Below are 57,671 nucleotides of genomic sequence, written 5' to 3' on the forward strand. Positions count from 1 at the left end.
CNNAGAGCGAGCTCTGCGTGCCTTTTCGTGTCCGATCAGCCGGGTATGCCGCTCTCCGGCGGAGTCGATTCGTCCCCGGTGTATTCCTCCACTGCCGAGTCTCCGATGTCGGTCTGCAACACGGGAGTCAGGTACTCGGGTACACCTCCGCGGATCTGGAAGACACTGGCTCCGGAAATTCCGAGGTGACTTTCTTCGGAGTATCGGAACGGGGCCAGCTGCGGGCCCTGGAAGTCCATTCCGCCGTCCTGGATCGCGGAGACGATGCCCTCACGAGTGGGATTCTCGCCTGCCGCCTGAAGAGCCTGCACGAACGCGTAGGCCTGGCTGAGTCCGTAGATGCGGTAGTTGGTCAGTGGGTCACCTGTTCCGTTCTGAGCCCAGACCTTCTGCCACAGTTGCGTCCACGGATTCTCGGGGGAGTCGACGCCGGGGATGTATTCGAGCGAAATCATGCCTTCGAGGGACTGGGCACCGTTGGTGACCGCGCCCTGGGAGAAGCGTCCGAGCAGAGAACCGACCAGGTCGACGTCGGAGCCGATCGAACTGTAGAACCACTCGGGATCGTAGTTGAGCCGCATCGCGGTCAGTTGGCTCAGCGCGGTGTACGACGGGACGTTGAAGCCGAGCACGAGGTCGGCTCCGGCACCCTGTAGAGCGGCGATCTGTGGTGCGACATCGGTGTTGCCGGAGGTATAGCGCACGACCTCGACGATCTGGTCGTCGAGATACTGGCGTACCGCGGCTTCGCTGTCCCTGCCGAGATCGTCGTCCTGAAGGAACAGTCCGACCTTGGCGTCGGGCCGGTTCTTCGTCACCCAGTCGCCGATGATCTTGCCCTCGACCTGGTAATCGGGCTGCCAGCCGAAGGTATTGGGGTACTTCTCGGGGTCGTTGCCCCACATGATGGCGCCGGAGGAGACGAAGAGATCCGGCACACCCTCCTCGTTCAGGAAGTCGATGACTGCGCTGTGCGTCGCTGTGCCGAGTCCACCGACGACGGCGAACACTTCGTCCTGGAGGACGAGTTCGTTGACGACCTGGGTGGTGGTCGTCGGATCGTAGGAGTCGTCACGAACGACGTACTCGATCTGCCTGCCGTTGACGCCGCCCGCGGCATTGACGTAGTCGAAGTAAGCCTTTGCGCCCGTGGGTATTTCGCTGTACCCGGGTGCTGCGACCCCGGTCAGGGGGAAGTGGGCTCCGATCTTCACCGAGGTGTCGGTGATGCCGATCGTCGAGCCTTCCGAGGATTCTGTTGCCTCGTCTCTTCCGCCTGCACCGCACGCTGCGGCCAACGAGACGACGGCGACGAGTGCGGTCGTTCTGACCGCCACCGATCCGAACTTCTTCATTTCATCTCTTTTCTGGTTGAACGCAACCTTCGAAACGTGCCCACCAGACCCAGTGGGGCGAACAGGATGACCAGGACGGTGAAGATGCCGGTCACCAGTGGTGCGAGTTCGGCGGATTGCAGACTGCTCAGCCCCAGATCGAGTCCGAGGTTGGTGACCACCGGTGGGATGTAGGTGAGCAGCAGCGCCCCGATCAATGCCCCGGACAGAGTGCCGAGCCCGCCGATGACGACGGCGGAGAGCAATGTCAGGGAGAGCGTCAGAGTGAACCCGCTCGGGGCCGCGATCCGCGCCGACATCGCGAGGACGGCACCTCCGGCACCCGCGCATGCGGCGCTGACGACGAACGCCAGGATGCGTGCCCGCCCGAGATCGATCCCGGACAGCTCGGCGGCTACTTCGTCGTCCCGAACGGCCCGCCAGCGACGGCCGATCCGGCTCGACGAGACGTTCGCCAACAGGAAGAACACGACGACGAGCAGCACCCAGCTGACGTAGGCGACGAATTTGGTTCCGCTGAGCTCGTTTCCGGTGACGAAGAACATCATGTCGTCGATCAGGTCCGGCACTTTCGGGGCCGGGACGACGAGACCCTGTTCACCGCCGAGGTAGTCCGAGAAGTACAGAGCCAGTCCCGGTACGGCGACGGCGAGCGCCAGCGTCGCACCGGCCAGGTACGGGCCGTGCAGTCGGGCGGCGGCCACTCCCACGACCACGCCCACCAGCGCAGAGATCACGGTGGCGGCCAGCAGTACGAGGGGCACCGACCATCCGGAATCGTTGGCCCGCAGCATCAATGCCGCGGTGTACGCACCGACGGCCATGAACGCACCGTGCCCGAGTGAGAGCTGCCCGCTCAGACCGGTCAGCACGGTCAATCCGCCGGCTGCGATCGCCAGGTACGCGACCGACGTCAGCTGACTCTGACGGAAGGTGCTCAGTGATTCGAGCGCCAGGACGATGACGACGAGTCCGATGACAGCGCAGAGGAAGTGGCGTCGTACCGGGGTGGCCGTGATTCGAGTGAGAGTTGCGTTCACGTCATACCCTCCTGGCTGCTGCGCTGGCGAACAACCCGCTCGGGCGGACGAGGAGAACGACGATCAGAATGATCAACGCCGCGCTCGACACGAGGTCCTGGCCGAGGTAGCCGCTGACGAAACTGAGCCCGACGCCCATCAGCAGGCCTCCGACCACTGCACCTGCCGGGCTGTCGAGACCGCCGAGAACGGCTGCGACGAAACCGAAGACGACGATCGAGTCCATGTACCCGGGGTGCACCAGAGAGCCGCCGGCAATGAGCAGCCCGGCCAGCGATCCGACGACTGCGGCCAAAGCCCAACCGAGCGTGAGCATTCGACTCACCCGGACTCCGAGCAGCTTGGCCACCTCCTGCTCGAATGCGCTGGCGCGCATCTTCAGTCCCAGATCGGTGAACCGGAACAGCAGAATCAGCAAGCCCAGGACCACGAGAACGGCGACGATCTTGAACACGTCGTATCCGGTCAGGGCCACGTTGATCTCCCCGACCTTCTGGCCGGTGAGACCGAACGGTGCTGGGAACGAACGAAATTGGTTCCCGAAGATGATGGCCGCAACCGCGTGGATGATGATGAACAACCCGAGCGTCAGAATCACCGGGTTGATGTGCGAGGAGCTGTCGACGAACCGAATGACGAGTCGTTCGATCAACGCTCCCAACAGCAGTCCGCTGAGCAGCGCGACTCCGAAGCCCAACCAGTACGAGTAACCGGCGTCGATGACGACCAGTGCGACGTACGTGGTGATCATGGCCATCGGTGCCTGGGCGAAGTTGACGATGCGGGTCGATCGCCAGATGAGGACGAGAGCGAGGGCGAACGCGGCATAGACCATGCCTGTCGTCACGCCGTTGATGAGGATGGTGAGCAGTTGTTGCACTGTGGCTGGCGTCCTTTCGGCTTGCTCTAGAACCCGAGATAGGCGTGTCGGAGGGCGTCGTCCCCGGCCAAGGTGTCGGCCGGGCCTTCCACCGCGACCTTGCCCAGATCGAGGACGACGGCATGTTCGGCGATGGACAGTGCACTTCGTGCGTTCTGTTCGACGAGCACGACCGTCATCGATTCGGAATCGACGAGTGCGCGCAGCGTTTCGAAGATCTGAGCGGCGACTTTCGGTGCCAACCCGAGCGACGGTTCGTCGAGGAGAAGAACCGACGGCGTTGCCATCAGCGCTCGACCGATCACCAACATCTGCCGTTCTCCGCCCGACAGCGTGTGCGCCGACGAGGTTCGGCGTCCGGTCAGCGGCGGGAACATGTCGTAGATCCGATCGAGGGTCACGGCGTCGTGACTTCTGTTGCGTCCCAACGCACCGAGGCGAAGATTCTCGTCGACGGTCAATTCGGCTATCACGCCCCGACCTTCGGGCACGTGTGCAAGCCCTTTACGGGACATGCGATCCGGAGGTATGCCGACGATGTCGACGCCGGCGAGCTCGATGCGTCCCGACGTCGGCTTCAGGAGGCCGGAGACAGTGCGCAGCAGCGTGGTCTTTCCGGCACCGTTCGCTCCGAGTACGGCGGTGATCGTGCCCGCGGTGACGGTCATCGACACCGAATCGAGGGCGGTGACCGGCCCGTAGTGCACGGTGAGGTCGGTGATCTTCAGGTGTGTCGCGTCAGTTGTCATGTGCCACCTCGTTTCCGAGATATGCGGCCAGTACGGCCGGATCCTCGCGAATCCGATCCGGTGTGCCCTGGGCGATGACCTTGCCGAAGTCCAGGACGTAGATCCGGTCGCACACGGTCATGACGAGGTCCATGTGGTGTTCGACGAGCATGACCGATGTTGCCGGTCGGTCCGGCTGTGAATCCTTGTTTACTGCTGTGAGAGAGCGGATCTCGTCACCTAGTTCGCTCATTTCGTCGTTGGACAGGCCCGAGGCGGGTTCGTCGAGCAGGATCAGCGACGGTTCGCTCACCAGTGCGCGCGCGAGGGCCACGCGTTTGCGCACCGCGTAGGGCAGGCTCGGTGGCAGCCGGTGCGCGTAGCCGTCGATGCGCAGTCGTTCCAGGGTGTTCATGGCGGTCGAGCGGACCGCCGCGTCGTCGGCCGCGCTCGAGGGAAGGCCCAGGAGGCCGCTGAGGATTCCGGTGCGTGCCGTTCGGTCGGCCCCGACCATGACGTTGTCCAGCACGGTCATTCGATCGAACAGTCCCAGTCCCTGCAGCGTTCGGCTCATGCCGAGCCGGGGCAGGTCGTGTGGGCGCAGGCGGCTCAAGGTTTCGCCGTGTCGGCCCAGGGTTCCCGATTGGGGTCGAACGAGACCGCACGCAACGTTGAACAGTGTGGTCTTGCCTGCCCCATTGGGTCCGATGACGCCGAGGACTTCGCCGGGTCGCACCTCGATGGTCACTCCGGAGAGCGCGACGATGCCGCCGAAGGACACGTCGACGTCCGTCATGGTGAGGACCGGATCCATCGTGTCGAGAGATTTCAAGTGATGCACCTCACAATCTGTTGGGTCCACTATGGGGCGTCCAGCACAACGCGCGGTATGGGCGCTCCGCACAGAATGTTTGGGTGTCTGGGCACCAGTAACGGTCAATTCACCCTGTGATGTGGGCTCTGTGCGCAAAAATGAGCGGATGGCTTCTCCCGGGGTGCGGCGCGCGACGTCGCGATCCGCTGCGCGCGGCGCAGTGAAGCCCTCCGACCAGGAGAAGATTCGCGATGCGTGGGCCGCGCTGTTGCCGCGGGCGGATGCGATCGCCGACTCGATCACGCTGGCGCTGATAGAGCAGGAACCCGCATACCTGGCAAGCTCCACTCCTGACATCGCCGGCGAAATTCGTCGCAGTACTCGCGCGCATATCAGCCAGGGCCTACGCACGCTGTCCGGTCTTGCGGCCGCGGGCGACAACGCCCGAGAGGTATGGCGTCGCACCGGGAGAGAGCGTGCGCGCCAAGGCATTCCGATGGAGTTGGTGCTGAAGGCGTACACGCTCGGGAGTCGGACGCTGTGGGAAGAGTTGATGCTCGAGCGTGAACAATGCAGGTCCGTGATCGACGAGCATCTCCTGCTCGTCGCCGGCCAGCAGTTGTGGAGAGCGCTGGACAGTCAGTACGAAACTCTCGTCGAGGCGTACCGCCAGGAGAGCGCGCGTATGCAGCAGCGTGATCTCGCCAATGTGCTGGTGATCTTGGACGGTCTCCGGTCGGGCCGAGGCGGTGATCCGGCTTTCGTGATCGAGGCCCGCGCGACCCTCGGCCTGTCGGCCTCACAGCAGATCGCCTGCGTGGTCGGCCCGCTCGACGATCAGGGGTCGCCTCCGCTCCCCGCGCCCGAGGACGCGATGGACCAGATCGGCGCAGTGTCCCACTGGAACACTCGGGACGGGCACCAATTCGCGCTCGTGGCACTCGGGACCGGATCGTGGAGATCGGTCATCGACGCCCTAGCCGCGCGGGCGGTCGGCCCGGTCGGTGTGGCGCATTCGCCCGAGGGGGTGGCGTCGTTCGCAGCGGCGTATCGCCTGGCGGCACTGACGGCCGAGACCATCACCGAAGACAGTGGTGTCGCGTTGGCGACGGACCGTTTGCCGAGGGTGATCATGGCCGCCGACGATCAGTCGTCGGAACTATTGGTTCGCCATGCGCTCGGCGCGCTGTTCACACATCCGGAGCCCCACCGAGAAACGTTGCTCGACACGTTGGCGCACATGCTCGCTTCGGACGGTTCGCCCACCAACGCTGCGAAGGCGCTCTACTGCCATCGCAACACCGTCATCTACAGGGTGCGCCGAATCGAGGAGTTGACCGGGCGTGATCTGACGGATGCACGCGACCGGCTTCTGCTCACTCTTGCGCTGGTCAGGACGGGACATTGGGCGCGGGCCGTGGAGCAGGACGACGGTTCGACGACCCACGGTTCATTCAATCGAATGAAATGACGATGGCAATTCCGAACTCGCTGTAACGAGTGGTTGAAGTCTGCATATATTCCGTGTGGCTCCGTACTGCTGCCTGACCCCCGACCCGGCAGCAGTGCGGGGCCTTTTGCGTACGGCGCATGCGAGGGTCTCGGAACGAGCGGTGCTGTGCGGTTTGCGTAAGCTCGTTCGCGGGGTACGCCGCGCAGCAGGCCGGAATATGTATCGACGGTCCTGGAAGGGTCGAATGTGAGCGAGGGCAACAGTAGGTCGGGTGACGCGCCGAAAGGTGCCGAGCCACGCCCCGACGTACCGCCGTACGACACGCCGACCGAGGTGTTCGGGGCCATCCGCGACGATGCCGAGGCACCGAAGCATGCAGTGCAGCCGGTCTCCGAGGGCCAGGACGCCACGGAATCCGAGGCGAACGAAGTCGAGGCTGACGAAGCCGAGCTGACACAGGCCGACGGAACCGCATCCGATGGCACCGCCGAGGTCGACCGATCCGAGCCGGTTGCCGACCTCGATACCGCCGGTAATTCGGACGTCGACCAGATCGACGAGGCCGAGTCTGCTGCACCCGGCGCGGACGCGCAGCCCGCACCGGTGGCGGACGAATCGCCGACGGTGGCGCAGCCCGTTGTTCTGCCGTCCGCTTCTGACGCCGGGCAACCTCAGCCACCGACTGAACCTCCCTCTACTCCCCCTGAGAACGGTTCGGCGGAGCACAACGGATCTTCTTCCACGCCGCCGTGGAAGAAGATTGCCATCGGTACCGGCGCGGTGGTTGCCGTCCTCGGGCTGCTGTACGCGGCGGACTGGATTGCCTCCAGCGATCGGGTTCCGCGCGGTGTGACCGTTGCCGGTATCGAGGTAGGCGGCAAGAGTCATTCCGACGCCGAGGCCGTACTGCGTGCCGAATTGGGACCTCGGGCGGAGGAGCCGATTCAGGTGGGCATCGACGACCGGCAGGTCGAGGTGTTGCCTGCCGCGGCCGGGCTGGGAGTCGATTGGAACGCGACGCTCGATCGCGCGGGGACGCAGCCCATCAACCCGATCACGCGTCTGACATCGCTGTTCGGAAGCCGGGAGATCGGCGTCGTCTCGACCACCGACGAGCAGGCACTCTCGGTAGCCATCGACGGCCTGCGAGCGGAGACGGACCGTGCGCCCGTCGAAGGCGACGTCGTCTTCGAAGGTGCCACCCCGGTAGCCGTCGAACCGCTGGCCGGGCGAGTTCTGGACGCCGACGGGACGCGTCGAAATCTGCAGACCGAGTGGTCGACGGGTGCGACCGAGGTCGTCTACGAATCCACCCCTGTCACCGTGACCCAGGATGCGGTCGATCAGGCACTGTCGAACGTCGCGGTCCCCGCAGTGTCGGCACCGGTGGTCATCGAAGGTCGCCAGAACGTGGATGCAACGTTGCCGGTGGACCGTGTGGGTGAGGTGCTGCGCTTCGACCCGGACGGGCAGGGCGGCCTCACGCCGATCTACGACACCGGTATCGCCACCGGCATTCTCGCTCCGCAGCTGGTCCGCACCGAAGTTCCGCCCAAGGATGCGTCGTTCACGTTCTCCGGCGGAGCTCCCACCGTCGTTCCCGGAGTGATGGGTGAGCTGGTCGAGTGGAACAAGACCCTCGAACAGCTTCCCGCCCTGCTGGCTGCGGACGGTCCGCGCTCGACCGAGGCCGTCTACGAACCGGCGCCGCCTGCCCTCACCACCGAAGCGGCTGAGAATCTCGGCGTGCGAGAGGTGGTCGCGGAGTACACGACCGGAGGTTTCGAGTACGCGTCGGGCGTCAACATCGGTCTCACCGCGCAGATCGTCAACGGCGCGCTGGTCAAGCCGAAGGAGACGTTCTCGCTCAACGGGTACACCGGTCCGCGCGGGACCGCTCAGGGCTTCGTCGAATCGGGAATCATCGACAACGGTCGACCCGATCGTGCCGTCGGCGGCGGCATCAGCCAATTCGCGACGACGCTGTACAACGCGTCGTACTTCGCGGGTATGGAAGACACCGACCACACCGAGCACAGCTACTACATCAGTCGATACCCCGAGGCCCGGGAGGCGACGGTCTTCGAAGGTGCCATCGACCTGAAGTTCACCAACCCCAACGACACTGGCGTGGTGATCGAGTCGTTCGCGGATTCGTCCAGCGTCACCGTCCGGCTGTGGGGCACCAAAACCGTCGACGTCGAATCGATCACCGGGCCCCGGACGCGGCCCACCTCGCCCAATACCGTGACATTGCCGGCCGGTGCCGGCTGCGTCGCGTCCGGCGGGGGACCGGGATTCACCGCCAGTGACACCCGGGTGATCAGCGACGCCGCGTCGGGCAGGGAGATCTCCCGCAACACGAGAACCGTGAAATACGACCCCATTCCGATCGTCAAATGCGTCCAGCCCGATCGTCCGGCTCCGGCCCCCGAACCCGACGACCCCCCGCGCCCGAACGACGACGAGTGACGTCCTGTGCTCGACGTGTCACTTCGAATCACGCGGATTCGGACTGTGGCGTCGACGCTCGATCGGGTGTTTGCTGGATGTAGACGTATGCCCGGAACGAATGCCGCCGCGACGAGGTTGCAACAGTAGAGGTGCGCTCGGCACCGCACGATCGAAAGGGAGCATTCTCCATGACGCTCACACGCACCGTCCTCGATCAACAGACACTTCGTGAGGCGTACGCGCAGTTCCCCAGTGGCGTCGTGGCGATCGCTGCGAAAATCGACGGTGCCCTGGTGGGCTTGGCGGCCAGCAGCTTCGTGTCGGTGTCGATCGATCCACCGTTGGTAGCGGTGTGCATCCAGAACACGTCGACCACGTGGCCGAAGCTGGAAGTTGCGCCGAACATCGGCGTCAGCGTGCTCGGGGAAGCACACAACGATGCCGTCCGCACTTTGGCTGCGAAGACCGGTGACCGCTTCGCCGGTCTCGACCTCACCGTCACCGACGGAGGCGCGGCCTTCATCGTCGGTGCCACCGCCTGGCTCGACACCACCGTCGAGCAACAAATCCCAGCGGGCGATCACGCAATAGTGTTGCTACGCATCCATTCCCTCGAAGTACAGAGTGAAGTCAATCCAATCGTGTTCCACGGCAGCAAGTTCCGCAAACTTCAGCAGTAGTCTCGCTTCGACTTGGTTCGGCCCCCTTCAACCTGTTCGGCCCGCCCACCGGTTCGGCCCTGTCCGCCCACCTTCGGCCTGTTCGGTTCGCCCACCGGTTCGGCCCTGTCCGCCCACCTTCGGCCTGTTCGGTTCGCCCTCCGGTTTTCGCAAACGCGCGCGCACTTGCTGAACGCGCGCGAAATAGTGGCCCAATCGTGGGCAATTCTGCGCGCATCTGACAAATGCGCGCGCGTTTGTCAGGTCGGTCTCGTGAAGTCTGCCAGCGACGCTTTGCCGAGCCGGTTCTCCTGGTGGTGCAGCTGCGCTTCGCTCGGTGCGGCCTCGTTTGCTCGTCCACCTGTTTCGGCTCCGTCTGCTTCGCAAACGCGCGCGCACGTGCTGAACGCGCGCGAAATAGTGGCCGAATAGTCGACAATTCTGCGCGCACCTGACAAATGCGCGCGCGTTTGCGGGACTGACAGCTAGGCGAACTGGTACGCCGGTACCTGTATTCATCCACAAGCCCGGAGTTGTGCACAGTCGTCAGCTTTCGAGCTCGACTCCGTCGACGCATGGCCGAGACTCGGAGCATGAAGGACGACCGAATGATTCGACGCTCCGAGGCGCTGGCAGACGGGAGCGCCGATCACGAGTTGCGCGCAATGTATGAGCGGGGTGGCTGGGAGCGCTTTGTGAATGGCGTCTACGTTCCGTCGTCGAGATTGGCCGGGCTGACAGAACAGGAGCGGCACAGACTGTTGATCGATGCGGTTTTGCCGATCTTGTCCGGTGGTTACGTCGTCAGTCACCGTTCGGCTGCACTACTGCACGGATTACCCTTACCCACTGGCGGATTGGACAAGGTTCACGTCACCCGACACCGCCGCGGCGGCGGTCGTACGAATACGGCTGTGACCGTGCACTGTGCACCGTCCTTATCGAGCGTGACGGTCGACGGTGTCTCGGTGACCTCGCTGGCTCGGACAGTGGTCGACCTTGCTCGAACCGAGACGCTGCTGTCTGCGGTAATCGCAGGTGACGTGGCGCTGAAGTGCTGTGACGAGAGTGAGCTCGACGCGGAGTTGCAGCGGGCTCGGGGCTGGAAATGTGTGGCGCAGGCGCGACGAGCCGTGAACCTCATGGACGGGCGCAGCGAGAACCCGGGGGAATCGCAGAGTCGAATCATACTGCGCCAGGGTGGATTCGACGTCGAGTCTCAGGTGGAGATCCTGGATCCAAGTGGGCGATCGGTGGCACGGATCGATTGGATGGTCAATGGCCTCGTCGTATGCGAGTTCGACGGTAAAGCCAAGTACACGAAATACTTACGACAGGATGAGAACCCCGGCGACGTGGTGTTCAGGGAGAAGGTACGGGAGGACGCGGTGCGCGATCTCGGATATCCGGTGGTGCGCTGGACCTGGGCGGACCTGGCGAATCCAGCAGAGTTGGTGGCTCGCGTTGCCCGAGCTGTAGAACGGGCCGCTGCCTTGCCGCCACCGCGAGGCAGCGTGCGAATTACATCGAGTCGGGAGCAAACGCGCACGCATTTGCCGAACGCGCGCGAAATCGCCTAACTATTCCGCAGAATCCGCGCGCATCTGACAAACGCGCGCGCGTTTGCGCCAGGGCTGGGGGAAGCGTCTACGGGGGAGCGTCTACGTGGGTCGGGTTCGGTGACCGTGGCGCGTGAAGTCCATCGGCCCCGGCTAGGTCGCAAACGCGCGCGCATTTGCCGAACGCGCGCGGAATTGCCTTAGTATCCCGCAGAATTCGCGCGCATCTGACAAACGCGCGCGCGTTTGCGCCGCTACGCAGGCCGTCAACCGAGGCGAGACCGACGGCGCACGAACAACAACGGCCGCACCCGATGAACAGGTGCGGCCGTCGAAGGTTTCAGGGAATCAGAATGCTGCTTCGTCCAGTTCCATGATGTCGTTGTCGATGTTGGTGAGGATGGCGCGCGTGGCGGTGAGCTGCGGCAGGATGTTCTTGGCGAAGAACGAGGCCACTGCGATCTTGCCCTCGTAGAACGCCTTGTCCTTACCCTCTGCGCCGTTGTCCAGTGCGGCGATGGCGATTTCGGACTGACGCAGCAGCAGCCAGCCGATGAGCAGGTCGCCGAAGCCCATGAGGAAACGCACCGATGCCAGGCCGACCTTGTACAGCTCGGTGGGCTGGTCCTGTGCGCCCATGAGGTGCTGGGTCATCGAGGTGACGATGGCCTGGACGTCCTCGAGGGCGGTGGCCAGCAGTGCGCGCTCGGCCTTGAGGCGTCCGTTGCCTGCTTCGCTGTCGATGAACGACTTGATCTGTCCGGCAACGTGAGCCAGGGCTACGCCGCGGTCGCGGGCGATCTTGCGGAAGAAGAAGTCCTGCGCCTGGATGGCGGTGGTGCCCTCGTACAGCGAGTCGATCTTGGCGTCGCGGATGTACTGCTCGACGGGGTAGTCCTGCAGGAAGCCGGAGCCACCGAAGGTCTGCAGCGATTCGGCGAGCACCTGGTAGGCGATCTCCGAGCCGACGCCCTTGACGATGGGCAGCAGCAGATCGTTGACGCGGTAGGCGATGTCTTCGTCGGCGTCCGAGACCTGCTTGGCGGTGATCGGGTCCTGGTGTGCGGCGGTGTAGAGGTACACCGCGCGCAGGCCCTCGGAGTACGCCTTCTGCATCATGAGGCTGCGGCGCACGTCGGGGTGGTGCGTGATGGTGACGCGCGGTGCGGTCTTGTCGGTCATCTGCGTCAGGTCTGCGCCCTGGACGCGTTCCTTGGCGTACTCGAGTGCGTTGAGGTAGCCGGTGGAGAGGGTGCCGATTGCCTTGGTGCCCACCATCATTCGAGCGTGCTCGATGACGTCGAACATCTGCGCGATGCCCTTGTGGACCTCGCCGACGAGCCAGCCCTTGGCGGGGACGCCGTGGCCACCGAAGGTGAGCTCACAGGTTGCGGAGGCCTTGAGGCCCATCTTGTGCTCGACGCCGGTGACGAAGGCACCGTTGCGCTCTCCCAGTTCACCCTTCTCGAAGTCGAAGAGGATGGACGGAACGAAGAACAGGCTCAGGCCCTTGGTGCCCGGTCCGGCACCTTCGGGGCGGGCGAGCACGAGGTGGAAGATGTTCTCGAAGAGGTCGTCGGAGACGGCCGAGGTGATGAAGCGCTTGACTCCCTCGATGTGCCAGGAGCCGTCGTCCTGCTTGATCGCCTTGGTGCGTCCTGCGCCGACGTCGGATCCGGCGTCGGGCTCGGTGAGGACCATGGTGGCACCCCACTGGCGCTCGACGGCGACCTTGGCCCATTCCTTCTGCTCGTCGGTTCCGTTGTGGTACAGGATGTTTGCGAAGCCGGGGCCTGCGGAGTACATGAAGGCGGCGGGCTGCGAGCCGAGGAGCATCTCGTTGATGCCCCACAGGAGGTTACGAGGCGCTGCCATGCCGCCGACCTCTTCGTCGAGGCCGACGCGCCACCACTCACCGTCGGCGAGGGCCTTGTAGGACTTCTTGAAGGATTCGGGCAGCTTCAGGCTGTGGGTCTCGGGATCGAAGACCGGGGGGTTGCGGTCGGCGTCCGCGAAGGATTCCGCCAGGGGGCCCTCGGCCAGGCGTACTACCTCGCGCAGCATGTCACGGGCTACTTCACCGTCCATGTCGCCGAAGTTGTCGCCCTCGAGGGTCTCGTCGAGTCCGAACAGCTCGAAGAGATTGAATTCGAGGTCCCGGAGGTTGCTCTTGTAATGGCCCATTGCTCGTTCGCTCTCCAGTCGGTGGTGCGGTCTCGTGAGTACCGCCCAAGTTAGCTACTCGTCGGTAACTTAACGGATATTACCCCCGATCGGTTCCGCTGCCAAGGGCGGACCTACTCGCCAGTAATAGAGCGTCGATCGCTGTGCCGTCGGTCACGTCTCGATACCGGTTCTCGGCCGTGGTGACGGTGAGTCGGTCCCCGACGTCCGCCGCCAGATCCTCTGGCGTGTACAGGATCTCGGGTTCCTGTGGACCGCCGACGCCGTCGGTGATGTTCGACGAGTGATGGCCGAGAATCATGAGGATTCCATCAGGTTTCAACGCGGACACCGCAGCCGATACGGCTCGGCGTCGCTCGTCCGGAGGCAAATGGAGGTAGAACATGAGCACCAGGTCATAGTTGGGCTCGGTTGCCAGCTTCGTCACATCGGCGTGTATCCAGGTCAGGCGCTCGCGCACCGACCGCGGGGCCGACTCGGCCACTCGACTCGCCCGCGTCAATGCCACCGACGAGAAGTCGACGGCGTCCACGGTCCAGCCGCGCGTCGCGAGCCAGATGGCGTTGCGACCTTGGCCGGCCGCCAGATCGAGGGCTCGACCGCGCGGGATTGTCGTCGCGACTTCGACCAAAGTGGCATTCGGAGCCTCGCCGTAGACGAGTTCTCGGCGTTCGTACTTGCGATCCCATTCGGCAGCGTCCACGCCGGAAGCCTAATGGGAACTGCTACAGCGTGGCCCGCAGCAACAGCACGTTGTAGTTCTGGAACACCGTCGCCAAGAAGTAGAGGTCGCGGCCCGTCGAGAACGGGTGGATGTACGGGGCGTAGATCGAGCTGATCTCGCGAGTGTCGACCAGTACCTCGGGTGGGCTCCACGGTCCGACGGGCGACGAAGAGCGCCGCAGCACAATGGAATTGGCGTTGTCGGTGGTCATCATCAGGTACTGGCCCACAGCGGCGTTGTATGCAACCGACAGTTCGCCGACGCCGTCGACGATGGGGGCGGCCGCTGCGGGATCGCCCTTCTTCCAGTCCTTACCCGTCCAATATTCGTATTCGCCGAGCCTCGTGATGTCCGCTTCTCTGACGCGAGCGACGTGGCCGAGTGTGGAGCGACCCGGCGGTGTGCCGTACTGGTAGATGTATCCGTTGTCCTTCAGGTAGGCGCTTTGCTGGAAGTTTCGATCTCCGCCGGCGCTGGGCCTGTGGGTCTCGGGTAGTGCGGCCCAGTTCTCTCCGTTGTCGGTCGAGGCGGCGAGGCCGGAGAAGTTGGTGTCCCAGGTACCTGCGGGTCCCCAGTTCTTGACCGACATGAGGTTGAGGTACTGGGTGTCGCCCACGGCGACTCCGGCGGTGGGGATTCGGCTGATTTCGACGAAGGGGATCTTGGGGCTGGGGACGACTTCTTTGGTCTGTCCGACGGCGTCCTTGACGACGCTGTCGAAGTTCATGCCGTCGGCGAGGTTTCGGTCGTTGCTGCGGACGATGGCGTTGCTGCGCCAGGACCAGAGGCTGCCTTGCAGGAGGTTGGGGACGCCGACGCCTGCGGTGTCGCCGAAGGCGGTCAGGACCTCGCCTCGGCCGTTGTCCCACATGATGCCGAGGTCGGTGCCGATCATGTTGACGTTTTGGGTCATGTTCGGGCTCGACATTCCGGTCACCTGGGCGACGGCCTGTGCGCGGCCGTGCAGTTGCGGTAATCCGAATGTTCCGTTGAGACCGGCGATGGGGTTGATCGCGTTGGGGTCGGCGAGGGCCGTTGGTCCTGTGACCAGCACCGATGCGGTCACCGTCAGTGCTGCGACTGTCAGGACTCTGGATCCCACGCGTGTCAAAATTGCCCCGTTTCATGGTGTTTCCCCGATAACACCTCGGAACCATAGCAGCGGTTTGTTATAGGTGGGGTAAATCGACTCGAGCCCGGTTTCGCGAATCGGGCGAATGCACCTCCGTGTCGTAATCTGGACACCGTGAGTGATCTACCCGATTCCCAACTGGCGCGGGATCTGTCCGTCAGTGCGATGCGGCTGAATCGGAGACTGCGTCTGCGGCATTCGAGCGACCGGTTGCCGGTGGCTCAGTTGTCGATTCTGACGACGTTGCTTCGTGAGGGCCCGATGACGACCGGTGAACTGGCTTCTCGGGAGCGAATCAAGCCGCCGTCGGTGTCGCGGTCGTCGCATCAGTTGGTCGAGGCCGGCCTGATTGTCCGTGAGCCGCACCCGACCGACGGCAGGCAGGTGGTGCTGCAGTTGACCGAGGCGGGCGTTGCGACTGCTCGCGACGAAGTGGCGTCTCGCGAAATCGCTCTCGCCGAACAGTTGGACGAGTTGTCGGCTCGGCAGCGGGAAACGTTGGCCGCAGCGTCGGCAATCCTGATCGAATTGGTCGATCGAGTCGACTGAGACCGTCAGTTCTCGTGTTGAACTTCGCGATCGAGACCGTCGATATTCCACTCGATGGTGGATCCGAGTTCCTCGGAATCTCCTCGGTGCGCGACGCGGCCGAGGACAGTGGCGACTATTGCAGCGCACACCATCCAGACGACTACGCCTATCAGCAACCCGGTCATGGACACTTTGTAGCACTGATGTCTGAGAAATCGCCGTGAAACGGTGGTTATGAAGTGTTGCTGTTCGATATACATCGCGTGCGGTCCGGCAAATGCGACAAAGTGAAGCTTCTTGTTCCCCAACAGATGTAGAGACCCGACGGATTGTTTTCGTGTCCTTCTCGAAAACAAAAATCAATGAGTTTTGCGTAATTGTTCGACGACTCGGCGAAAGCGACTGTTCGGTGTGCACATATTCGACACCACATCGAGATCGGACTCGAAATCCACATCTCGCAATTGCGACACCATGGTGACCTCGGCTCCCGCAGCGGTCAGTGCCACCCGAGTGTCGTCGCCCGTCGACGGTGCCGACATCGGTACGTCCAGCAATGCCCGGGCCTGAGCAGGATTCCGTAGACCCAGGATCCACCAACCGCCGTCCTCGGCGGCACCGAGTAGATCGGTGTCGGCCAGCAGCGCGGCTGCGTCGCTGAGCAGTCGCCCGGTGACCTGCGGGGTGTCCATTCCGATCTGAAGTACCGCACCCGCGGGTGCGGCGTCGGCGTGCGCATTCGCCAGCCGTTCGCCCAGTCCGTCGCCGCGCTGCGGGATCACGGTGAACGACGCGAGGGCTCGGGTGAGTTCCTCGGCGCGGGCCGCGTCGTGAAGATGGCCGGTGAGGGCCACGACGCGGTGGTCGACGTCCGCTGCCGCGACGGCGTCGAGGGTGTCCAGCAGCGCGGCAGCTGCCACCTCGGCGGCGGCCGCGTCGCCGATCGTGGCGGCGAGGCGAGTCTTGGCAAGTCCTGGAACGGGTGCTTTGGCCACGACGAGGGCGGTGACGGTCACGAGAGCACCTTCCAGAAGTCGCGCACGGCCACGATGGTGCCGCGGACCGAGCCCGAGACCTTGGACGTGCCTGCGGTTCGTGGTCGGTAGTCCACGTCGTGTTCGACGACGGTCCAGCCGGCCTCGGCCGCGAGCACGAGCAGCTGCAGCGGGTAGCCGGAGCGTCGGTCGGTGACATCGAGGTCGAGTAGTGCTTGTCGGCGGACCGCTCGGATGGCACCGAGGTCGTGTACGGGCAAGTTGTACTTGGTCCGAAGTCGAAGAGACAGAACGGCATTGCCGATTTTTGCGTGCAGCGGGGAGCTTCCCTTGGCGGGCCGGCGACGGCCGACGGCCAGGTCTGCGCTGTTCAGTGCAGCCACCAGGGTGGGTAGGTCGCGCGGGTCCATCGAGCCGTCTCCGTCGAGCACGCAGACGATATCGGTGTCGGCGGCGAGGACGCCCGCGTGCACGGCAGCTCCGTATCCGGGGACGGTTTCCGCTACCACTGCAGCGCCGTGGGCGGCTGCCACCGCGGCGGTGGCGTCGGTCGAGTTGTTGTCCACGACGATCGTTCGATATCCCGGCGGGATCGAATCCAGCACGGCCGGAAGCGATTCGGCTTCGTTCATGCAGGGAATGACGACTGTGACCGATCCGGGCTCAGACACGGGGCGGGCCCGTTCCCTCGGCGTCGCGCAACGGTGCATCGGCGAACGCGGTGAGACCGTCCTGCGGCAGGATCTGCGCGCGAAATCCCAGAACCTGTTCTGCCCGCTGTGGACTGGCGACGATGTGCCGTACGTCCCCGGCTCGGTACTGGCCGGTGACCTCGGGGGCTGGTCCACCCCTGGCGTCGGCGAGAACGGACGCCACCTCCCCGATGGTGATCGGATGACCCGAGCACACGTTGAGCGCGGTGAAGCCGTTCAGTTCGGCGGAGATGGACGCGATGTTCGCTGCTGCCACGTCGTGCACGTGGACGAAATCGCGGGCCTGCTTGCCGTCCTCGTAGACCGTGGGCGGCTTGCCGAGTTCGAGCGAGGACCGGAACATTGCCGCCACACCGGAATACGGGGTGTTGCGCGGCATGTGCGGGCCGTACACGTTGTGGTAGCGCAGCGCGACGACGGAACCACCGGTCGACAGTGCCCACGCGGAGGCGTAATTCTCCTGCGCCAGTTTGCTCGCTGCGTAGGTGCTGCGCGGTTGCAGCGGTGAATCTTCCTCGACCAGTAGCCAATCGAGTGGCTCGCCGGACGCAGGGTCGCGGTTGTCGAACAGCCCGGCGTCCAGATCGGCTCGGGTACGCGGTCGCGGGACGACGGTCTCGCCGGAGGAATTGAGGTAGCGCCCTTCGCCGTAGACCACCATCGACGATGCCAGTACCAGGCGGGAACACCCTGCCTCGTACATCGCCGCGAGCAGGACTGCGGTTCCGAAGTCGTTGTGACTGGCGTATGCCGGCGCGTCCGCGGCGTCGACGCCTGCGCCGACGACAGCAGCTTGATGGCACACGACATCCACACCGCGTAGCGCTTCGACGAGTGAATCCTTGTCTCGCACATCCAGATCGGTGATGCCCTCGGCTGTCGCGCCGGGTCCGTGGGCCGAACCCAACATGGCGTCGACGGCAACCATCTCGAGATCGGTGCCGCGCGCTGCGTCGAGAATGTGGCCCCCGATGAATCCGGCTGCGCCGGTGAGCAGTACGCGAGTCATGGCAGCTCGACCGGCAGTGTGACTCCGGCGTGCACCCGGCAGTGCGGGCACTCGCCGGTCGGCGCGTCGCGCACCGCGGATCGGACGAGCGCCTTGAGCGGTTCGATGTTCTTCTGGAATTCGGCGAACACGTCCACTGCTTTGACTCCCTGACCGGATTCGATCCCGGCGTCGAGGTCGGTCACCAACGCTATCGGCGCGTAACAGAGTTCGAGTTCGCGGGCCAGGACGGCTTCGGGATGACCGGTCATGTTCACCAGTGTCCAACCTTGGCGCGCGAACCATTGGCTCTCGGCGCGAGTGGAGAACCGGGGACCCTCGACGACCACCATGACACCGCCGTCGACCGCGGACCCCTGGACGGCCGCGCTGCGTAACTCCGCGCAGTAGGGATCGGCGAATTCGACGTGGATGCCGCCGTTGTCGAAGTAGGTCTGGGTACGGCCGGACGTCCGATCGACGAGTTGATCCGGAATCACGACGGTTCCCGGGCCGTATTCGGCCACCAACGATCCCACGGCACACGGGGCGAACACGCGGCTGACACCGAGCATGCGCAGCGCCCACATGTTGGCCCGATACGGCAGGGTGTGCGGCGAGTATTCGTGAGCGCGGCCGTGTCGAGGTAGAAAGGCAACTCGTCGTCCTTCCACCTCCCCGACGGTGATCGGTGCGCTCGGTGATCCGTAGGGCGTGTCCAGCTCGATCTCTTCGGCGTCGTCGGCGAAGAACGAGTAGAAGCCACTGCCGCCGATCACCGCGATCTCGGCCTGTAACTCCGCTTGCGTGTTCATCTACCCATCCTCCATCACCGTCGGTCGATATGCTGGTCCGAAACCGTGTTCGTCTTCAAGTCCGCAGGGAGAAAACACTATCCGTTACTGGAGAGAAGCCGTCGCCGGTGCGCTGGCCGTCGCGCTCGTTGCCGTCGCGTTCGTCGTTCCGTATCTGGGCAACGAGATCGTCACCCCGATCATCAACAGAACACCGCAGCAGGTGCGCGATTTCGCCGACGCCGCACCGCTGTTCGGTTTTCGTGAGGTTCATGTCGGATGGGGAACGCCGTTCGCCGTCCTCATCGCGGTGGCGACCGTGCTGTGGGGACCGACCGTGGCTCGACGCCTGTCCTGGACGCGGCTGTTGTTCGTCGTCTGGGGTGCGTCGGCGGCGTGGACGATGGCGCTGGCGATGGTCGACGGTTGGAAGCGTGGGTTCGTCGACCGGTTGGCCTCGACGGACGAGTACCTGCACGAGGTGCCCGGCATCACCGACATCCCCGCGACACTGCGCGGATTCTCCGAGCGCATTCTGGATTACCAGGCGGATTCGTGGACCACTCACGTCTCGGGCCATCCGCCCGGTGCGCTGCTGACGTTCGTCTGGCTCGACCGTCTCGGTCTGAGCGGCGGGGCCTGGGCGGCAACGCTGTGCGTGTTGGTGGGAACCAGTGCCGCAGTTGCCGTGGTTCTCACGCTGGGTGTTCTGGGCGACGAGGACATGGCCAGGCGCGCAGCACCGTTCGTGGCGATCGCACCGGCAGCGATCTGGATCGCCGTCTCCGCCGACGCGTTCTATGCCGGGGTCGCGGCGTGGGGTATCGCGCTGCTGGCGGTCTCGACGAAGCGCTGGCTGTGGCCCGCATCCATCGGTGCGGGAGTGCTTCTCGGATTCGGAATCTATTTGAACTACGGCCTGGTGTTGATGGGTCTGCCGGCGGTCGCGGTGCTGATAGCGGGCCGAAAGGTTCTGCCGTTCCTCGGCGCGGTGATCGGTGCCCTGCTCGTTGCGGGAATCTTCACGGCGTACGGATTCTGGTGGTACGACGGGTACGAGCTGGTGCAGGAGCGGTACTACCAGGGCATCGCCAAGGATCGTCCGTTCGAGTACTGGGGCTGGGCGAACTTCGCTGCACTGTTCTGCGCGCTCGGCGTCGCTGTGCCGGCGGCCTTCCCACGCATCGCCGCGCGGGTGCAGCCGATCAACCTGTTGGTGCTCGGCGGCCTCGCGGCGGTGGTGATGGCCGATCTGAGTCAGCTGAGCAAAGCGGAGACGGAGCGAATCTGGCTGCCGTTCGCGATGTGGATGTTGATCGCCCCGGCGGTGCTGCCGCGTCGAACACATCGATTCTGGTTGGCGCTGCAGGTGATCGGGGCCTTGGCCGTCAATCATCTGCTGTTCACGAATTGGTGAGTGGAGCCGGAGTCATCTGCGCGAACCAGCGGCCGTCGATCGGAGCCACGTCCACCATCTGCAAGCCGGCGGCGCGGGCGAGGTCGGCGGTGGCGTCGGCGCTGACACTCGACCAGGCGAACCAATCGCCGACCATGGTGTCGGTTTCCCAGCGGACGGTGCGGTGCCGAATGCCGGAGTCACTCGGTTCGTCCACCTCGGCGATGATGGCTCCGTGTGGTGCCAGCAGATCGGCGGCTCGGCGTAGCAGGCGCACCGGATCCCCGCCGATGCCGATGTTGCCGTCGGCGAGCAGCACACACGACCACGTGCCGGTGCCGGGCAGAGGCTCGAACAGGTCACGGAGAACGGCGTTTCCGCCGCGGCCGATGGTCAGGTCGACGGCAGCCTTGGACGTGTCGACGCCGAGCGCCGAGAGTCCTCGGCGGGCAAGAGCTTCGGTCAGCCGGCCGGGTCCGCATCCGAGATCGATGGTGGATCCGGTACATCGGCTGATCATGGCGTGGTCGGCTCGGCGATCCTCTTCCGAGGATGCGCTTCCGCCCATCCAGCGGGCTGTGGGCAGACGTTCTCTCGAGCCGTCGGAATCGCCGATCCAGCAGGGCAATCCAGCGGCGGCGCGATGGAAAAGGGTGTCTGCGGTGACGCTCATGTTCGGCTCCGTACCACGGTGAGGCGAATGAAGTAGACGACGGCGCTGGCGGCGAACAACACCGTTGTCAGAACCAGCCATCGTTCCAAGAAGGGGTCTTGGGTCAAACCTGTTGCCGCACGATAGGTCTCCGCGCCCTGGGACAGTATTCCGGGGAAGAACATCAAGAACGTCAGCGCTGTGCCGAGAGCCGGGACGCGAATGTAGTTGACGGGCGAGACGGTCAGCTGCAGTCGTCCGAGCCCGGTGACAAGGCGATCGGCCGCCGAGTACAGCGGGAACAGGACCGCGTCGTGCAGCAGCACCGATCCGAAGAACCAGACGGCGATGGAATGCCACCAGATGTCGCTGTTCCACAACGTTTTCGGCCCGGCGATGTGGACGACGTAGCCGACCAGAGCGAAAGAGAGCAGCAGGCCGACGGCATGCAGAGGGTGGCCACCGTATATCCGTCGGAAGGCTCTCATTCCCGGTCCCCTGTCGCGTTTTACGAAACGTCTGTGAAAGCACCAGAGCGCGAGCAGCACCGACGTCGTCGGTGACTGCCCGCGCACGGGTTCAGGAGCTGACTATGCGGCGGTCTTGACCGTGATGGTCGCAACGCCGACGAGCAGTCCCGGGGTGACAGCGTCGGTCTTGAACGTGTCGTTGAGCAGTCCGGCTGCGGTCTCCGAGATCTTCACCTGCGTGCCCTGCAGGATGGCAGTGTTCTCGGGGCCGGTTGCCAACGGCTGCAGGGTGCGGCCGTCGAGGTCGAACAGCACGGCGTCGGCAGCAGCCTCTTCGCCGTTGACCGTGACGTCACCGGTGAGCAGCGACGTGCCCGGATCGATGTCGAAGTTGGTCAGCTCGACCACGGTCTCGCCTGCGGTCAGCGACAATCCGCTGCCGTCGTGGTTGATCTCGCCCTGCACGTAGGGGTCGACCGTGCCGGGCTCCCAGTACTTCACGTCGCCACCGGTGATCGGGAAGCGAATGGAACCGTCTGCGAGAGTTGCGGTTCCGACTACGCCCGGCGTGAGGCCGAGGGTGGTCAGCGCGCCCAGGAAGCCGGGGTCGAGAGCAACTGCGGTGTCGACGCCGTTGCTGAGGTCGTCGACCTCGGCTGCGGGCTCGGGGGTGCTCTCGGTGGTCTCCATGGCCGACGATTCCGAGGAGGTGGCTGCGTCGGTGGTGCTGGATGCGTCGTCGCTGGAGCACGCGGCGAGCGGGACGATGGTGAGTGCACCGATTGCGGTGGCGGCCAAAGCTTTACGAACAGTGAACATGTCGGTCAACCTTCCGTGCTCGTCTCTCGAGCGTTGTGGGTTATTCGGCGCTGCTTGCCGATCGGATGGGTCTTCATCGCGATGCCTGCATTGAAGCGTGCCGACCTGTTACCCCACCGCGCGAACGGTCAAACCAGACATGTTCACGTTCGGCTCAGCCCAGGATCAGATCCGCGGCTCGTTCGCCGATGATCACCGACGGTGCATGGGTGTGGCCGCGGATGATGCTGGGCATGATCGATGCGTCGGCGACCCGGAGGCGGTCGACGCCCCGAACCCGCAGCGCGGCGTCGACGACGCTGCCGGCATCGTTGCCCATCCGCGCGGTGCCCACCGGGTGGTACAGAGTGTGCGCGTTCTGCTCCAGGGCCTCGGTGAGCAGATCCGCCGGTGAGATGTTCGACGCCACCCGGGGGCGTACGACGTCCCCGAGCTGGCCCTTCAGGGACGGGGTCTCCGACAGCGCGACGCATACGCGCAGTCCCTCGATCATGGCCTTGCGGTCCATTCCGTCGGGGTCGCTGAGGTAACGCGGCTCGACGATGGGCTTGGCCAGAGGGTCGGCGGACCGGAGCGTGATCTCGCCTCTGCTCTTGGGTTGCAGCAGGACGGTGCCGATGACCGCGGCGTGTGCGTCGGCGGCGATCAGGCCTTCGTCGAAGAACGGGGCCGGTCCGAAGATGAGCTCGAGGTCCGGCAGCGGCAGATCTTCGCGGCTCCGGATGAAGCCGTATGCCTCCGCGACGTTGGAGGTGAGCATGCCGCGTCGGCGCGCGAGATAGTTGATGAGTTCGGGAATCTTCTCGGCATGGAAGAGGGAGTCCTTCTCGGTCTTCCATCCGATGAGGGCGGCCAGGTGGTCGAGGAGGTTCTGCCCGACGTCCGGCGAGTGGTGCCGGACGGTGATGCCGTGGGCTCCGAGCTGCTCCTTGTCTCCGATGCCGGAGAGCATCAGCAGCTGCGGTGTGTTGATGGCTCCGCCGGACAGAACGACTTCCTTGTGTGCGCGCACCGTATGGGTGATGCCGTCGGAGGTGTATTCGACGCCGACGGCGGCGCTGCCCTCGAAGAGAACCCGGGTGGCCTGTGCCTCGGTGAGGACGGTGAGGTTGGTGCGCTTCTTCGCCGGGCGAAGGTAGGCGTCGGCGGTGCTCCAGCGGGCACCGCGTTTCTGGTTGACCATGGTGCGGCTGAAGCCCGTGGGTTCGGGCAGGTTGGGTGTTTCGACCGAGTAGCCGGCTTCCTCGACGGCGGAGAGGAAGGACGAGGTGAGCGGGCGTGAGCTGCGCTGGTGGGAGACGATCAGCGGCCCGCCGGTTCCGGCGTCCAGTTCGGTTGTGCCCTCGATGTTCTCGATCTTGCGGAAGTATCCGACGAGGTTGCGGAACGACCACGAGTCGTCGGAGTTGGCCGCCCACTCGTCGTAGTCGGCGGCGAATCCGCGTACCCACATCATGGCGTTCATCGACGACGAGCCGCCGAGCATCTTGCCGCGCGGCCAGTAGATGCTGCGGTCGCGTAGCCCCGGCTGCGGTTCGGTGAGGTAGTCCCAATCGACCTCGGTACGAAAGAGTTTGGAGAACGCGGCGGGGATGTGGGCGAACTTGTTCTTGTCTTCCGGGCCTGCCTCGAGCAGGATCACGCTGTTGCGGGGATCGGCGCTGAGCCGGTTGGCCACCACTGCGCCGGCCGAGCCCGCGCCCACGACGATGTAGTCGGCGGTTGTGTTCTGTGTGCTCATGATTGTCCTCAGGGTTCGTCGGCAGCTGTCGTTGGACGCTGCTCAGCCGCGCAGGGCGGAGGCGAATATTGCCGGGAGTTTGGTCCAGGACGGTGCTCCGGCGAATGCGGTGAGCAGTTTCCCGGTCGATGCTGCGGTTTTGTTGGTGACGAACCACGGCGGCTTGGGGGAGATGGACATCTCTCCGCTGATCAGCGACCTCGACAGTGGGCGGAAGGGTCCGCGCACCACGGTCCGTTCGGCACCGTCGATCAGTAATGCGTTGTGCACGATGCCGATTCCGCTCTGCACATCGTCGACGGTGTGGCCGGGGAACGCGCCCCAGGTGGCCGATGCGGTGAGGAATCCGAGGGCGGTCCAGGCATTGACGGCAATGGTGCCGTACCGCAGGTCTGCAAGCATGGAGTCGAACTTCTCACCGAGTTCCTTGATGGTGCTCGGCGTGCCGATGATGTTGATGCCGAGGGTGCCGGTGAACTCCTCGTTGGCCGTCTGGACGGCCTTGGCGGCGAATGCTGCTCCGCTGTAGGGCAACTCGATGACGCCCATGACGGGTGCGAAGTACTCGGTCTGCAGGAGCGGTGCGTACTCGCCGGGATCGAGGTCGGTGATGAGCACGCGGCCACCGCCGTCGCCGAGCCGTTCGGCCGACGGGTACGTGGCGGTGGCGTCGGACACCCGTCTGTCGCTGCCCGGGTAGTAGGGGGCGCGGGCAGGTGCCCGGTCGAGTGCGGCGCGCAGGGCTGCGATGAACTCGTCGCGCTGCTTCCATTCCGAGGACAGCACGACGACCTGCGAAGCGACACAGTTGTATCCGCTGTTGTGCAGTCGCTGGGTAGCTACGTGTTCGGCTTGGAACTCGATGTCCGCGCGGCTCCACTCGCCCGGCAACACGATGGTGGGTGAAACGCCACCGAGTTCACTGGAGATCTCCTTGGTCAGGATCGGCCGGTTCGCCGCCTTACGGGCGGCACCGTCGGGTCCCGGGCCGAAGACGATGGCGTCGTGGGTGATTGCGCTGCCCGTCATGTGGACGTGGTCGACGCGATCGTGGTTGACCAGGTAGGTGCCGACGTCGGCTCCACCGGTAAGCAGACGCAGCGCGCCGATGTCCACCAATGGGGCGAGGATCTTCTCGAAGACCGGCAGCAGTGGGTCCATGATGGGGTTGAGCTTGAGCGCGACGACGCGGTTGAAGGCGATCAGTTCGTAGAGTGCGTCGAGCGGGGCGATCGAGGTGATGTTGCCCGCGCCCAGGACGACGCCGACGCCCGCGGTGCGCGTCGGGTCGAGTTGGGCGAGGCCTGCGGTGCGCTGTGCCGTGGCACGGTCGATTCCGGGCTGGAGCCACACCTCGGCACTGAACCCGTTGAGCAGTAGTTTCTCGAAGTTGTTGAGCGGCAACACCGATACGGTCGTTCGTCCGCCCGGGGCTGTTCCGAACTTCGCTCCGGCCAGCGGGCTGCTGCCTGCCTCGAGCGCGGAGAGGGTGTGCGCGAGCGTGCCGAGACCGCCGAGAAGCGAGTACGGGCCGGAGAGCCATTCCTCACCGAGCAGGTTGGACGAGGGGTCGAGGCCTTTGACCGACGCGGCGGCGGTGACCCATTCCTGCGCATGCGTCGTGGTGAGGGCGTGCATGCGCTCGAGCAGTGCCCGGCGGTCGGCCAGGCCGAGCCTGCCCCAGGTCTGCTCGCCTGCGTCGAGGTCGGCAAGAGCGGTATCGACCGCCAGGGTGGCGTCCGGTCCGTTCGTCGGTACAGGCTGCAGATGCGGGGTGACTTCGCTGGTCAACTTTTCGTCTCCACTCGTCGTTCGGATACACGGCTTCGAGTGTGATTCTGGTCGCATTCGGGGCGGCAGGCTATGGGCCGCCGCTGTCAATCGAGCGCAGCGGATTGTGCCGTCGCACAGTTTGGGTGTGGTGTGGCTTACATCGGCCGGGCTATGGTTCAGTCATGACCACCACCGAGTCCGCTCTGCATCCGTCACCGACCGAGCTGGCGGCGGCGATGCTCGACGACGTCGACGAGCTGGCGAGCGAACTGGTCCGGCGCATCCTGGGAGCCGAGCATGCCTATCTGGAGGCGACGCTGCTCACCGCGGATCAACTTCACGAAGCGTCTCGCAGCAATCTGGCCTCGATGTTGGGCAAGCTGTCCGGGCGTGCACCGGTTCGGCTCGAGTCGGCGCAGCAGGCGGGCAGGCTCAAGGCCGAGCAAGGTGTACCGCTGGCGGCATTGCTGCACGCGTTCCGGCTCGGTGGTCGGCTGGTCTGGGACGAGTTGATGGTGCGTTCGCACGGCCGGGCCAGCCACGCGCTGCTGGACATGGCGGCGCAGGTGTGGGCATTGGTCGACGTGTATTCCGACGAGGCGGCCGAGGCGTATCGAGAGAGCGCCGATATGCGAGCCCGCGAGAGCGCCGAAGCCCGCGGCCGGCTGATTCGGGTGCTGTTCGCCGATCATGCCGCGAATCCGGCCGCGGCGGCGGATGCCCTGCGTGCGTTCCGAATTCCGGATCGCGGCTTTTTTGCTGTGGTTTCCCAGGAACCCTCGTCGACGGGACTCGGTATCGAAGGCGTCGTCGCTCGGTTGCGGGCCGCGGGAACCGAGTCGGTGTGGGATGCCGAGGTGGACGGCAGCATCGGATTGTTCTGTGCCGCTCGGGAATCCGACATCGATACAGCACTGGCCACTTTCGGAGAACTGTGCCCGGGGCGGATCGGTGTCAGTTCGGTGTTCCGGTCTCCGTCGGGAATCGGTGACGCCGTGGGGCAGGCCCGTCTGGCCCGGTCGTGCAGCTTTCCCGATTCTGTGCCGTCGACGCCGGTGCGCTACGACTCGGTACCGGTGCCGTTACTGCTCGCGCGCGACCCGAAATCCGGCCGTATCGCGGCCCGTCAGATTCTAGGCGATCTGTTGGCGTTGCCCCGCGCCGAGCGGACGAGTCTGCTCGCCACTCTCGATGCGTGGTTCTCGTGCGGTGGCTCCACCAAGGATGCCGCGGAACAGCTGCACTACCACCGCAATACGGTGTTGTACCGATTGCGTCGTATCGCCGAACTCACCGGTCGAGACTTCCGTGATCCCGTGCAGGCCGCCGAACTCTATGTCGGGCTTCGAGCCCATCAGCTACTGACCTGACGGGTCAGTGGCTGGCCAGCACGACGTCGAGGATTCCCGTTCCCAGGGGTACCGGAACGCAGGACGGCTGACGGGCATTCGCGGGGTCGAGTGCGTTGAGCGCCAGACGCAGCGCGGTCGGGTCGTAGGTGAAGGTGAAGTGGGCGACCTCGGTGTCGGGGCACACGTCCTGGATCACGATGTTGTGCGCTCCCGGATCTCGCAGCAGCGCATTGGTATACGGCTGAATGACCTCGTCGACCTTGGTGGCGATCGAGGTGTAGTCGACGCCGGGGACGGTGTCGCCGCCGGCGTTGAGGTTTTCGAGAAAGTCCGATCCGGCCATCAACTGGGCGAGGCCAGGGCCGAATTCGTCGGCTACCAGACCGGTCGCGCCGGGCACGGCTTGTACGACGGGGGCGACTCCGTACATGGTGCCGCCGTAGGTCGGTGACGCGATTCCCACCCATCGGTCGACGACATCGGCCCCGCCGAGCCTGTTGACGAAGTATCGGGCGACGGCAGCACCCTGCGAGTAGCCCACCACGTCCACCGCCGCAGCGCCGGTCGCGTCGAGGATGGTTGCCGTCATCGATTTCAGTTGTGCTGCACTGTCTTCGATGACGCCGTAGCCGTTTGACTTACCGTCCGGCGACGCGCCGTAGTTGATCGCGAAGACGCAGAAGCCCGCGGCCTGCAGGATGGGGGAGAAGCCGGCCCAATCGGAGTAGGCGGTGGCGTCGGTGCCGTGGACGAGAACGACAGGATTGGGGTGCTCGGCAGAGGGCACGCAGCTCATGTCGTTGGCCCCGGGCGGGGCGGCGTCGCGGTTGGTCGACGCGTACCGAATGGCATCGGCGTGGTCGGGTTGCGGCGGTGCAGCGGCGATGGGCATGAGTGGGCCGGCATGTGCGGGTGGTGCCGCTTGGGTCGACAAGGCCGACAGTGCAGCGGTGAGTGCGACGACGAGAAGAATCAGACTTCGGCGTGGTCCGCGCATGACCACACGGTATTCCTGCAGTTGTGAAATGTCCCTACGAATTCGGACATGAACGCATAAAAGTCACAACAATAGTTCTGTAGCGATTATTGTGTCGCATGCCGATTGCCGACCGAGCTACCGGTGACGGCGAGGGTGCAGACGCAGGGATCGATCGAAAGACGGGTTTACCGCCGACAAGGGGAACGTGGAGCCGGTGACGGGAATCGAACCCGCCTCTCAACCTTGGGAAGGTCGCGTTCTACCAATGAACTACACCGGCGTGTGGTGCGGCGTCCAGATTAGCAGGGTGGCCCGACGTCGATGCGTACACCGTGCAGCAGGGCCTGGGCGTCCTCGGCAGGCACCGGCTCGGAGAAGAGGTAGCCCTGAGCGCGGGTGCAGCCCAAGGCCACCAATGTGCTCCTGGCACTCTCGGTTTCGACGCCTTCGGCGATGATGCTCAGGCCGAAGGCGTGCGCGAGCCCGATGATCGACTGGACGATCGCGAGGTCGTCGGTCGCTCCCGATCCGAGGTCGGTGACGAACGCGCGGTCGATCTTGAGCGCGTCGACGGGCAGTTCCTTGAGGTGTGACAGCGAGCTGTATCCGGTACCGAAGTCGTCGATCGCCACCTGAACACCGAGGTCTCGCAGTTCTCGGAGCGTCACTCGAGTACGCGAAAGATCCTGTACGACGGCCACTTCGGTGATCTCCAGGCACAGGTTGCAGCCCGCGATCGAGAATTCGTCGAGGGCGCTCGCCACGGTGGCCGCAAAGCCGGTGGTGACCAGCTGTACGGGCGAGATGTTCACGCGCATCACGATGTCGAGGCCGGGGATGTCCCGTTGCCACGCAGCCAAGGTCCGGCACGCGTGGTCGAGAACCCACCGACCGAGCTCGCCGGCGAGGTTCGTCTCCTCCGCCACCGGAATGAAGGCCGACGGTGGTAGCAGCCCGCGGGTGGGGTGACGCCACCGAACCAGTGCCTCCACCGCAGTGATGCGCCCGGTGACGAGGTCGACCTCGGGTTGGAAGTGCAACGTCAGCGAGTCGCCTGCAATGGCGTCACGCAGATGGATCTCGACGTCGTTGCGAAGTTCGGATTGCGCGTGCATCTCGTCGGTGAACAGCGAGATGTGATGTCCACCAGCACGCTTGGCCACCAGAGCGGCTTGCCCTGCTTGCCGGAGCAGAGAGTCGGCGGTGTGGGTGCCGGGCACGCCGAAGGCGATTCCGATGCTGGCGCTGCGACCGATTCTCTCGACACCGAGAGTGACCGGTGCCTGTATCGACTCGGCGATCGTGCGGGCATGGTCGGTGGCGACGCGGTGCGAGCACGGGCCCGCCAGGACCACGACGAACTCGTCGCCGCTCAGGCGGGCCGCGAGACTCGCTGGTTCGTCGACGAACGCCTGCAGGCGCCCGGCGACAGCCTGGAGATATTGGTCGCCGGCGAGGTGTCCGAGAAAGTCGTTCAGCGCCTTGGTGCGGTCCAGGTCGATGTGCAACACCGCCACCGGACCGGGCATCGACGGATCGAGTCGGTCACGGAGGTGCTGCGTGAGTGCGGTGCGGTTCGGGAGTGAGGTGAGACCGTCGTGCAAGGCCGAGAACCTGATCTGTTCCTCGGCACTGACTCGCGCCTGCAATTGCGACAGCAGAGCAGCAATTGCTTTGAGGGCGTTCAGTTCTGCTTCGGACCAACTCCGGTCTCCCACTTTGATGAAGCCCAGAATTCCGGTGGTGCGTTCGGAGTGCAGCAGCGGCACGACGGCCATCGAGGTGGCGCTCAATCCCGAGGCGGTCTCGACGCGTCGGCGATAGTCCTCCTGCTCCGGGTCTGGCCGAAACACTGCCGGTTCGGACAGTGTTTCGGCCATCGCGAAGACCGAGTCGGCCTCGTCGAAGTACACGACGGCCAGGGGGTCGGGATCGGGCACGCTCAGGCGCGGTGGCCATTCCGCGGTGAGTCTGGTTGCCCGGGCATCGAAATCGTGGTGCCGGAGAAAGCTGAAATCGATGCCGAGGTAGTCCACGAGCTGACGCAGTACCGACAGGTATGCTTCTCGCACCGTCGCCGCGTCGACGCCCATGAGTTCGGTGGCGACGCCGGTGACGAGGACCTCGAGTGTCCGACTGTTCTCCAGGGCCCTACTCCCGCCTCTCGTCGACGCGGTCTCGTGAACCGCTCCTGTAGACGCAGTGCAGGACTGTTCCCCCTGGTCTATGCCGGACTCTACCCCGGTAAGGACGCCGAAACCGCGACTCTGCGACTGTATATCGCGCCTCGTGGCGCAGTGCCGAGCCGCAACACCAGAGCGATCGACTCGGCCTCGTCCAGATCCGCCAACGTCCGCAGCTCGAAGTTCAACTGCTGCAACGTCTCTGCGTGGGTCGGAGACAATTCTCGGTGCTCGTCCATCGTGCGCGCGTAGAGGAACGGTGGTGAGACGGGTTGAACTGCCAGTGCGTGCAGATGTGAAGTCACCCAAACGTTCTCCGTTGCAAATCCACCCCGGATGTAATGCGCCGGAGTCGATCCGGGCACCACGATCACTGCGAGCGCGGAGCTCGCCGATACCCGATCGCGCATGTCGGTGGCCAGAGCAGCGCCTGCGTTCCAGGCAGCCACGAGCGCCATGACGTCGGGCCGCCCGATGATGTCCAGCGTGGACAGGTCTGCGGCGTCGATGCCGAGGCTGGCGACGTCGATGCCCCGATCCGGGTCCGGATCGCCTGCCCAGCGCAGTTCGGAGAACATCTCTCGGTGCAGATGCGGCGTGAGATACCGAATCCGATCGGCGGCCGCGAGAATGTCTGCTGCCGCGGTGATGGACTCGCGCGTCGTCAACAGCACGGCACGTCCGCCTTCGGCGGCTGCGGCCGCAACGAGATCGGCGACCACCGCATCGTCCAGCGTCGACGGTGACCCGAGCTCGCGGTCCGTGGATCGGGTGAGCACGGCGTCGAGGAGGCGTCGATCGGTGATCGGTCCGGCGGTACCGTCGCGCAACGAGAGCTCGACAGCCTCGTCGGTGATCTCGATGCCGGCGAGCGTGCCCTGGGCGGCGGCGGCCACGCGCGCGTTGAATCCGGCTGCGCCCACAGCGACGAAGCTGCCGCGGTACGCGATATCGAGGGTGGACGTTCGGGATCGATCGACGTCGACCCGGAAGGTCGGCCCGTTCGAGGAGAAGGTCCACGGCTGACTGTTTCCACCGGAAGGCGCTCGGCGTGCTGCTTCGAGTATCGAGTCACGGGAATCCACACTCTGCGGACCGGCCGCATCACCCGAGACCTGTCTGCGGGTGGGGGCCGGCGTGTCCAGCCCGTCGAGGTGCACCTCGAGATCGATGCGGATACGTCCGGACGGTAGGTGCGCTCCGGTCCCGAAGCGTCGGACCGCCGCGGCGATGGTGGCACCCCCGAGTTGGACGTCGCCGCCCAGCTGGGGCCACGTCTCGATCGTTTCGCCCACCTCCACCATCGAGGCCGCCATCCGAGCCGAGAGCAGGGAGGCGTCGAGCTGATCGAGCACGATGGGAATCTTGTCGCGGGTTCCGAGTCCGTGCAGGCCGGCGGACGCGATGTCGCCGAGGACGCCGTGAAACACCGGTCGCTGTGGTTCGAGGTCGAATCGCTCGACGTCCAGCAGACCTCGATCGGAGGTCTCCATCAGTACGGGGATTCGACGCGACCTGGCCGCCTCTCGTGCGCGGACCTTGATGTCGAGGGAGTCGCATTCCTCGACGAGCAGGTCGAGTCCGTCGAAGAACTCGTCGATCGTGGTCTCGTCGATCCCGTTCCGAAAGACCTCCACCGTCAGGTACGGATCTATTTCGGCGATTCGCCGGGCAGCGACGATCGCTTTGTTGACGCCCAGATCGATGATCGACGCCGGAATCCTGTTGAGGTTCGACAGTTCTATCTCGTCGAAATCCGCGAGGCGAAGAGTTCCGCAGATTCCCTCGAGTGCGAGAGTGTGCGCAATGGCGTGTCCGACGCTCAAGCCGATGACGCCGATCGTGAGATCTCCCAATTTCTGCTGTTCCTCGAGGGTTATCTTGTTTCTGTTTCGGTCCAGTCGGAGGTGCCGATACGAATTCGGACCGAGAACGGCGACGACCGTATTGCGCCACGGGAAATAGACCCACCTGTCGCTTTCGTCGAGAAGGCTCTGCTCAGGGCTGGGCAACAATGCATGCAGTCCGGCTCGCTGGGTGGCGCGTTCGTCGAGAACGGTGATCGAGGTGTCACCCCGTAGCTCGTCCAGGGCGGCTCGCTGTGTGGCGACCGTCTCGTCGAATATCACAGGCTGCCAGCTGTATTCGGCAGTGTTCGGAATCGTCACGACGCCACCGCCGAGTGCAGGTTCTTCGACGTGCCGTGCTGCGCGAGCAGCGAGACCGTGTTGCGTTTCATGCGCCGCCACGTTTCGAGTTCGGCATCGAACGCGAGAGTCGTTCGGTCCCACCAGAACACCTCGGTCCGGTATCGGTCGTCGGGGTAGGGCACCGGTTCGATGTGCGTTGCGATCGCTGCTCCGGTGCGCAGCCACGCGGCGCGGACGTGGGAGGCGGCAGTGGCCAGCGCGTAACGAGCGCCCAGCAGTGCTGTGCTGTACGCCGGTGACTGCGCGATCATGGTGGTGACGGCGCGGCCTCGGGGTGCTCCCGGGGCAACCCACGCCGACTTGATCTCGACGACCCCGTCCTCGATGCGGCTGTCGAGCATCGCGCGAACGCGGTGTCGGCCCTCGGGATGCGCGGCGAATTCGACGAGTGCGTGAGATTGATCGGCCGAAGAATACGGCCCTTGAACGCGAACTCCGCCGAGGATCGTTCCGGTTCGGTCGAGAGCGGCGAAGAACAATGCGGTGGTCCCGCCGTCGCGAATTGTCGATATCTCGAGCGCTGGTGTCACGTCGTGGCGTCGATAGCTTTCTTCGGCACCGTCGAGAAATTGCGTCCACAAAGCGGGACTTCGGGTGGGAGTCGTGGCCAGAATGTGGCACTGGGAGGGATGATCGAAGTACGAAGGAACGTCGATTCGAATGTGCTCGGGTCGAATGTACATAGGGGCTCTTCCTGAGGGAGTGTCACCGAATGTGAGAGGTGTGACCGATCGATTGTCCGACTGTTCGGTCCGCACGTACCTGTGGAAGTGGTCACTCGGGTGCTTCGCGTAAGCCCGTGAGGACCAGTAGCCTGCAGTGGTGCTGCTCTCCGACCGTGACATTCGTGCCGAAGTGACCCTGGGCAACCTGGCGATCGATCCCTTCGATCCTTCGATGGTGCAGCCGTCGAGCGTCGATGTGCGACTCGACAAGCTGTTCCGGGTGTTCAACAACACCCGGTACACCCACATCGATCCGTCCCAGCAGCAGGACGAGCTGACGACGTTGGTGGAGCCACGAGCGGGTGAGCCGTTCGTTCTTCATCCGGGGGAATTCGTCCTCGGTTCCACTCTCGAACTGACGACGTTGCCGGATTATCTGGCGGGTCGACTCGAGGGGAAGAGCTCTCTGGGCCGGCTGGGACTGCTCACCCACTCGACGGCAGGATTCATCGACCCGGGATTCAGCGGTCACATCACGTTGGAGTTGTCCAACGTCGCCAACCTGCCGATCACGCTGTGGCCGGGAATGAAGATCGGGCAGCTGTGTCTGTTCCGGCTGTCGTCACCCTCGGAGAATCCGTACGGCAGCGCCGCGGTGGGCTCCAAGTATCAGGGGCAGCGTGGTCCCACTCCGTCGAAGGCGTATCTGAACTTCATCCAGTCGGACGTGACATAGACCAACGTTCGGTCTGTTTTGTTGGACGAAACCTGGTGAGTTCCCGGTTGTAGCGGTATTCTGGTGCTCGAACGTGGGTTGGGGCCTACCAGAATGAGGTTTCTCGTGTCCGCGGTACCCGATCCGTCCGTACTCGGCGCTTCCCTGGGGTCGAGTGGCGTCCGCAGTGTGATCAGCGACAGCTCGGGTGTCGACACGGTGCTCCACGTCCTCGAACCGGTTGCCACCGGGCCTGCGCCCAACGGTCTCGCCCCGGATCCCTGGGATGCCGTCGTCGCATCGGTGCACAGCACGGCAGACGAATACGCGTCCGCTCGCCACTACCCGGTGCTCGCCCTTCGTGAGAGCGATCCCGACACGGCCTTCCGCGAGGACTTCTCCGACGGCATCGTGCTCGTATCCGAACTGGGTGCGCAGCTGGGCGCGTTACGAGAAACCGGAGTGCTCGCCGGAGAGCGTTGCGTCGCGCTGTTCGACGTCGGCGCATCCGGCACCAGCGTGTCGGTAGTCGACGTCGAGTCCGGTCGCGTTCTGGCCTCGCATCGCACCGAAGAACTCCGCGGCGACGACTGCGACCGTGTGCTCAGCGACCACCTGATCGAGACGTTCGGCGCGGCGGAGGCGTTGACGGTGGCAGCTCGTCGACAGCTCGTGCACGACGTGCGAGACGGCAAACACCAGCTGTCGATCCTGCGCAGCGTCTCTGTCGTCGGGCCGTTCGTCGGCGGTCGCGCCTCGTTGTGGCGACACGACCTCGACGAGCTCATCGGCGACGCCGTTCGTGCGGCAGTCTTCACAGCCGTCGACGTGATCGAGTCCGTCGCCGCGAGCGGCGTTCACGTGGAGGCGATCGTCGCAGTCGGCGGCGGTGCCAACATGCAGATCGTTCGGCAGACACTGTTCGACGCCGTGTCGGTGCCCGTGTACGTTCCGGAACGGCCGGAATTGTTGGCCGCCCGTGGGGCGGCCGGGATCGCGCGGACCGTGGGAGCCAGGCCTGCACCGGCCCCTGCCGTGACCGCCGTGACCGCCGTGACCGCCGTGACCGCCGTTCCCTCCCGTCGTCCGCGGCACAGCGGCAGCCCGTCGAGGCGAATGGCCAGGGCAGCGAAGTCCCGCCGCGTCGGGGGCGCACTCGCCGCGCTCGTTGCGGTGTGCGTGGCCGGAACCGTGGTCGCGGCAGCGGCCCGAACCACCGACGACACCCCCGAACCGTCGATCGCGACCTCGCAGAACGCGTCGCCTTCCGCCCGATCGCAGGCTGTGATGCCGGCGGTGGACGGCTCACCGTCCGTGTCGACGCCGCCCTCGGTGTTGGCCACGGACGTGGCCGCGTCGTCCTCGACGTCTCCGACATCTGGAGTCTCGGCGTCCTCTCCTGCACCCACCTCGCCGAACAGTGCCGAGCCACCGCTTCCAACCCGCACGATTCCTGACGTCACTGTCCTTCGGCCCGCGCGTGAAGGCACTCGAGTTCCGACGACGACCACGGCTCCGACCACCACGACGGCTCCGACTCACCCCACGACCACCACTGCGCCGACCACCACTGCGCCGACAACCACTGCACCGACCACAACGACGTTGCCGCACACCACCACTCGCGCCTCGACCCCGACGAAACCCACGATAACCACGCCTCGGCGACCGTAGACACCGCCGTTCGTTTCGCCGTGGCGGCAATAGATCTACGGTTTCGACCGCCACGGGGCCGCATCCTCGAGGCAGGATGGTCGGTATGGAGTCACAGACCGAGCGCGAAGACAAGTTCGATGTCGATGCAGACTTCGAGTTCCCCTCCCTCACCTCGCTCGTTCCTGCCGACGGCGCGGCGGTGGAGACCGACACCGAACTGGTCAGCGAGTACTTCGACACCACCGGTCACGATCTGCTGCGTCGGGGGATCACCCTTCGGCGACGCACCGGAGACTCCGACAACGGTTGGCACGCAAAGGTTCCTGCGGAGAAGGCGCGAACCGAGATCAGGCTTCCACTCGGCCACGGCGACCCGCAGGTCGTGCCCGACGAGCTGGCCGACGTACTGCGCGGGGCGGTCATGGGCAAGCAGTTGTCGGCTGTCGCCACCCTGACGACGCGTCGGAAGATTCGTACCGTCACCGATGCAACCGGAGCCGTCGTGGCCGAATTCGCCGACGACGCGGTGTCGGTCGTCCTGATCGGCGGCGCGACCGGGCCGCAGTGGCGTGAGGTGGAGGTCGAGCTCGGGCCCGCCGGCTCGGAATCGTTCCTGAAGAAGGCGAGCAAGGTGCTTCGCGCGTCGGGTGCGACGCCGTCGGCACATCCGTCCAAGTTGAACCGTGCGCTGTCGGTGGTTCGGGAGGAGCCGGCGCACGACGGGCTTCGGTTGCTCGTCGATTATCTCGACGAGCAGGCGCAGGCCATCGTGGCCGGCGACGTGTATCTGCGCCGCGGACTGGATCCGATTCACTCCACGCGGGTGGCCATCAGGCGCTATCGCAGTACGCTTCGCGTCTTCGGTAGCGTGTTCGAGGACGAGCCCGCGGCCGCACTCGAAGCCGAATTATCTTGGTATGCAAGCCTGCTCGGCGAGGTGCGGGATCGACAGGTGCAGCGGGCGCGGTTTGCAGCTGCGCTGCGAGACCTTCCGTCGGAACTGGTTCTGGGCCCGGTGGCGTCGCGTATCGAGAACGACCTGCTGGCCGAGCAGATCCGACACCGCGAAGCCGCGATGGCCGAGCTCGACGGCGAGCGCTACCGAGAGTTGCTCACGACCGTGGCTGCCTGGTCGAGGGGATTGCCGATCGACGGCGAGGTGAGCGAGCGGTTGCTGATCAAGCTGGCGCGCAAGGCCGGTAAGAAGGCCGTAGACCGCACCGAGAAGGCTGTGCGAGGCACCGACGACGAGCAACTGCACCGCGCGAGGAAGGCCTCGAAGCGGGCTCGGTATGCGGCCGAGTTGGTGGCACCCGTCGTGGACAAGAAGGTGTCCAAGTCGAATATCAAGAGATACAAGCAGATTCAAGAAGTTTTGGGCGAGCATCAGGATGCCGTCATCGCGGCGGAGATTCTGCGCACACTCGGGGCCCGAGCGGGAACCACCTCCGGCGAGAACGGGTTCACGTTCGGACTCCTCTTCGAGCGTGAGCGCCGTGCAGCCGAACTGGCTCGTGACGAGGCGAGCAAGCTGGAGTTCTGACCCCGCACACAAACCATCGTTTTCCCCGTTTATGCCCTCGAAGTGTACTGTGAGGCCGAATCGAGTAGGGGGGTCGACGGGTATGTCCGTTGCGTTGGGCGTTCACGTCGGAACCGACGAGATCTCGGCCGTCTTGGTCGAAACCGATCTGCCCGGTCTGGGCCCGGTCACCTCGCGACCCGTGTCGATCGCCGCTGCCCCCGGCGGAATCGGTGACGCCGTTGCGACGGTTCTCGGAATCATGCGTGTACAGGCAGCTCAACGAGACCTGATCGTCGACGGTGCCGCCGTGGTCTGCGACAACCTTCTGCACGGCGAGATCGTTCGGGCCGCGCTGGCCGACCACCGCGTCGTCGACGTCGAGGTCTTGGCGATGGACGATCCGCGGTTGCCCGACGAGTACCCGTTGGACGTGGCCGCCGCCGTCGTCGGTGCCGCGTCCAGGACGGGCCGCCCGACGGGTGACGAGATCGCTGCGGGGCAACCCGGCTTGGACGATCGGGCCGGAGAATTCGATGCTGCGTCGCGGGGATCTCGATGGACCATGGTCGGATTGGGTGTTGCCGTGCTGGCTGCTCTGAGTGGGGCAACCGTGTGGGCGTTCTCCTCACCCGCGCCGACTCAGGACGCAGTAGTCGATACCGCAGATTCCAGCATCGCCCCATCGACGCCTGGTCGGCCGGCGTCGAGCGCCGGGCCGGTTGTTCCTGTGGCTGGGCCGTCCGCGGTTCCACCGATCGACGCGGGTGTTCTGGATGTGTCGACCGTCGGCTCCGGGTCGGGCGACATCTGGATCGACGCGGTCCCGGCGGCCCCGAGTGCGACGTCGAACGCACCGAGTTCGTCGTCGACGGGACGGGGCAACTCGGGTGGCGGCAATTCCGCCCCCGGCGGTCGGGATACGAAAACAGAGATCTCGAAGCCCGAGACCGAGACTCCGCCGACCGACGACGAAACCACAGCTCCCACCGATACGGACGTCCCCGATCCCACGGAACCGGGTCCGTCCGAGCCCACGGAGCCGACGGAGCCCACGGAGCCTTCGGAGCCCACGGAGCCGACGGAGCCTTCGGGGCCGACCGAACCCACGGAGCCTTCGGGGCCGACGGATTCCGAGCCCGTGCCTCGGATGGAGGAACCACCTGTCACCGATCCGGCCGAGTGACGATTTCATCGATAATCCGTTGTGAGCGAGCGGGTTCGCTACTTCGAAAAGTCCGTGATGTGACAGGTGTGTGAATTCGACTCGGACACCTGAACTTCTGCTCGAGCCTGGCTACCATCGGGTGATCGACCAGTAGACGGTGAGTTCTCGATGACCGACAAATCCGCAGTAGAACCGGTGACGCGCACGACCATCGACAGGGCGGTGGGTGTCCTCATTGCCTTGCGCGGCTGCAGTCCGGATGAGGCGTTCGCCGAATTGGCAGCGCACAGTTTCCGTTTCGATGTTTCTCTCGTGCAGTCGGCTCGATCCATCGTCACTGCGGCACGAGGAATGGACTCCGACAACGGCGTGGGCTGTGCCGCGATGTCGTCGGCGCAGGAAGAGTGGGGCTCGTTGCTCGCCGACCGTCGGGACGGGTTCGGGCACGTCGCCTGACCCAACTCGTCGCCCGAGTGGTTGTAACGAATCCCAAAACAAACCGAAAGTTGAATAGAACAGGGCAGTTACCGACTTCTCGACGGTTCGAGGCGCTACGATCGCCAGGTCGGAGTAGCTAGGCGAGTCGAGGGAACATGAGATCTGTCCTTGGTGTCTCGGTGGGTTCAGCCATTGCCCGGGGTGTAGCCCTGGATACGTCGGACGAGTCGGTACGTTCTGCGCACGTCGTGCGATCGTTCGATCCCGACGACCATCTGCAGGTCGCGCTCGATCTGTTGGATTCGATGTCGCGGGATCAGATGGTGGATCGACCGGACATCGTTCTCGCCGTCCCGGACGATCCCGGTGCGCGCGGACGCACGTCGGCATATTCCACGTACGAGGCCGATCGTCTGCTGGTGGCGTCGGAGCTCGGGGCACAACTTCGGTATCTACGCGGCAAGGGGATGCTCGAGGGTGCGCGCACCGTGGCCGTGTGCGACATCGGAGCGTCGGGAACCACCGTGTCCATTGCCGACCCTGCCACGGGAGCGGTGCACAGTTCGGTCCGCACCACGTTGTTCGGCGGGATCGGGTGTGACGCCCAGATCTCGCGTTACCTTCTGTCCGTCTACGGGGCAGACGAATTGGCCTCGGAACGGGCACGCGCGGAGTTGCTGGTGTCCGTTCGCACGGCACGCGAACAGCTGTCACGCCTGCGGGTGGCCGAGGTCGCCGGGCCGTTCGTCGGCGGACCGGTCCGGTTGTGGCGCAACACGTTCGACGATGTTCTCGAGCGCAGTATCCGATCACTGGAAGATTGGGTGGCCAGCATCATCGTCGACGCACCCTGCGCCGTGAATGCGTTGGTGATGGTGGGCGGATGTGCCAACCTGCCGTCGCTTCGTCGAATGTTTCGACGCGATCTGATGTTGCCCGTCGTCGCGCCTGCCAATCCCGAGTCCCTCACTGCGCACGGGGCTGCCCTGATGGCGATCGATGCCGTCGCGTCGCGCCAACACCGTCCGCGCGGCGCGATGAGCAGTGCGTCGGTGCTGACTCAGCCGGCCGCGATGGTGGGCATGGTGGGGTACCGGGACGCCCCGCGGCACCGTTCTGCCTGAGCCCCTTCCTGGCCAACGTGCGTCGTCGTTGGGTAGGTTGCTCGGGTAATGATGAACAGTAGGGACGAGACGGTGGGGCAACAGTGGCAGAGCAGGTAGCGGAGTCCGGCGCAGCAGCATCCGATGCGGGAGCATTCGATCCGGCGGAGCACGCGCGCAGCATGGTCGGGTATCACTACCGCACCGAGGACTACTACGAGGTGGGCCGCGAGAAGGTTCGCGAGTACGCCCGTGCCGTTCAGGATTTCCACCCCGCCCACTGGGACGGCGATGCCGCAGCAGCGCTGGGCCACAGCGCTCTGGTGGCCCCGCTGACGTTCATGTCGTTGGTCGGCACTCTGGCGCAGAAGAAGCTGTTGCAGTCCATCGCCGAGGGCTACGACCTCAGCCAGATTCTGCAGACCGATCAGGTACTGGTGTTCCAGAAGCCGATTCTGGCCGGTGACCAGTTGACCTGCGATGTCTCCCTCGACGCGTTCAAGACGGTCATGGGTCGAGACATGATGATCACCAAGAACGTCGTGTCCAACCAGAAGAACGAACTGGTGCAGACCACGTACACCACGCTGCTCGTCGGGCGATCCGGCGAGATCGATCCGGCCATCTCCGAGGCGGCTCGCAACATCGTGATGTTCGGTGCGACGACCGACACCAGCAGTGCCGAGGCGAGTGAGCACGACACCCTGTCCACTCCGCAGGAACACGAGCCGCTCATCGTCGAGGAGTACCGCGGTCAGCCCACTCGGAAGTTCGACGAGGTCAATGTCGGAGACGAGTTGCCCACGCGCACAGTGCGTTTGACTCGCGGAGATCTGGTGAACTACGCCGGCGTCGCCGGTGACGCGAACCCGATTCACTGGGACGAGAAGTTCGCCAAGATGATCGATCTCGAGAACGTCCTGGCGCACGGCATGCTCACCATGGGTGTCGGCGGCGGATTCATCAGCGAGTGGCTCGGCGACCCAGGCGCGGTGAAGGACTACACCGTTCGATTCACCACTCCGATCCCGGTGGACACACACAAGCCGGCCGAAATCGTCTTCGGCGGCAAGATCAAGTCGAAGGACGAGGAGTCCCGTACGGCCGTCATCTCGATCGGCGCGACCTTCGAGGGCAAGCGAATCTTCGGCCACCGCGCCACTGCGACAGTGCAATTGGGCTGAGCCTGTTGCCGCGCATCGGCTCCTCGGTTTCGGGTTTCTGACTCCGATCGGCGTCGGGTTTCCGAATGTGGGGAGCTGATGTGTCGGTGGGGGCGTGGATGTGTGGGTGGGGTCGCCATCTGCGCCCCTTGTTCGGAATTTACGCCCCGTGTGGGGGGTGTGGATTGCTGCTAGGGGCGTAAATGTGTTGGCTGCGCTTGTTGCCGCGTATTGGCTCCTCGGTTTCGGATTTCTGACTCCGATCGGCGTCGGGTTTCCGAATGTGGGGAGCTGATGTGTCGGTGGGGGCGTGGATGTGTGGGTGGGGTCGCAATCTACGCCCCTGTTCGGAATTTACGCCCCGTGTGGGGGGTGTGGATTGCTGCTAGGGGCGTAAATGTGTCGGCTGAGCCACCTGGCGTACTGAACTGTTCATGATCCGCGCTTCTCCTTTGCGTGGTGTCGTGCCGCACGTGCTCGATTTCCGCATGCGCTGCAACACCATTGCTGATTGGGCCGATCCTGCAGAAACAGTTGACCGCATCGCGGAGCGTCGCAGAGTGACAATCGTGCGCGATCCGGGCCATTCAGTAGATCGATGACCGCTGACGCTGCACGGGCGCGTATCGCGTCGACCGGATCCGACGTCCCCACAACATGTCCGACGCCACCGCCGCCCCCGAGATCGAGCCGACGGGTCACCGGATGGCGTCGGGCAATGTCGTCGATGTGGTCGACGCTGTTTCCCGGAACTTCCATGTCCGACGCCACCGCCCGTAGTAGCGCCAGCATGTGATCTCGCGTCAGCCGGAATGTGTCGATGTCGGCATCGTCAGGGATTGTTTCGGGTACCCGGGCACCCTGTAGCTCGGCCCATTCCTGGAGATCGGCGGTGGAGGCGATCAGTTCGACGTAGGTGCCGCGTTGCAACTGCACGGTGTTGACCACGTCGAGCGCGAAGTGGTCGCCGAGCCAGTTCCAGTCCATTCGCTAATTCTAACGGTTTACCTATCGAAAAGCATCAGATACCGTCGAGACGATGACGGACATCCAATGGTTACCGTTCCTCGGCGTCGTGCTGTTGGCCTACGCGATACCCGGTCCGGACTTCGCGGTGGTGGCCCGGGCGGCAGCGAGCAGCCGTAGTGCCGGGTGGCGAGCGGGCCTCGGCGCGCAGACCGGACTGTGCGTGCACATGATCGCTGCGGTGGTGGGGTTGTCACTGCTGATCTCACGATCGCCGATGGCGCTGAGCATCATTCAGATTCTTGGGGGTCTGTACCTGGTGTGGCTCGGTATTTCCGCGCTGCGACAGTCGTCGTCGGAGAGGCGTGCGACCTCCGATGTGCGCTGGTTTCGCATGGGCCTGGTGACGAACGTGCTCAATCCCAAAGCCGTTCTGTTCTTCGTCGCGCTGCTGCCGCAGTTCGTCGATGCCGACGGACCGCTTCCCCTGCAGATCGGGTTACTCGGAATCGTGAATGTGGCAATCGGTTTGGTGGTCTGGGCGGTGGTCACCGCGGCTGTGGGCCGTCTGACCGGTGGTTCGTCGAAGTCGACATTCTGGAACCGAGTGGTCGGTGTCCTGTTCATCGTGATCGGAGTCGCACTCGCCGTCGAGGCGGTGTGACCCGAAGAAGGCACTTGCGCAAGTCAGCGAACGATGTCCATGCTCGGGTCGTTCTTGGGTTTGTGGTCCCAAATGGAGGTGTCGGATTCCAGGGCCTGGCCCTCGTGGCTGGGCTGCACGGGGTCTGGTAGCTGTCGCCACTGTGCTCGCGGGTCATGCTCGGGTTCGATGCACGATTCATCGTCCATGGCGGAGACGCTACGCGTCGGCCCGGCAATCATCCGGCAACGCGTACTCGCAGCTCGTTCATCGGCACTTCGGAACCGATGCGGTCGGTGACCCGTACGCGCACGGGCTCGCCTCGGGAATCGACGACGTCGAGCGGTCCGTCGTCTTGTTGCAGGTACTGGTCGCCCCACTGCATCAATCCGAGTACGACGGGCAGCAGATCCTCGCCCATTCTCGTCAGAACGTATTCGTAGCGCGTTCTGCCCTTTTCGGGGCGGTAGGGCTTCTTGACGAAGATTCCGGCGTCGACCAATTCTTTGAGTCGGGCCGCACTGCTGGCGTCGGTGATGCCGACGCGTCGGCTGAAGTCATCGAAGCGGGTGGTTCCGTAGAACGCTTCTCGCAGGATCAGCATCGTCGATCGGGTACCGACCACCGACAGCGCGCGTGCGACGGAGCAACGGTCACCTGCTGTCCAGCTGTCGAGATCGGACAGTGGGCCGTCCATGTGGAGGGGCATGCCACGATCTTACTGGCTTTACAAATCTATAGCCAGCTCGTACCGTGGTGTCAGCGATCCGATAGGAACGGATCGATCGGACAAGGAGCCGTCATGAGAGACGCAGTCATCGTCGAGGCAGTCAGAACCCCGGTCGGACGGGGCAAAGCGAACGGCACGTTGCATCCCGAGCATCCAGTCGACCTGATGGCCCACAGTCTGCGGGAAGTAGTGCAGCGCACTGGGATAGACCCGACCCAGATCGACGACGTCATCGGCGGAGTTGTCACCGCGGTAGGGGATCAGGCGTCGAACATGACTCGGCGCGCGGCGCTGGCGGCGGGCTATCCGGAATCCGTACCCGCAACCACCGTCGATCGGCAATGCGGAAGTAGCCAGCAGGCAATACATTTCGCCGCACAGGGCGTGATCTCCGGTGCTTACGATCTGGCCGTGGCTACCGGTTCGGAGTCGATGAGCCGCATTCCGATGGGGTCGAACCTGGTGGGAACCGAGGATCCGGCAGGTGTCGGTTTCATCGAGAGGTATCCGGAAGGGTTGGTGCCGCAGGGCGTCAGTGCCGAATTGATCGCGGCGAGATGGGGTATCAGCCGTACCGAGATGGACGAGTTCGCTCTGTCGAGTCATGCGAAGGCTGCCGCAGCCACCGAAGAGGGGCGTTTCAAGCGGGAGATCACCGCAATCCGCGGGCTCGACCGCGACGAGGGAATCCGCACCGGATCCACACTCGATGCGCTGGCGGGACTGCGACCGGCCTACTACAGCGACGCCATGGCGCAGCGGTTCCCGGAAATCGGTTGGAACATCACCGCAGGCAACGCAAGTCAGGTCAACGACGGTAGTGCGGCCGTCATGATCACGACCAGTGAGAAAGCGAAGGAACTCGGCCTGACTCCGATGGCGAGGCTGCACAGCTTCGCGGTGGTCGGCGACGATCCGTTGATGATGCTCACCGCAGTCATTCCGGCGACGAAGAAGGTGCTCGCCAAAGCCGGGCTGACGATGAACGACATCGACCTGTTCGAGGTGAACGAGGCCTTTGCGTCGGTTGTGCTCGCCTGGGCGAAGGAAACCGGCGCAGACATGAACAAGGTCAACGTCAACGGCGGGGCCATCGCCATCGGCCATCCGCTCGGCGGCAGCGGTGCCCGAATCATGACGACCATGGTCCACGCGCTCGCCGAGCGCGAGCAGCGTTACGGCCTACAGGTGATGTGCGAGGCCGGCGGGCTCTCGAACGCCACCCTCATCGAACGCCTGTAATGCCTGCGGCAGTGGCGCGATTATGTGCTCTCGAGGGCACGTAATCGCACCACTGCGGCGCAGCCGCACTCAATCCCAGCTGGAGACAACCTTGCGCGTCGGGCGTTCGTTGCTGTTGGAGAACAGGTGTGGGCTCTTGCTCTTGATGTATTCGACGTCGGCGAACACGGCGCGCAGGTGCTCGCGCATCGACTGGGCGGCGGCCTCGAAGTCTCGGGCTTCGAGGCCGTCGACTATTGCGGTGTGTTGTTCGATGAGGTCGGGGATGGGACGGGTATCGCGCAGACCGAGTCGTCGGGCCCGGTCCAGATGAGCTTTCGCGGATTCGACGGATCGCCATGCGGCGGAATGTCCTCCGGCTGCGAGGAGTAGCTGGTGGAATTGCTCGTCCAATTCGAAGAATTGGTCCATGTCGATTCCAGGCTCGGCCTGCGCTGCCAGATTGGCGCGCAACGCAGCGAGGTCCTGGTCCGAGCGAGACGTGACTGCATCTTTCAAAGATGCGGTTTCGATTGCCTCCCGGACGAATTGGGCATCGGCAACACGGTCGGTGTCGACCCGCGAGACGAAGGTGCCGAGTTGTGGGAAGACCTGAACCAGACCCTCTTCGGCCAAGAGGATCAGGCTTTCGCGGACGGGCGTGCGGCTCACGGACATTTGCTCGGCGAGGTCGTTCTCCGACAGCGGGCTACCCGGGGGGAGCGTCAGCGACACGATGCGTAGGCGCAATTCTCGGTACGCCCGCTCCCGTGCGGTGACTTTCCTGCTGCTCTGTGTGCTCACCGGTCAAGACTAACGTGACCTCGTGGGTGACCCACAGGGCCGAAGCCTTGACGAAGTGCTGGCCGTCACTAGTATGGTAGTACTGATATTCAAGGCACTACGGCGGAGGCTCTACAGCGATGGCAGTGATCAGCGGCAACGACGAGGCAGCCGTCCTACACGGTCCACGTGACCTGCGGATCGAGAAGATCGACCGTATGCAGGTCGGCGACGGCCAGGTCAGGGTGGAGGTACACGGCGTGAGCCTGTGTGGCTCGGACCTGCACTACTACGCCGACGGCCGCAACGGCTCCAACTCGCTGACGCAGCCCACCGTCTTGGGTCACGAGGGATTCGGGGTCGTCACCGAGGTCGGCGCGGGCGTGTCCCAGGACCGGATCGGCCAGCGAGTGGCCATCGAACCCGCGATTCCGAACGGCACCTCACCGCTGAGCCTGAGCGGTCACTACAACGTCTGCCCCAGCGTTGTCTGTTTCGGATCCCCACCGAACCACGGACTGCTGCGGCAATCCGTCGTTCTCGCAGCCGAATTCGCGCACCCACTCCCGGATTCGATCGGCGACGACGTCGCTGCGCTGATCGAGCCCCTGGCCGTCGCAGCGTGGGCTGCCGCACGGGTCGGGTCGGTGCTGGGCAAGCGCATCGCGATCACCGGTGCCGGGCCGATCGGTCTACTGGTTCTGCAGACGGTCATCGCCCTGGGCGCGTCGGAGACGACCATTACCGACGTCGCACCCGCTCGGCTCGAGGTCGCGGCAGCGCTGGGTGCCACCACGACAATGCGTTCCGGCAAAGACGCACTGCCGGAAGGCGCTTTCGACATCGCCTTCGACTGCTCGGGACATCCCGGAGCCATTGCCGACGCGGCACGCTCGCTCGGCCCGGCGGGCATTCTGGCGCTCGTCGGCGTGCCCGGACGCGCGTCTGCCGAATTCCCGATCGGGGCAGTACAACGCTGGGAGCTCGACATCCGCGGGTGCTTCCGTTACGGCCCTTCGGCATTCGCCGACGCGATCGCGCTCGCCGGATCGGCGCGAGTGGACCTCGCGGCACTCGTCACATCGACGTACCCGTTGGCCGAATCCGCCGCAGCGCTCGAGGCCGCGCTCAGCGACCCCACCCAGCTCAAGATCGTCATCGACACCACTTCGCAAGGACCGCAATGAAAATCATCGACGCCACCGTCATCGTGACGGCTCCGGGCCGCAACTACGTCACGCTCAAGATCACCACCGACGAGGGCATCGTCGGGTGGGGTGATGCGACGCTGAACGGACGCGAGCTCGCAGTCGAGTCGTACTTGAAGGACCACATTGCGCCACTTCTGATCGGACGCGATCCCCATCGGATCGAAGACATCTGGCAGTACCTGTACAAGGGTGCCTACTGGCGACGTGGCCCGGTGACCATGACGGCCATCGCCGCCGTCGACGTCGCACTGTGGGACATCAAGGGCAAGGCCGCCGATATGCCGGTCTACCAGCTCCTCGGTGGTGCTGCACGAGACGGAATCATGGTCTATGGCCACGCCAGCGGCGGCAGCATCGAAGAGATGCTCGACGACGTCCAAGCGCATCTCGATAAGGGCTACAAAGCAATTCGTGCCCAGTCGGCCATTCCCGGCCTGAAGAAGACCTACGGAATTCCGGTCGACGGTTTCTACGAACCAGCCTCCGGCGCTGCGCCGCAGGAAGATTCGTGGGATACCGCCCCGTACATGCGGTTCGCACCGCAGATGCTCGGTGCCGTGCGCGAACGTCACGGGTTCGACTTCCATCTCCTGCACGACGTCCATCACCGTCTGAGTCCGATCGAGGCCGGACGCCTGGGTCGCGACCTCGAAGAGATGCGGATGTTCTGGATCGAAGATCCCACTCCCGCCGAGGATCAGAGTGCCTTCGCCACCATTCGCCAACACACGACCACCCCCATCGCCGTCGGCGAGATTTTCAACTCGATCTGGGACTGCCAGGATCTGATCACCAACCGGTGGATCGACTACATCCGAGCGTCGGTCTCACACGCCGGCGGCATCACCCATCTGCGCAGAATCTTCTCGTTGGCGGATCTGTACGGCGTTCGGTCCGGATCTCATGGGGCAGGCGATCTTTCGCCCGTCTCCCTCGCAGCCGCATTGCATGTCGATCTGTCGATCCCCAACTTCGGAGTGCAGGAGTACATGGGGCACGTCGACCCGACCGGCGATGTGTTCCAGACCAGCTACACCTTCACCGACGGTTTCATGCATCCGGGAAACAAGCCGGGCATCGGCGTCGAGGTGAACGAAGAGGCTGCCGCGAAGTACCCGTACAACCCCAAGTATCTGCCCGTCAATCGCCGTCTCGACGGCAGCATGCACGATTGGTGAAGCGCCACATGACCACAACGCAATTCGATGTCGTGCTGCTCGGCGAGCCCCTCGTCGAGGTCTCGACCACCGAGGCCTTCCGGCACGGAGCAGGTGCTGCGCTCGGGGTGTCGGGAGATGTCGTCAACGCAGGTGCCGCGGCCGCTGCTGCAGGTGCTTCGGTAGCCCTGATCGCGCGGGTGTCCGACGACGAACTCGGTGATGCCGTCTGTCGGCGTATTCGTGAACTCGGCATCGACGACACTTACATTCGGCGTGTTCCTGGACAGCAGGGTGTCTACTTCCTGCACATCGATCCGGAGGGGAATCGCCAGTTCTCCTATGCCCGAGCCGGATCGGTGGGCAGTCAGCTCGATGTGGCAGACCTGCCCGAGGGTGTGATCGAGAACGCGGGTGCCGTGCTGGGCGGCGGAATCGCTGCGGCACTGTCGCCGACGCTCGCCCGCACGATGCTGCACGCGGCGCAGCGCTCGGGCAGATTCGTCTACGACCCCAACTTTCGCCCCAGGTTGACCACGGCCGACCAGGCCCGCGCATTCCTGCAGAGCGTTGCTCCCTGTACCGAGGTGATGGTGCCATCGGCACCGAGCGAGATCGAATTGCTTCTGGGCACAACCGAGCCGGAGGCTGCTGCAGCTTCCCTTATGGGTTGGGGTGCACGTTCCGTGGTGGTCACGCAAGGGTCCGAAGGGTCCAGCATCGTCACCGCTGCGGGGACGGCGCACCAACCGGTGATCCCCGCGCTCGACGTCATCGACCAGACCGGTGCCGGAGATGTGTTCGCCGGCACTCTGACGGCCCGTCTCGCGCTCGGCGACGATCTTCGCGAGGCCGCAGCGCTGGCAGCTGCTGCGGCATCGCTGAGCGTCGGCGGGCGGGGCGGCACCGGCCTCATCGCACCGCTGGCCGAAATACGACGTCACAGAGAACGAGTGACGACATGACGGTGGCCACACGATTGTCCGATGCGACCGCCGAGGTCGTTCGTCCCACGTCCAGCGGAATCGTGCATCTCGGCGTCGGGGCATTCCATCGGGCGCATCAGGCCGCGTTCACCTACGAGGCGGCGCTGCTGACCGGTGAGACCAATTGGGGCATCACCGGGTTCACTCAGCGCAGTAACACCGTGGTGGACCAGCTTGCCCCGCAGGACGGGTTGTTCACCCTGGTGCAGAAGGGAACCGAGGAGACGACGGCGACCGTCGTCGGTTCGATGCTCGACGTACGAAACGCGGCCGCTGACCCCAGCGCGGTGGTCGAGGCCATCGCCGATCCCGCAACGCACATCGTCACGCTGACGGTCACCGAGAAGGGCTATCGACTCGACCCCGCGTCGGGTCGACTGCGCCTGGACGATCCGGAGATCGCGGCGGATCTGGCAGGCAGGCCGCCGCGCACCGTTGCCGGACAGTTGGTGGCGGGCCTGGCTCGACGTATGGCAGGCGATGCGCCCCTCACGGTGTTGTGTTGCGACAACCTGCCGTCGAACGGGCGCATACTCTCCGAACTGGTCCGTGCCTTCGTCGACGCACGCGGCATGAACGACGGTCTGACCGAATGGATTTCGCGTCGAGTCACGTTCCCCAGCAGCATGGTCGATCGAATCGTGCCGGCTACCACCGATGAGGACAGGGCGGACAACGAACGACGAACGGGACTGCGCGACGACGCCCTGGTGGTGTGCGAGCCCTTCCGGCAATGGGTGATCGAGGACGATTTCGCGGGTCCGCGACCGGCGTGGGAACGCGTGGGCGTGCAGTTCGTCGAACACGTGGAGCCGTGGGAGACCATGAAGTTGCGCGTCCTCAATGCCACCCACTCGGTGTTGGCCTACCTCGGAATTCTGCGTGGACACAACACCATCGCCGAGGCGGTCCAGGATCCGGAGCTCGACGAGATATGCCGGGCCATGGTTCTCCGAGATGTTGCGCCGACGACGGCCGGCGGAATGGACGCTGTCGGCTACGGCAACGAGGTCCGCACGAGATTCGCCAACCCGGCGCTGAAACACACCACCCGGCAGGTGGCGATGGACGGATCGCAGAAGCTCGGACCGCGCCTACTCGGAACCGTGCGGGACGCGGCGTCGGCGGATGGCTCGACGGACATGCTCGCACTCGCCGTCGCAGCCTGGTGCGCCTTCGTTCTCGCCGAGACGGAAGCCGGACGTGCACTGGACGATCCGTTGTCGGCGCGGTTGGCTCGGGCCGGGTCGGCGTCGGACCTGCTCGCTGTCGAGTCCATCTTCGGGTCCGATCTCGGGCCCGCGTCACCGTTCGGCACGCAGGTCGTTGCGTGGACCGACTTCCTACGGACCAACTCGCTGAGCGAGTGGAAACGAGTACTCGTATGACCTTCGAACCCACTATTTCTGGCGAAAGCCTTACCGCTCGCGACGTATTGCGCGTGAGCCCGGTGATTCCTGTGGTGGTCATCGATCGGGTCGAGGACGCAGTGCCGCTGGCGCGTGCACTTTCTGCGGGCGGTATCGGCATCATCGAGATGACATTGCGGTCCGAGGCCGGGCTCGGTGCCATTGCGGCAATCGCTGCGGACGTGCCGGAAGTGGTCATCGGCGCGGGAACGGTGTTGAACCGCGACGATGCCATGAGATCGGTGGATGCCGGCTCGAGGTTCCTGGTCTCACCCGGATCGTCGAAGGGTCTGCTCGACGCGGTACGCACGCTACCGGTGCCTGTTCTGTCGGGCGTGTCGACTGCGACCGAGGCTATGACCGTTGCCGAGTCCGGATCGACCGAGATGAAGTTCTTTCCCGCCGAGTTCTCCGGTGGCGCAGCGGCACTGGGCGCGCTGGCAGGCCCGTTGCCGCACTTGACGTTCTGCCCGACCGGTGGGATCACCCCGCAGAACGCCGTCGACTACCTGGCGTTGCCGAGTGTGGTGTGTGTCGGCGGTAGCTGGCTCACCCCGCGCTCATTGGTGCAGGCGGGAGACTGGGCCGCGATAGAGGAACTGGCCCGTTCTGCGAGTGCGCTCGGCACCGCGTAGTTCGGTCTGCATTCGACGTTCTGTCCGATGGGTGGGATTTCGACCTCGAATGCGGCGGACCAATTTCGCCCTCCAGATGTCACCTGCGTAGGTGGAAGTTGGCTCATGCGGTGAAACCTGCTCCAGGACAATGATTGGGCTGTATCGGCAGAGCACGGTCGCGCCGCAGGAGGATTTCGGTTGCACAGCTGAATGTAATCCGTCTCGGGTGTTGACTCCGTGGTATTGCAGTGCTTGTATATTACTGTGGCGCGCATCACGGACGCGGCATTCCGGTTGGACCGGCTCATTTCTGGCGCCGGCTTTCTTCGAGAGAGTCTCATGAATCGTACTGACGAACTGCAGACGGTCACCCCGTCGCGTTGGCGTATCAAAGCTCATCCGGTGTCCTGGTGGACATTGCTGATCACTACCCTGGCTATTTTGATGACGTCGATCGACGCGGCGATCCTGCCGGCCGTCCTGCCGTTCGTCAAAGATCATTTCGGCTTGACGGATTCGTCGGCCGGGTTCGTCAACTCCTTGTTCTTCCTCGGGACCGTTCTCGGTGCTTTTGCATTCGGCTGGTTGTCCGACGTGGTCGGAACGGGCTATCGCCGGACGTGGGTGTGGATCGCAGCTATGGCGCTGTCGGTCATCGGTGGCGTCTTCACGTTTGCTCTGGCTTCGAGCTGGGTGACGTTCCAAATCATGCGAGTGGTCATGGGAGTCAGCCGCGGAGGCAGTGAGTCCACGAATGTTGCGATCGTCGGGGAATGGTGGCAAAAGGAGAATCGCGGCTTCGCCATCGGCACGCACCACATCGGCTTCCCGCTCGGACAATTCATCGGCCCTGCCGTCATTGCGGCAATTGTGACGTTCGCCGATTGGCAAACTGCATTCCTCTTGATACCTCTGATCGGCGTACCGATCATGGTTGCTCAGGCATTCCTGGGGACCAAGAAGAATCAAGAGCGTGTGTACGAATGGATTCGCGCCCGAGGACTGACGCCTCCGCTCGAATCCGTCCAGCACAAGGAGGACAAGCGTTCTCCGCTGCGGATAATCACCGACTCTCTCCGTATTGCGAATCTACGTCGAGTGATGGTGGTCAATTTCGGTTTCCTCTGGTGCGAACTCGGGCTCTCTACCTTCTTGGTCATTTTCCTCACCGACCGTACCGATATGTCCTCGGGCCAAGCGATTCTCGTGTCCGGTGCATCCGGGTTGACGGGATGGTTCGGTCAGATCCTGTGGGGCACCTTGTCGGATCAGTTCGGCCGCAAAAAGATTCTCGTTATTCTCACGTTCGGCTGGATCGTGTCGATCCTGCCGTTGCTGTTGATCGCACACGCATGGCAGGCGTGGGTCGTGTTGCTGGTCTGGGGATTGTTCAGGAATGCCCCCTACCCCGTGATCTACTCGCTGGTCATCGACTCGGCTCCCAAGCAGGCTGGATCGGCGATGGGGTTGATGATCGGAGTGTGTACCGGTATCGGCGGCGCAATCACGTCGGCAGTGACAGGAATAGTTCTCGACAGTGGCGGTTGGCTGATCACTTTCTCTGTGTTGCTTGCGGGCCCGATCATCGGACTGTGGGCGCTCAGCCGTGTTCGTGAAACCGCTCAGGCGGTCGTCGCGGAATGATGTTCGACAGCGCAGAGCAGGCAGGGGCACGGATGGCGGCACTCGCTGCCTCCATGTCCGGCCTTACCCGCGTCGAGCTGAGCCACCGTTTGGTCGAGGGGATGGCTGCATTCGCCGGCCACCCCACGTACCGCCACGTCCAACGGGGGTCGCTGGACTGGGGAGACCCGACATCGCATTTCGAGCTGGCAATGGGTGAGCACACGGGAACTCATCTCGATGCGCCTCTTCATATCGTGGATGGAGGGCACGACGTCACCACGTTCGCGTACGTGCTCACTCGCGCTGCAGTTCTGCGTCCTCTCGAACGCGAGGGGAATGTCGGTATCGAGGACCTTCGCCGTTTCGAGTGTGCAGCGGGCCCTGTCGAGGCCGGCGACAGCGTGCTCGTAGACCACGGGTGGGCAGCCAGGTGGGGTGACAGCGGGTTCATGCGCCGGTGGCCGTCCGTCGACGTCGACCTGGCGTCCGAACTCGTCGAACGCGGTGTGGTTCTCATTGCGGCAGACACGCCCTCGCCCGACGCTGCCGGCTGTGACCGGACGTTCCCGGTGCACGAGGTCGTGCTCGGGTCGGGTGTGTTCATCGGTGAGAACTTCGCCAACCTGCCACAGCTCGGTGATTGGTGCCTGCTCAATCTCATCCCGCTGCCGATCAGCGGTGGCACGGGATCGCCGGTTCGAGCTATCGCGTCCACCGGGCCGGCAGCGGAAAACATTTGACTCGCTGGTATAACAGTGCTTGTATATTACTGTGTCGAGCGCCACCAACCCTCCTCGATGAGGCACAGGTCTCGCGGAGGCCGCGGCGAACTCGCATCATGAACTCATCGATCATCACCAGCAATGGAGCTTCGGATGTCACAGGACACCAACGAGTCGACGGACGATCGCGGTAACACCGCCGTCCCGACTCGCAGCACTAAAGACCTCACCAAGGCGGCGATGTCCGGTTGGCTGGGTACGGCAATGGAGTTCATGGACTTCCAGCTGTATTCGCTCGCCGCCGCGATCGTTTTCAATCGCATCTTCTTCCCCGACGTGAGCCCGGCGATCGGCTTGATCGCGGCCATGGCCACTTATGGAGTCGGCTACGTGGCCCGCCTGGTCGGTGCCATCTACTTCGGCCGGATGGGCGATCGGATCGGTCGAAAGAAGGTCCTGTTCATCACCATTGCGATGATGGGCGCATCCACCACCCTCATCGGCGCACTGCCGACGTACGACGCGATCGGCATCATGGCGCCGATCCTGCTCGTTGCCCTCCGCCTGATCCAGGGCTTCGGTGCCGGAGCCGAAATCGCCGGGGCGACGGTCATGTTGGTCGAATACGCACCGGACAAGCGTCGAGGTCTCATCGCATCGCTGGTCTCCCTGGGAACCAACTCCGGAACCCTTGCGGCCTCGGCTATCTGGGCCCTGCTGCTCGCTGTCCTGTCCGAGGATCAGTTGCTCAGCTGGGGCTGGCGAGTGCCGTTCCTCGCGAGCTTCTTCCTGATGATCTTCGCGGTGTGGTTGCGCTCGAACCTGAAGGAGAGCCCGGTCTTCGAGGAGCGTGCCGATGTGGTCGACGGTGTGGCTCTCTCGCGCGACGAGATCGAGAAGACCGACGAGGACGTGAAGGTCAGCGTTCTCGAGTCCGGTCTCAAGCAGAAGAAGGGGCGCGCGTTCTTCATCGCGCTGGGTCTGCGTTTCGGTCAGGCGGGCAACTCCGGACTGATTCAGACGTTCCTGGTCGGTTACATCGCGTCGACGCTGCTGATCGATCGTTCTATCGCCACCAGCGCGATCGTCTACGGCTCGCTCATCGGTTTCGCGACCATTCCGATCATCGGCATCCTGGGCGACAAGTTCGGCCGTCGTCCGATGTACATGGTGCTCAGTGCGCTCACCATGATCCTGGCGTTCCCGCTGATGCTGATGGTCACCAGCGGCAACACCGTAGCTCTCGTCGTCGCGATGGTGTTGGCTCTGAACCTCGGTGTCCTCGGCCTGTTCTCGCTCGAAAGCGTGACGATGGCGGAGCTGTTCGGCGCACGTACCCGCTTCACGCAGCTCGCGCTGTCCAAGGAGATCGGCGGCATCCTCGCCACTGCCATCGGACCGCTGCTCGCGGCCAGCCTCACCGCATGGACGGGTAGCTGGTGGCCCATCGCGGCGATGCTCGTGATCTACTCCGCGATCACCCTGGTGTCGTCGTACCTGGCACCGGAAACCAAGGGGCGCGATCTCGTCAGACTGGCCGACGCAGCCTGAGATGTCCGCAGTGGTGCAGTTGAGCCCACAGCTGCACCACTGCAACGCAATTGGACACAGGAAAAAATTGAACTACCTCTTGGCACTCTCCGGTGGAGAGTGCTAATTTGGGTTCTGCACAGTGAAGGGCGGCCCGCCACAGGGGCGGACGCTTCGTCGTACAGGAGGTGGTTGCTGTGCTTCGCTTCGATCCGTTCCGTGACCTCGACTCCATTGCTGCCGGCATGCTCGGCGCGACCAGTGGTTCGGACCGTGCGCCCAGATTCATGCCGATGGATCTGTACAAGCTCGACGACCATTACGTACTCAACGCCGACCTACCCGGCGTCGATCCCGGCTCCATCGACGTCGACATCGACCGCGGCACCCTCACTCTGACGGCGCATCGCACCGCTCCGAGTAGTGATGGTGTGCAGTGGCTTTCGTCGGAGCGGTTCGCCGGAACGTACCGTCGGCAACTCTCCCTGGGAGACGGCGTCGACGCGGAGAAGATCTCGGCCTCCTACGACAACGGCGTCCTGACGGTCACCATCCCGCTGGCCGAGCGGGCGAAGCCGCGCAAGATCGAGATCGCCCACGACAACACGCAGAAGACCATCGAGCCGCAGAAGAGCTGAGTGCGCTTCGCGCAGTGGTGCGGCAATGCGCCGCCCAGGGCACATAACCGCACCACTGCCGCAGGCACTCACACTGCGTCGTGAAATTCGTTTTCGGCGGCCAGCATCCCCTCGAACCACCTGTCGAGCGTCTCGTCGTCCACGGCGTCCATGCGGTCGACTTCATGGGCCAGTGCGTCGACCTGAGCGACGAAGGTCGACCGGGTGTGCATGGCAATCCATTCTTGAAGTGCCGGTTCGCGTTCGGTGGAGAACGTCAGCGCAGTTCGGCACCACGACAAGTACAGAGTCTCGGCAGCGAACATCGCTACCAGAGCGGCACTTCTACCTTCTCGCTGCACGAGTCCGAGGGCATAGTCCGACAGCGCCGAGGAACTCGCGATCAACTCTTCGGTATTGCCGTCGAACGGAAACTTCTCGCGGAGACCGGCGAAGTACGCTCGCTGTTCTCCGACGAGGTTCGACATCGACATCACATGATCCGACGCGTCGTCCAATGACGTCGACTCCGCGACGACCAGCCCCAGAATGCGGACTGCAGTGAGTACGAACGCCTCCTCGATCACCAGGTACCTTCGAAAGTCCTCATCGGAGAGTGATCCGTCCGTCGATTGCACGATGAACCGAACTTGCTGAGCAGCAGCGAGGTTGGGCTGTTGACGCTCGACGAGTTGCTGCGAGCGGGTCACGCGCCGGCAACCCACGTGATCAAGCCGTCGAACAGGTCGGTGTAACCGGGCCATTGTTCGCAGAACTCGGGCGGGGCCCAGTGCGGCGAGCAATCGGAGGTGAAGACCGCGGATCGGCCCGAGCCGTATTCGCCGACCGCGACGAGCGGATCTCCATTGATGGTGGCGGGCACGGCAGCGCCCTCCTTCGGCACCACTCGGTTGTAACCGAGCAAGGCGGGCCACTGTGTTCCGCTGGCACCCAGTGCGGCGTGCGTGCTGTCGACGACATCGGGAACCATTCCGCCGGGAGCCTCGACTCGGTCGTCTTCGGCCAGCAGTGTCACCGGCAATACGTCGGCGAGCACAGTCTGCCGATACGCGGCGCGCGCTTGGAAACCGGAGAACGACAGGTACCCGCCGATCATGATCAGTCCTCCTCCGCTGCTCACCCACTCACGCAGTGCGGCAAGCCTGTCGTCGCCGGCCTGGAAACGGTCGAACACGTTGGGCGCGAGCTGAATCGAATTGGCTCCGATATCCGAGAGCACAATGACGTCGAACTCGGACAGGGCCTCGGCCGTGCCGGGGAATTGTGTGGGAACGAGGTGCGCGGGCATGTGAACCACTTCGTGCCCGCGCGAGGTGAGTGCGTCACGCAGGGGTCCGACCCCTTCGACGTAGGAATGGACGGTGAATTCGTCGACGCCTTTGACGTGGGTGGACGAGGTCATCCAGCTTTCGCCGGCGATCAGAACTTTCTTACCCATGGTGGTTCTCTATCCTTTTCCGGCGCTCTCGAAGAGCGACCTGGGGTTGTCCTGCATGAGCGAGGAGACGTGGTGTGCATCCATTCCGCTGCGGACCAGCCGCGCTGCGAAAGAGACTGGAACGTAGGCCAATCCGTTGCCACCGAACTTCCGGAGCATCGACTTGAGAAACAGGTCGTGACTGAGCAGCAACTGGGATCGATAGCCGCCACCGACGAGGCCGCAGATCGCGAACGCCGTATCGGCGGGCGACGGCGACTGGCCCTCGCCTGCGAACTCGAAGGGCATGCCGATCATGTCGAACTCGAGGAAGACGCCGCGATCGGCGAGGGCGCACTGATAGTCGGGGTCGTCGCCCGAGGGGTCCATGTGGCAGAGCACCACAGCTGCCGGGTCGACACCCATCTCGTCCACGACGATGTCGAGGACTTGATGTCCTCTGCGTTGCCAGCCCGGGAGATGGACGAACAAAGGGACGTAGGTTTCTCTTTGGGCGATGCAGGCGGCTCTCAGCGCTTTGGCCTCGGCGTCGGTGAAGGACGGCGAAACGCCGATCTCACCGATCACCCCCGGCCGCGGCCCGTCGCCGGTGAATTCGGCGATGAGCCGGGCCGCGAGGTTGTCGATACCGAGCGCGGTGACCTCGGGCGGGTGCGTGGGTTCGAGATACCAGCCCGAACCCATGACGACGCGTACTCCGGACTCGCGTGAGTAGTGCTCGAGGATCTCGGGTCGCCGCCCGATGCCCGGCGGCGTGAGGTCGACGACCGTGGTACCGCCGTTGTCCGCGAACACTTTCAGGTCGTCGAGTACGGCCGCCGCGTCGTCCACTCGGCAGTTGTCTGCGCTGTGGTACGGGTTGTCGTGCAGCAGCCAGGCGCGGTCCGCCGATACCGGACCGGACAGCAACTGCGCCAGAGCCGGGTCGGCAGCTTCGGAATACGCGGTCGAGGCGTCGTTGTGCAGATGCTCGTGCGGTAGCACCA

55 protein-coding genes and 1 tRNA gene (1 of these 56 cut by a window edge) are annotated in these 57,671 nt (G+C 64.4%); 26 read left to right on the plus strand and 30 right to left on the minus strand.

The genetic code is table 11. The features are described from left to right. Positions 1–35: 35 nt before the first annotated feature. Genes CH262_RS19550 through CH262_RS19570 form a run of 5 tightly spaced genes read right to left on the minus strand, consistent with a single transcriptional unit; the run spans position 36 to position 4,835 of the window. Entirely contained in the window at positions 36–1,355 is a 1,320-nt protein-coding gene (locus tag CH262_RS19550; protein ID WP_032369487.1) for an ABC transporter substrate-binding protein, read from the minus strand. Continuing rightward, positions 1,352–2,395, minus strand: coding sequence for a branched-chain amino acid ABC transporter permease (locus CH262_RS19555; protein ID WP_032369486.1), 1,044 nt, complete (start codon positions 2,393–2,395; stop codon positions 1,352–1,354). The genes CH262_RS19550 and CH262_RS19555 overlap by 4 nt, the downstream gene beginning before the upstream one ends. A 1-nt stretch (position 2,396) precedes the next feature. Further along, positions 2,397–3,275, minus strand: a complete 879-nt coding sequence (locus CH262_RS19560) for a branched-chain amino acid ABC transporter permease (RefSeq protein WP_032374817.1) — start codon at positions 3,273–3,275, stop codon at positions 2,397–2,399. 26 nt (positions 3,276–3,301) lie between these two features. Then, on the minus strand, positions 3,302–4,024 hold the full coding sequence (locus CH262_RS19565; protein ID WP_027495389.1) for an ABC transporter ATP-binding protein: 723 nt from the start codon (positions 4,022–4,024) through the stop codon (positions 3,302–3,304). Further along, positions 4,014–4,835, minus strand: coding sequence for an ABC transporter ATP-binding protein (locus CH262_RS19570; RefSeq protein WP_230591267.1), 822 nt, complete (start codon positions 4,833–4,835; stop codon positions 4,014–4,016). Before CH262_RS19570 ends, CH262_RS19565 begins: the two co-directional genes overlap by 11 nt. A 148-nt stretch (positions 4,836–4,983) precedes the next feature. Here CH262_RS19570 and CH262_RS19575 point away from each other — a divergent pair, with 148 nt between their 5' ends. From CH262_RS19575 to CH262_RS27365, 4 genes are all read left to right on the plus strand, one after another. Then, positions 4,984–6,288 (plus strand): PucR family transcriptional regulator, encoded by a 1,305-nt coding sequence (locus CH262_RS19575; RefSeq protein ID WP_052057399.1) that lies wholly within the window; start codon positions 4,984–4,986, stop codon positions 6,286–6,288. Positions 6,289–6,516: 228 nt separating this feature from the next. Beyond that, positions 6,517–8,742, plus strand: coding sequence for a VanW family protein (locus CH262_RS19580; protein WP_094718208.1), 2,226 nt, complete (start codon positions 6,517–6,519; stop codon positions 8,740–8,742). Positions 8,743–8,912: 170 nt separating this feature from the next. Beyond that, positions 8,913–9,404 carry a flavin reductase family protein gene (locus CH262_RS19585; RefSeq protein WP_032369483.1) on the plus strand — a complete coding sequence of 164 codons (492 nt, stop codon included), beginning with the start codon at positions 8,913–8,915 and terminating at the stop codon, positions 9,402–9,404. 968 nt (positions 9,405–10,372) lie between these two features. Beyond that, the gene (locus tag CH262_RS27365; RefSeq protein WP_143547135.1) at positions 10,373–10,963 is read left to right on the plus strand and encodes a hypothetical protein; all 591 of its coding nucleotides are present in this window, start codon (positions 10,373–10,375) and stop codon (positions 10,961–10,963) included. Positions 10,964–11,290: 327 nt separating this feature from the next. Here the strand turns inward: CH262_RS27365 and CH262_RS19595 are convergent, their stop codons facing one another. The 3 genes from CH262_RS19595 to CH262_RS19605 all read right to left on the minus strand — a co-directional run bounded on the left by CH262_RS19595 (position 11,291) and on the right by CH262_RS19605 (position 14,952). After that, entirely contained in the window at positions 11,291–13,126 is a 1,836-nt protein-coding gene (locus tag CH262_RS19595) for an acyl-CoA dehydrogenase (RefSeq protein ID WP_027495393.1), read from the minus strand. Positions 13,127–13,205: 79 nt separating this feature from the next. Beyond that, positions 13,206–13,829, minus strand: a complete 624-nt coding sequence (locus tag CH262_RS19600; RefSeq protein ID WP_032374819.1) for a class I SAM-dependent methyltransferase — start codon at positions 13,827–13,829, stop codon at positions 13,206–13,208. Positions 13,830–13,851: 22 nt separating this feature from the next. After that, the gene (locus tag CH262_RS19605) at positions 13,852–14,952 is read right to left on the minus strand and encodes a DUF4185 domain-containing protein (RefSeq protein ID WP_373453793.1); all 1,101 of its coding nucleotides are present in this window, start codon (positions 14,950–14,952) and stop codon (positions 13,852–13,854) included. 144 nt (positions 14,953–15,096) lie between these two features. Between CH262_RS19605 and CH262_RS19610 the strand changes: the two genes are divergently transcribed. Continuing rightward, the gene (locus CH262_RS19610; RefSeq protein WP_032367083.1) at positions 15,097–15,531 is read left to right on the plus strand and encodes a MarR family winged helix-turn-helix transcriptional regulator; all 435 of its coding nucleotides are present in this window, start codon (positions 15,097–15,099) and stop codon (positions 15,529–15,531) included. 5 nt (positions 15,532–15,536) lie between these two features. Here CH262_RS19610 and CH262_RS27730 read toward each other — a convergent pair whose 3' ends face one another. From CH262_RS27730 to CH262_RS19630, 5 genes are all read right to left on the minus strand, one after another. Further along, a complete protein-coding gene (locus CH262_RS27730) occupies positions 15,537–15,698 on the minus strand; it encodes a hypothetical protein (RefSeq protein ID WP_167328661.1) in 162 nt (53 codons plus the stop codon). 174 nt (positions 15,699–15,872) lie between these two features. Further along, positions 15,873–16,529 (minus strand): TIGR04282 family arsenosugar biosynthesis glycosyltransferase, encoded by a 657-nt coding sequence (locus tag CH262_RS19615; RefSeq protein ID WP_032390240.1) that lies wholly within the window; start codon positions 16,527–16,529, stop codon positions 15,873–15,875. After that, positions 16,526–17,218, minus strand: coding sequence for a glycosyltransferase family 2 protein (locus tag CH262_RS19620; protein WP_094651114.1), 693 nt, complete (start codon positions 17,216–17,218; stop codon positions 16,526–16,528). The genes CH262_RS19615 and CH262_RS19620 overlap by 4 nt, the downstream gene beginning before the upstream one ends. Next, on the minus strand, positions 17,172–18,230 hold the full coding sequence (locus tag CH262_RS19625; protein WP_094718209.1) for an NAD-dependent epimerase/dehydratase family protein: 1,059 nt from the start codon (positions 18,228–18,230) through the stop codon (positions 17,172–17,174). The genes CH262_RS19620 and CH262_RS19625 overlap by 47 nt, the downstream gene beginning before the upstream one ends. Next, positions 18,227–19,024: an S-methyl-5'-thioadenosine phosphorylase gene (locus CH262_RS19630; protein ID WP_063216429.1), complete on the minus strand. Its 798-nt coding sequence runs from the start codon at positions 19,022–19,024 to the stop codon at positions 18,227–18,229. The genes CH262_RS19625 and CH262_RS19630 overlap by 4 nt, the downstream gene beginning before the upstream one ends. 112 nt (positions 19,025–19,136) lie before the next feature. Here CH262_RS19630 and CH262_RS19635 point away from each other — a divergent pair, with 112 nt between their 5' ends. Then, the gene (locus CH262_RS19635; RefSeq protein WP_373453796.1) at positions 19,137–20,420 is read left to right on the plus strand and encodes a hypothetical protein; all 1,284 of its coding nucleotides are present in this window, start codon (positions 19,137–19,139) and stop codon (positions 20,418–20,420) included. Here the strand turns inward: CH262_RS19635 and CH262_RS19640 are convergent. The 5 genes from CH262_RS19640 to CH262_RS19660 all read right to left on the minus strand — a co-directional run bounded on the left by CH262_RS19640 (position 20,407) and on the right by CH262_RS19660 (position 25,812). Next, entirely contained in the window at positions 20,407–21,072 is a 666-nt protein-coding gene (locus CH262_RS19640) for a methyltransferase domain-containing protein (RefSeq protein WP_032367078.1), read from the minus strand. The genes CH262_RS19635 and CH262_RS19640 overlap by 14 nt on opposite strands. After that, positions 21,069–21,539, minus strand: a complete 471-nt coding sequence (locus CH262_RS19645) for a hypothetical protein (protein ID WP_094718210.1) — start codon at positions 21,537–21,539, stop codon at positions 21,069–21,071. The genes CH262_RS19640 and CH262_RS19645 overlap by 4 nt, the downstream gene beginning before the upstream one ends. Before the next feature lie 102 nt (positions 21,540–21,641). Beyond that, positions 21,642–22,340 (minus strand): hypothetical protein, encoded by a 699-nt coding sequence (locus CH262_RS19650; protein WP_094622573.1) that lies wholly within the window; start codon positions 22,338–22,340, stop codon positions 21,642–21,644. 154 nt (positions 22,341–22,494) lie between these two features. Then, positions 22,495–24,081: a GMC family oxidoreductase gene (locus CH262_RS19655; RefSeq protein ID WP_094718211.1), complete on the minus strand. Its 1,587-nt coding sequence runs from the start codon at positions 24,079–24,081 to the stop codon at positions 22,495–22,497. Between the two features lie 42 nt (positions 24,082–24,123). Further along, entirely contained in the window at positions 24,124–25,812 is a 1,689-nt protein-coding gene (locus tag CH262_RS19660; RefSeq protein WP_256988905.1) for an aldehyde dehydrogenase family protein, read from the minus strand. A gap of 224 nt (positions 25,813–26,036) precedes the next feature. Between CH262_RS19660 and CH262_RS19665 the strand changes: the two genes are divergently transcribed. Further along, a complete protein-coding gene (locus CH262_RS19665; RefSeq protein ID WP_032367074.1) occupies positions 26,037–27,224 on the plus strand; it encodes a PucR family transcriptional regulator in 1,188 nt (395 codons plus the stop codon). Between the two features lie 4 nt (positions 27,225–27,228). Here the strand turns inward: CH262_RS19665 and CH262_RS19670 are convergent, their stop codons facing one another. From CH262_RS19670 to CH262_RS27735, 5 genes are all read right to left on the minus strand, one after another. After that, entirely contained in the window at positions 27,229–28,203 is a 975-nt protein-coding gene (locus tag CH262_RS19670) for an esterase/lipase family protein (protein WP_053068713.1), read from the minus strand. A gap of 188 nt (positions 28,204–28,391) precedes the next feature. Continuing rightward, positions 28,392–28,465 (minus strand) — tRNA-Gly (locus CH262_RS19675). A 19-nt stretch (positions 28,466–28,484) separates the two neighbouring features. Beyond that, on the minus strand, positions 28,485–30,278 hold the full coding sequence (locus tag CH262_RS19680) for a putative bifunctional diguanylate cyclase/phosphodiesterase (RefSeq protein ID WP_094718213.1): 1,794 nt from the start codon (positions 30,276–30,278) through the stop codon (positions 28,485–28,487). 143 nt (positions 30,279–30,421) lie between these two features. Further along, the gene (locus CH262_RS19685) at positions 30,422–32,530 is read right to left on the minus strand and encodes an Rv1355c family protein (protein WP_373453797.1); all 2,109 of its coding nucleotides are present in this window, start codon (positions 32,528–32,530) and stop codon (positions 30,422–30,424) included. Positions 32,531–32,532: 2 nt separating this feature from the next. Continuing rightward, complete coding sequence (locus CH262_RS27735) at positions 32,533–33,261, minus strand: hypothetical protein (RefSeq protein WP_052067105.1); 729 nt, start codon at positions 33,259–33,261, stop codon at positions 32,533–32,535. 139 nt (positions 33,262–33,400) lie between these two features. Here CH262_RS27735 and dcd point away from each other — a divergent pair, with 139 nt between their 5' ends. The 7 genes from dcd (at position 33,401) to CH262_RS19720 (ending at position 41,029) form a co-directional block, all read left to right on the plus strand. Beyond that, positions 33,401–33,979: a dCTP deaminase gene (gene dcd / locus CH262_RS19690; RefSeq protein ID WP_027495411.1), complete on the plus strand. Its 579-nt coding sequence runs from the start codon at positions 33,401–33,403 to the stop codon at positions 33,977–33,979. A 105-nt stretch (positions 33,980–34,084) separates the two neighbouring features. Continuing rightward, a complete protein-coding gene (locus tag CH262_RS19695) occupies positions 34,085–35,632 on the plus strand; it encodes an Hsp70 family protein (protein WP_179275052.1) in 1,548 nt (515 codons plus the stop codon). Between the two features lie 85 nt (positions 35,633–35,717). Continuing rightward, positions 35,718–37,157: a CYTH and CHAD domain-containing protein gene (locus tag CH262_RS19700; protein WP_094718421.1), complete on the plus strand. Its 1,440-nt coding sequence runs from the start codon at positions 35,718–35,720 to the stop codon at positions 37,155–37,157. Positions 37,158–37,239: 82 nt separating this feature from the next. Beyond that, positions 37,240–38,322 carry a hypothetical protein gene (locus CH262_RS27740; RefSeq protein WP_179275053.1) on the plus strand — a complete coding sequence of 361 codons (1,083 nt, stop codon included), beginning with the start codon at positions 37,240–37,242 and terminating at the stop codon, positions 38,320–38,322. Positions 38,323–38,472: 150 nt separating this feature from the next. Then, positions 38,473–38,760 (plus strand): ANTAR domain-containing protein, encoded by a 288-nt coding sequence (locus CH262_RS19710; protein ID WP_027495414.1) that lies wholly within the window; start codon positions 38,473–38,475, stop codon positions 38,758–38,760. 137 nt (positions 38,761–38,897) lie between these two features. Continuing rightward, entirely contained in the window at positions 38,898–39,866 is a 969-nt protein-coding gene (locus tag CH262_RS19715) for an Hsp70 family protein (RefSeq protein ID WP_032387623.1), read from the plus strand. 83 nt (positions 39,867–39,949) lie between these two features. Beyond that, a complete protein-coding gene (locus CH262_RS19720) occupies positions 39,950–41,029 on the plus strand; it encodes a fused (3R)-hydroxyacyl-ACP dehydratase subunits HadA/HadB (protein WP_032387624.1) in 1,080 nt (359 codons plus the stop codon). A gap of 411 nt (positions 41,030–41,440) precedes the next feature. On the opposite strand, the gene CH262_RS19725 is transcribed toward CH262_RS19720, so the two are convergent. Continuing rightward, complete coding sequence (locus tag CH262_RS19725) at positions 41,441–41,995, minus strand: CGNR zinc finger domain-containing protein (RefSeq protein ID WP_094718216.1); 555 nt, start codon at positions 41,993–41,995, stop codon at positions 41,441–41,443. 52 nt (positions 41,996–42,047) lie between these two features. Here CH262_RS19725 and CH262_RS19730 point away from each other — a divergent pair, with 52 nt between their 5' ends. Next, the gene (locus CH262_RS19730; RefSeq protein ID WP_094718217.1) at positions 42,048–42,638 is read left to right on the plus strand and encodes a LysE family translocator; all 591 of its coding nucleotides are present in this window, start codon (positions 42,048–42,050) and stop codon (positions 42,636–42,638) included. Between the two features lie 23 nt (positions 42,639–42,661). Here the strand turns inward: CH262_RS19730 and CH262_RS27745 are convergent, their stop codons facing one another. Both CH262_RS27745 and CH262_RS19740 read right to left on the minus strand, forming a co-directional pair. Further along, positions 42,662–42,826 carry a hypothetical protein gene (locus CH262_RS27745; protein WP_155288516.1) on the minus strand — a complete coding sequence of 55 codons (165 nt, stop codon included), beginning with the start codon at positions 42,824–42,826 and terminating at the stop codon, positions 42,662–42,664. Positions 42,827–42,855: 29 nt separating this feature from the next. Next, on the minus strand, positions 42,856–43,326 hold the full coding sequence (locus tag CH262_RS19740) for a winged helix-turn-helix transcriptional regulator (protein ID WP_094718218.1): 471 nt from the start codon (positions 43,324–43,326) through the stop codon (positions 42,856–42,858). Positions 43,327–43,419: 93 nt separating this feature from the next. Between CH262_RS19740 and CH262_RS19745 the strand changes: the two genes are divergently transcribed. Continuing rightward, entirely contained in the window at positions 43,420–44,589 is a 1,170-nt protein-coding gene (locus CH262_RS19745) for a thiolase family protein (RefSeq protein WP_094718219.1), read from the plus strand. A gap of 69 nt (positions 44,590–44,658) precedes the next feature. Here the strand turns inward: CH262_RS19745 and CH262_RS19750 are convergent, their stop codons facing one another. After that, complete coding sequence (locus tag CH262_RS19750; RefSeq protein ID WP_094718220.1) at positions 44,659–45,372, minus strand: GntR family transcriptional regulator; 714 nt, start codon at positions 45,370–45,372, stop codon at positions 44,659–44,661. Between the two features lie 119 nt (positions 45,373–45,491). Between CH262_RS19750 and CH262_RS19755 the strand changes: the two genes are divergently transcribed. The 10 genes from CH262_RS19755 to CH262_RS19800 all read left to right on the plus strand — a co-directional run bounded on the left by CH262_RS19755 (position 45,492) and on the right by CH262_RS19800 (position 55,247). Continuing rightward, the gene (locus CH262_RS19755) at positions 45,492–46,538 is read left to right on the plus strand and encodes an alcohol dehydrogenase catalytic domain-containing protein (protein WP_094718221.1); all 1,047 of its coding nucleotides are present in this window, start codon (positions 45,492–45,494) and stop codon (positions 46,536–46,538) included. Further along, entirely contained in the window at positions 46,535–47,740 is a 1,206-nt protein-coding gene (gene manD, locus CH262_RS19760; RefSeq protein ID WP_032374833.1) for a D-mannonate dehydratase ManD, read from the plus strand. The genes CH262_RS19755 and manD overlap by 4 nt, the downstream gene beginning before the upstream one ends. A gap of 8 nt (positions 47,741–47,748) precedes the next feature. Next, the gene (locus tag CH262_RS19765) at positions 47,749–48,684 is read left to right on the plus strand and encodes a sugar kinase (RefSeq protein ID WP_094718422.1); all 936 of its coding nucleotides are present in this window, start codon (positions 47,749–47,751) and stop codon (positions 48,682–48,684) included. Then, entirely contained in the window at positions 48,681–50,093 is a 1,413-nt protein-coding gene (locus CH262_RS19770) for a mannitol dehydrogenase family protein (RefSeq protein WP_094718222.1), read from the plus strand. Before CH262_RS19765 ends, CH262_RS19770 begins: the two co-directional genes overlap by 4 nt. Beyond that, positions 50,090–50,749, plus strand: coding sequence for a bifunctional 4-hydroxy-2-oxoglutarate aldolase/2-dehydro-3-deoxy-phosphogluconate aldolase (gene eda / locus CH262_RS19775; RefSeq protein ID WP_094718223.1), 660 nt, complete (start codon positions 50,090–50,092; stop codon positions 50,747–50,749). The genes CH262_RS19770 and eda overlap by 4 nt, the downstream gene beginning before the upstream one ends. A 27-nt stretch (positions 50,750–50,776) precedes the next feature. Next, positions 50,777–50,863, plus strand: coding sequence for a hypothetical protein (locus tag CH262_RS19780; RefSeq protein WP_094718224.1), 87 nt, complete (start codon positions 50,777–50,779; stop codon positions 50,861–50,863). Between the two features lie 207 nt (positions 50,864–51,070). Next, entirely contained in the window at positions 51,071–52,375 is a 1,305-nt protein-coding gene (locus tag CH262_RS19785) for an MFS transporter (RefSeq protein WP_094718225.1), read from the plus strand. Beyond that, positions 52,372–53,097, plus strand: a complete 726-nt coding sequence (locus tag CH262_RS19790; protein ID WP_094718226.1) for a cyclase family protein — start codon at positions 52,372–52,374, stop codon at positions 53,095–53,097. The genes CH262_RS19785 and CH262_RS19790 overlap by 4 nt, the downstream gene beginning before the upstream one ends. Before the next feature lie 135 nt (positions 53,098–53,232). Then, positions 53,233–54,630 carry an MFS transporter gene (locus CH262_RS19795; protein WP_032387751.1) on the plus strand — a complete coding sequence of 466 codons (1,398 nt, stop codon included), beginning with the start codon at positions 53,233–53,235 and terminating at the stop codon, positions 54,628–54,630. Between the two features lie 176 nt (positions 54,631–54,806). Next, positions 54,807–55,247: an Hsp20/alpha crystallin family protein gene (locus CH262_RS19800; RefSeq protein WP_027495425.1), complete on the plus strand. Its 441-nt coding sequence runs from the start codon at positions 54,807–54,809 to the stop codon at positions 55,245–55,247. 68 nt (positions 55,248–55,315) lie between these two features. Here the strand turns inward: CH262_RS19800 and CH262_RS19805 are convergent, their stop codons facing one another. The 3 genes in view from CH262_RS19805 to CH262_RS19815 are tightly spaced (at most 9 nt apart) and all read right to left on the minus strand, a layout consistent with a single transcriptional unit that may run on beyond the window. Then, entirely contained in the window at positions 55,316–55,936 is a 621-nt protein-coding gene (locus tag CH262_RS19805) for a TenA family protein (RefSeq protein WP_032374885.1), read from the minus strand. Further along, entirely contained in the window at positions 55,933–56,685 is a 753-nt protein-coding gene (locus CH262_RS19810; protein WP_027495427.1) for a glutamine amidotransferase, read from the minus strand. The genes CH262_RS19805 and CH262_RS19810 overlap by 4 nt, the downstream gene beginning before the upstream one ends. Before the next feature lie 9 nt (positions 56,686–56,694). Next, a protein-coding gene (locus CH262_RS19815; RefSeq protein WP_027495428.1) for a phosphotriesterase family protein crosses the window boundary here: on the minus strand, positions 56,695–57,671 show its 3' portion. The gene runs 49 nt beyond the window's last position; 977 of the gene's 1,026 nt are visible here — the last part of the coding sequence; the start codon falls outside the window, past its right edge; its stop codon occupies positions 56,695–56,697.

Source organism: Rhodococcus sp. 05-2255-1e (assembly GCF_002259025.1).
GTDB lineage: Bacteria > Actinomycetota > Actinomycetes > Mycobacteriales > Mycobacteriaceae > Rhodococcoides > Rhodococcoides fascians.

Coding starts and splice junctions, on each gene's coding strand:
- CH262_RS19550 (WP_032369487.1), bottom strand. CDS start 1,355: ATGAAGAAGTTCGGATCGGTGGCGGTCAGAACGACCGCACTCGTCGCC.
- CH262_RS19565 (WP_027495389.1), bottom strand. CDS start 4,024: ATGACAACTGACGCGACACACCTGAAGATCACCGACCTCACCGTGCAC.
- CH262_RS19575 (WP_052057399.1), top strand. CDS start 4,984: ATGGCTTCTCCCGGGGTGCGGCGCGCGACGTCGCGATCCGCTGCGCGC.
- CH262_RS19585 (WP_032369483.1), top strand. CDS start 8,913: ATGACGCTCACACGCACCGTCCTCGATCAACAGACACTTCGTGAGGCG.
- CH262_RS19595 (WP_027495393.1), bottom strand. CDS start 13,126: ATGGGCCATTACAAGAGCAACCTCCGGGACCTCGAATTCAATCTCTTC.
- CH262_RS27730 (WP_167328661.1), bottom strand. CDS start 15,698: ATGACCGGGTTGCTGATAGGCGTAGTCGTCTGGATGGTGTGCGCTGCA.
- CH262_RS19620 (WP_094651114.1), bottom strand. CDS start 17,218: ATGCACCGTTGCGCGACGCCGAGGGAACGGGCCCGCCCCGTGTCTGAG.
- CH262_RS19625 (WP_094718209.1), bottom strand. CDS start 18,230: ATGACTCGCGTACTGCTCACCGGCGCAGCCGGATTCATCGGGGGCCAC.
- CH262_RS19630 (WP_063216429.1), bottom strand. CDS start 19,024: ATGAACACGCAAGCGGAGTTACAGGCCGAGATCGCGGTGATCGGCGGC.
- CH262_RS19640 (WP_032367078.1), bottom strand. CDS start 21,072: ATGAGCGTCACCGCAGACACCCTTTTCCATCGCGCCGCCGCTGGATTG.
- CH262_RS19645 (WP_094718210.1), bottom strand. CDS start 21,539: ATGAGAGCCTTCCGACGGATATACGGTGGCCACCCTCTGCATGCCGTC.
- CH262_RS19650 (WP_094622573.1), bottom strand. CDS start 22,340: ATGTTCACTGTTCGTAAAGCTTTGGCCGCCACCGCAATCGGTGCACTC.
- CH262_RS19655 (WP_094718211.1), bottom strand. CDS start 24,081: ATGAGCACACAGAACACAACCGCCGACTACATCGTCGTGGGCGCGGGC.
- CH262_RS19665 (WP_032367074.1), top strand. CDS start 26,037: ATGACCACCACCGAGTCCGCTCTGCATCCGTCACCGACCGAGCTGGCG.
- CH262_RS19670 (WP_053068713.1), bottom strand. CDS start 28,203: ATGCGCGGACCACGCCGAAGTCTGATTCTTCTCGTCGTCGCACTCACC.
- CH262_RS19680 (WP_094718213.1), bottom strand. CDS start 30,278: ATGGGCGTCGACGCGGCGACGGTGCGAGAAGCATACCTGTCGGTACTG.
- CH262_RS27735 (WP_052067105.1), bottom strand. CDS start 33,261: ATGTACATTCGACCCGAGCACATTCGAATCGACGTTCCTTCGTACTTC.
- CH262_RS19700 (WP_094718421.1), top strand. CDS start 35,718: ATGGAGTCACAGACCGAGCGCGAAGACAAGTTCGATGTCGATGCAGAC.
- CH262_RS27740 (WP_179275053.1), top strand. CDS start 37,240: ATGTCCGTTGCGTTGGGCGTTCACGTCGGAACCGACGAGATCTCGGCC.
- CH262_RS19710 (WP_027495414.1), top strand. CDS start 38,473: ATGACCGACAAATCCGCAGTAGAACCGGTGACGCGCACGACCATCGAC.
- CH262_RS19715 (WP_032387623.1), top strand. CDS start 38,898: ATGAGATCTGTCCTTGGTGTCTCGGTGGGTTCAGCCATTGCCCGGGGT.
- CH262_RS19725 (WP_094718216.1), bottom strand. CDS start 41,995: ATGGACTGGAACTGGCTCGGCGACCACTTCGCGCTCGACGTGGTCAAC.
- CH262_RS19730 (WP_094718217.1), top strand. CDS start 42,048: ATGACGGACATCCAATGGTTACCGTTCCTCGGCGTCGTGCTGTTGGCC.
- CH262_RS27745 (WP_155288516.1), bottom strand. CDS start 42,826: ATGGACGATGAATCGTGCATCGAACCCGAGCATGACCCGCGAGCACAG.
- CH262_RS19740 (WP_094718218.1), bottom strand. CDS start 43,326: ATGCCCCTCCACATGGACGGCCCACTGTCCGATCTCGACAGCTGGACA.
- CH262_RS19745 (WP_094718219.1), top strand. CDS start 43,420: ATGAGAGACGCAGTCATCGTCGAGGCAGTCAGAACCCCGGTCGGACGG.
- CH262_RS19755 (WP_094718221.1), top strand. CDS start 45,492: ATGGCAGTGATCAGCGGCAACGACGAGGCAGCCGTCCTACACGGTCCA.
- manD (WP_032374833.1), top strand. CDS start 46,535: ATGAAAATCATCGACGCCACCGTCATCGTGACGGCTCCGGGCCGCAAC.
- CH262_RS19765 (WP_094718422.1), top strand. CDS start 47,749: ATGACCACAACGCAATTCGATGTCGTGCTGCTCGGCGAGCCCCTCGTC.
- CH262_RS19770 (WP_094718222.1), top strand. CDS start 48,681: ATGACGGTGGCCACACGATTGTCCGATGCGACCGCCGAGGTCGTTCGT.
- eda (WP_094718223.1), top strand. CDS start 50,090: ATGACCTTCGAACCCACTATTTCTGGCGAAAGCCTTACCGCTCGCGAC.
- CH262_RS19780 (WP_094718224.1), top strand. CDS start 50,777: ATGGGTGGGATTTCGACCTCGAATGCGGCGGACCAATTTCGCCCTCCA.
- CH262_RS19785 (WP_094718225.1), top strand. CDS start 51,071: ATGAATCGTACTGACGAACTGCAGACGGTCACCCCGTCGCGTTGGCGT.
- CH262_RS19790 (WP_094718226.1), top strand. CDS start 52,372: ATGATGTTCGACAGCGCAGAGCAGGCAGGGGCACGGATGGCGGCACTC.
- CH262_RS19795 (WP_032387751.1), top strand. CDS start 53,233: ATGTCACAGGACACCAACGAGTCGACGGACGATCGCGGTAACACCGCC.
- CH262_RS19810 (WP_027495427.1), bottom strand. CDS start 56,685: ATGGGTAAGAAAGTTCTGATCGCCGGCGAAAGCTGGATGACCTCGTCC.